Consider the following 57,671-nt stretch of genomic DNA (forward strand, 5'->3'; position numbering starts at 1 on the left):
CCCTTGGCGGGAGTCTTGCGGCGTCCGGGCCCGAAGTAGGCCGGGATGTCGTCGCGGTCGTCGTCGAGCGGTTCAGCTGGCATGTTCGATCCGCGGGGACGTTCGGGTGCTCGCATTGGGCGACGGCGTGATTGCCCTGGGCATCGAAGACGTCGATCCGGCCCTGGAGGTCACACTCACCACAGGCTGCGATGCGCCGACGGCGGTCCCTCCGCTCTCGGTCCTGCGCCGCGGCGATCGCGACGTCGGCGGCAGCCTGGTCCTCGCGCCATGCCTCGTAGGCGGTGCGGGCATTGCCGCAATCGGGGCACCGGTTGCGCGTGCCCCTCGGGTGGGCGTCGCAGAATCTCGATGGAGGCCGATCGGTGTGTGGTGTCCGCGAGCAGCTCGGCTGGTGACGTACCCGACTCACTCACCAACAGTTGGGTGATTGGAGGGTGCAGGGAGGGTGGGAGGAACCGCCGTTCCGGTGGTGGCGACGTGGCCGTTCCGGTGGTGGCGCGTGACTGTTCCGGTGGTGCCCGTTTCCACCGGAACCGTTGTTCCGGTGGTGTTTTCATTCACAGGAACCGTGGTTCCGGTGGTGGCGTTATCCACAGGAACCGCTGTTCCTGTGGTGGCGGGCATCGCGAGGCGGTAGACCGCGGCGCGTCCGGCCTTCGGGTTCTCCAGTGCGGTGCGCACAATGAGTCCGAGATCGCGGCCACGCTTCATCGCATCGCGCACCGCCCTGGGCGTGAGTCCTGTGTCCGCAGCGAGGTTTTCCTCGCCCGGGTAGGCATTGGTGCCGTCGCGGTAGTCCGCGTAAAGCTCCAGGGCGATGAGAACGGTCTTCTGGGCCCCGGTGAGTACCGATCGGTCGTAGCGGAGCACGAGGGCGCACCCACCGGCGGCGTTGCTCGGGGTTCATGACGTGGAGACCTCCTGGATCCCGCCGGCCACTCGCCGGCATCTGTATTCGATTTCGCCGCAGGACTTCCAGTACTCCAGCGTGTTGACCACCGCGGCGAAGTCAGCCGCCGTGAGGGTCGTCGGTGGATCCGACCGTTCGCCATGTGACGAACTCGCAAACCGCCAGCCGTGCGGATCGGTCTTCCTTACGGCCCACACCGCCCTCACCGAAAAAGGGCGAATGCCTTGCGTTTCAACGCCGGCGATGGCTTCTCCACCGCGCTACCTCGACCCGGTCGCGGCCCTGTGGCCCATGGCGGCATCGTTGAGTCGGGCGAGCTTGTCCCGGGTCATCGTGATGATGTCGTCGCGGGGCGTCCAGGGCGAGCGCTTTGGGGCGGGTGTGCAGGTCGGGAAATTGCTTGACGCGGCCGATGAACTTTCCGTCGCCGGTGCGTGTGGTGTAGTACTCGCAGTCGTCGAGTCGCGGGATTCGGGACATGTTGCGCGATCTCCTATTTCGACTCAGTGGATTGCGGGCACTTGGGGGTGGTGACCTTGTGTCGGGGGGTGCCATCCGCAGTCCCCACAGCGGCCGAATGACTTGACCCTGCGCCTCGGAAAACAGCACGCGAATCTTCGGGTCGGTCACAGGTTGCCCCGCATACGCGCGACTCGGTACGCACGCCGAGTGCCGTCGTCACGCTTCTCGATCTCTTCGGCGGTCATCGGTCGGCCTTCGGGCTGGTGCCGGAGGATCGGGCCGAAGGCGTCAACGCACCCTTGACAGGGCAATCCCCAGCCGCCCACAGGTTGGTCACAGCCCGGCAGAACGCATGTCGGGAGCGCGAGCTGGTGCACGGTCGCCGTCATGCGATCCGCTCCCGGCCGCCGACACCTACCAGCAGCGCGACGTTGGTCCGCTGTTCGGCATCGAGTCGGTCCCAGAAGTCGAGCAAGCGGTCGGCGAGCAGCAGGGCTGAATACCGCCCGTTTCGGGTTAGTGACCCATTGCTCCCGTGGGAACTGCAATTCCCGTCGAGGGTGGGCGGTGACGGTGGCCACCACGGGGATCGCTGGCTCGTCTTTCAACAGTTCTGCCCAGTCGGTCTCTGGGTCGACAACACCGCTGAACCATGCGGAGGGGTCGAATGGGTCGTCGACCAGCGGCCAGTCGGCGTTGCATCGGTCGACGAAGCGCTCGATGACCCGCCGTTCCAGTGCGGTCAGCCTGTCCTCGAAGGTCACGACACGACCCCCCATCCACTCCAGGTATTCGTCAGAGAGGAGGAATCCCTTGGCCCAGTTCGCGCGTGATGTCAAAGACACCCGGCATACGCCGGTCCAGCGTGCCCACGAGATCGATCGGACGACCCACTCGACCTCTGCTGTGGAGGCCACGGCGAGCATGGCCTGTTCACGGTGCGGCTTGAGGTGGATCGCGATTGGGTGATCGGGTGGAACGGTGAACTGGGCGTATCCGTCCCGTTGTTCCCAGTCCTCGACGTAGAAGGCTCCCTCGTAGCTGGGATGGGGCAGCACTCGGACGATGGTTCGTCGCGGTCCGTCCTGGGTCAGCGCGGAGGTGATCGCCGCGGCGGCCGTCGTTGTCGCAGCGGTCATGACGCGGCCCGGCCGAATCGTTGTTGTGCGGCTTGTCGGGTGGTGCCGAGCCGGGTGGCGATCTCGGCCCACGAGTAGCCGGCGTCGCGGAGGCCGTCCACCGACTTGGCGATCGCGTCGTCGACCTCGCCGGCGAGGGCCAGGAGCTCGGGCAGCGCCTCGACGTCGCCGTCACCGACGCGGCGGGCGTAGGCCCGCACGATCCGGCGGGGTGAACGCGGCGAACTCCGATGTCTCGGTTACCCGACCTGCACGTTTAGGTGTCAAGGCGTCCTTGACGGTGTTTTCGTCCATCAGATGGTCCCGAATAGTCCGAACTCGGGAAGGCACGGCAGGCCGTCAGCGCGGCCCCACAGATGCAGGGCGTTCTGGTGGGTGTTGACGTGTTGGGCGGCGGGTGCGAAGACCTGGTAGGCGTAGCCGTCGCCGAACGCGGCGCGGTGCAGTCGGCCGAGCTCGTCGTAGGTGGGCAGCGTGTCGTTGTGGGCGATGCTGGCGTGGATGTACATGACGGCGTCGAGTCGGTCGGCGGTGACGATGATGCTGCTCGTGCCGTTGGTGTGGAGCATCTTCCAGCCGTCGGGCCCGAACTCGCGGGGTGCGTGCCAGTCGTGCCGGCCCATCACTTTGGGCAGCCGCAGAGGCGGCACCGTGGTCGGGATGATTGTGGCCATCAGGGCTCCGACCGCATGACGCTGAGCATGGCCATGTTCCACTGCGCGTCGGCCAGTGCGTTGTGGGCGTTCTCCGGCTGTGGGACAGCGGACTCGGGGATGCCCAGGCGATCCATCTCTTGCTTGAGATCGTGGGTGTACATCGGCATGCCTTTGGGCAGCTGCATCATCGACCCCCACAGCTGAGCCAGAGCGACGTGGTCATAGGCGCCGAAGTAGGCCCACAGTTCCGGGTGGTACATCGAGGCGCCTACGGGGATGCTGGTGTCGACTCCGGCGAGCATGAAGTCGCGGACCTCGTTGGCGATGACCCACTTCGGTTTGACCCGTATGGAGCCGCGATCGAGGCAACCGTCCTGGGTGACCTCGTTGCGGATATTGTCCCCGGATCCGACCAGGCCGGTTTTCAGGCCGCGCACCGGCAGGTGGCGCCACACGTTGTTGACCAACCACTTGTTGCGCAGGATCCGGTCGACGGGCATGTCGGCGTTGACGGCGTAGTACTCCCGGCCGTCGGCACACACGATGCCGATCGAGATCAGCTCGATGGTGTGGCCGTCCTCCAGGAACTCGGTGTCGTAGCAGTAGACGGTCATGAGAAGTCCCCCAAGGGATTCGAGGTGGGGATGCCGTGCAGGGTCAGCGGCCTACCGGCTGCGAGCTCTTGGCTCCACTGGTAGACCCATTCGCCGAACTCGCCGCATTCCCACGCGCCCACGAGGTCGCGGGCGGCAGCGTCAGCGACGGTCGGGTCGATCGCGCGGAGCACGCCGAGCACGTAGATGAATCCGTATGCCTCGCAGGCGTAGGCGATGCTGGCCACGTACAGCTCTTTGCTGTCCTCCCATTTGATGTCGCGTCGGCGTTTCTCGGTGTCGAAGAAGCTGTCGATGTGTTCGCGCAGCAAGGTTGCGGCTGGGGCGGCTTGGCGGGCGGCGAGCATTTCGTCGCTGTCGCCTGAGAAGCCGATGGGCATGCCACTGTCTTCGGCCATCTCCCATTCGCGGATGACAGCCTTAATCTTGTCCAGTTCGATCTGGTTGGCGTCACCGCGAAAGTGATTGGGGTCTTTGAAGTCCCATCGGAACGGGGCCAGCTTTGTGGCGAGCTCGTCGAGGCGGCGGCAGCTGCCGTTGGATACCGTGCGTCCGGTGGGGGCGTGTGTCAGCTGCAGGTAGCCGTCACCGAATGTGACGGCGTTGTCGTTGCCGACGTGCATCGCGGGTGTGATGACGAGCTCGCGGACATCGGTTCGCAGGGCTGACACCTGAACGCTGAGTCCGCCACGCAGTTGCAGCGTTTCGATGGTGAGTTCTTTGGCCACTTGGGATCTCCTGTATCTCTTGGCCGGATCTGTCTTAGGAAAGTTCGACGCCGAGTTCGGCGGCGATGCGTCGGACGGTGCGTTCGGGGATGCTGAGCGCGTCGGCGACTTCGGCGACGGTGCGGCCTTCCATCTCTGCGATGGCCGCGTCGTAGTCGCCGCCGGCCCACGCTGGGGGTGGTGTGCCCGTGGGCACCGTGATGGATGCAGGTGCGGCGGGGCTCCCGATCGCGTCGAGTGCCGGCGCGGAGGGCGTCGGGTGTGGGACTGGTGGGGTCGGATCGTTGGGTAGCGCCGGGATGATGTACGTGCCGGGGCCGGTGACTTCCCAGGCCGGGTAGACCTCTTGCGCGTCCTCGGCGCGGGCCTCGAAGATGACCGGGGTGTCGCTGCCCCAGGTGTGCGGTTTGTCTTTCGGTGCGGCCGGCAGTGCGCCTTTCCAGCTGGCGGGCCAGGTGAGTGCGGGGCGGCGGCGGTGCTGGTTGGCGATCGCGATCGCGGTCAGCTTGGCGATGGATCCGACGGTGCCGGCGTCTCGCAGGGTTTGGGCCTGGAGGCGGATCCGGGCCGGCGGTAGCTCGCTGAGTCCGCGGAGCAGCGTGTCGGCGTCGAGACGGTCGGCGAAGGTGTAGAGCACCATGGCCATGCCGTGCACGATCGGGGCCTCGTAGGCGGTGCGCTGGTGGCCCCAGGCGGATCGGAGCATGGTGAGGGTGGAGCGCAGCAGGTCGATCCCGCCGGCGGATGCAGTGATTTTCTCCAGGGTGGAGATGCAGCACAGGGTGCCGTCTTTGGATGCGCGCTCGCCGACGTCGAAGCCGAGCTCGGTGGCGGTCTGCTCGATCGAGAGCACGAGCGGGTCACCGGAGGCGCGGCGGGCGCGCCAGTGGTCCCAGGGTGAGGTCTGTTTGCGTTGGCGGTTGAGCTTGTCGAACAGGGCGGCCTCTTCGGCGAGGGTGAGGCCGGTGTGGACGTTGGCGACCAGCGTGGGTGGTTGGGCGAGGCACTTGGCAGCAGCCCAGCGGTGCTGTCCGTCGAGGACGGCATAGCGCGGGGTGTGGTCCTCGCCGCGGTCAGAGATTTCGAGGATGCCGGCCAGGCGGCGGTCCCAAGTGCCGGCCATCTTGCGGGCGCGGGCGATATCGCAGATCCGTTGGTATGTCGGGTCGGCGAAGATCTCGGTGACGTTCACCGCGGTGACGTAGACATCCACCGTGTCTAGCGCGGCCATCAGAGCAACAACCTGGTGACGGGAAACACTCGGTCCGCTTGCTCTTTGGTTCCGAGCCAAGGCTTTTCGACCAGTTTGAATCGATCGTGGTTCTCGTCATCGAACTTGGCCCACAGGTGGTCGATGGGTAGGTCTAGGCGTAGTACTTCGTCCTCGTCCAGGGTGTGGGTGAGCCATCGGTTGATCTCGCCGATGAATTCGGCAGCGGGGACGTGGCCGTGCACCCAGAAGATGTCGCCGGATTCGTCCTCGATGATTTTGAAGGTGACGGCGGTGCCATCAGGGTCCTGATCGGCGGTGATGAACGCATCCGCGGCGGTCAGGCAGTTCGGCGTTGGGCTGCCACCACTCCTGTCGCTTTCGACGGCGACAACCTCGCTTGTGTGCACGAGCTGCCCGTACGGGCCGATCTTCCCGTACAGAACCTCGTTGTCGATGGGCAGCGGATCGGTGCGCATACCGGCCCGGATCGCATATTGCAACGCGGCCGGGTTGCCTTCGGCGTACATCCACGATCCGCCGGTGACTCGGTCCCAGTAGTCCTCGACGTGGTAGTCCTGCTCGCCCTTGCCGAGGTCGACAGTGACGGTCTTCCCAGAGAGCGGGGACGGTTCAGGGTGGATGGCCATATCAATTGCCTCCAAACAGGTTCCGGAAGATGCTGAAACCGGGGTCCTCACGTCCTCCCCTGGTATCGACGTAGACGTCGACGCCTTGGACTACGAGGCGCTCGCCGGCGCGTTCGCCGCGTCCGTCGCGCCGGCGGGCGTTGATGTAGCCGACGGCGACGAGGTCGGGCATGCCTGTGGTGAGGTGGTTCTCGTGCTCGGTGAAGACGAGGCCGCGGTTGAGGGTGTTGGTTGTCATTCGGGTGCTCCGTGGATGTTGGTGTCCCAGATCGGACGGTGGTCGGGGTGACGGGACGCCCAGGCGGGTTGCTGGCCGCCGCGGATGACGGTGCGGCCCTGGGCGGGCTTGTAGGCGAGCTCGGTGGTGATCGGTGCGGGGGTGATGACGCGTTCGACGCCGTAGGGCGGTGTGATCCGCCACATCCTGGTGACGGGCGGGTCGGTGGGGGTCTCGATCGACTTGGCCAGTCCCCATGCGATGGAGGCCAGGGAGGCAGCGATCGCGCCGCCGGCGGCCCAGGTGAACTGGTCGGCGGCGAGGGCGGCAATGGTGACGCCGAGGGCGATCGCGGTGAGGACGGCGAAGATGCGGGCGGTCATGCGACGACTCGCAAGGCGGGGCGGCGGCGGTGCCAGGCTGGGCGTTCGCGGTGGGGTCGCCGCCGGATATGGGTGGGAATCTCGGGGACGTAGGGTTCGGCGATCGTGAACGGTTCGCGGCTGGCCGGGCACACGGCGAGGTCGACCGAGTCGAAGTGCAGGGCGATGTAGCCGTACGTGGCGCGTTCGACGTCTTTCCAGCAGACCGGGCAGCGGTACGCGCATTGCGTTTCCGGTTCCGCCTCCGCCTTTTTCTGTCGGGGTCTGGTTATGGTGGCTGCGCTCACTGCGACCTCTCCTGGTGGTTGGTTGTGGTGGGTCAGGCCGCCGCCCCGGGACAGGGGGTGGCGGCCCACCTAGTTGGAGCCAGGGCCGACCGGGCGGGGCTTGAGCCCGAACGACTTGATCCGCTCAAGCGCTTCGTCGAGCGGATTGGGGTGCCCGGCGGCGGGCGCCGTGGTGGCGAGTCCGTCGCTCACCGCCGCCGGGCTGTCTCCTGCCACATCCTCACGGGCAGGAGCGGGGTCACATTCTGGGCAGCTACCCGCATAGGGCACGACCGATATGCGGTTGTGCAGCAAGCAAATTCGCAACTCATAGGAGCCGTGGTGGAGAATGTCCGCCTCGCCGATGCTGGCGGGAACGGAGTACGGGCCGAGGTAGTCGCTGCGGGACATCCCGGTCGCGATCGCGGCGGCGAGCTCGGTGTTGATCGACGCCGGCGCCAGGCGCTCCAGGGCACGGTGACCGGCCCGAGCCGCCAGCAGCACAGCGCGGCGCGAGATCGCGGCGGCAACGACCGATAGCCGGCCGGGAATCACGAGGATCCCCCGGCCGGTTGTTCGAGCCACCAGGTGTCAGTCGCCCAGTCATCGAGATCGAGTGGGCGGTCGTCGAGGTCTAGCGCCTCGTCGGCGGCATCGAGGACCTCGGCATCGCGCGTGCCGAGCATGTACCGCTGCCGGTAGCCCGCGAACAACCCGGTACCGGCCTCCGTCAGCCGCGCGGCCGCGTCGGCGGCAGCCAGGACCGCAACAACGCCGGATCCGCCCGGGTCTGGAATGAACGCCTTCATGCCGTCGCCTTGAGAAGCGCATCAACATCGGCTGGATCGAAGCGGTAATGCCCGCCGGGGGTGGTCGCTGCGGGCACCAGCTTCCCGGCAGCGACCCAGCGACGGACCGCGGACGGTGTGATCTGATACTTGTCAGCGACTTGAGAAGTCGTGATAAGCGTGACTTCGGACATGCCATAGATCTACAGAACGTGAAAAGTCGCGTCAAGCGCGAATCGCGGGAATGACGTCGTTTTTTCATGTTTTTATGTCTATTGCGCGCTATGCGCGAGTTGTGCGACATTTGCGGTATGAGTACCGACCCGAGTGATTGCCGCTGGGTCCCCGATGCGAGCACGTTCGGGGCCCGGCTTGCGCTTGTGCGTCAGCGAATGGGCTGGAACATGAAGGAGGCCGCGCTCGCGTGCGGTGTCCCCCAGGGTTCGTGGCGCGAATGGGAGCTGAAGGGGCGCGACCCCCGAGGCATCCAAGCCGTCGTCGACAAGATCGTCGAGCGGACCGGAGTCGATGACTACTGGCTCCTCACCGGGCGCACCGGTGGCGGAAACAACGGAGGCCCCGGAGGCGGAGGTGAGACTCCGCAACCAGGGCCTGTGGCTCCCCCGATTGGACTCGAACCAATAACCGCCCGATTAACAGTCGGGAGCTCTGCCAATTGAGCTACAGGGGAATGAACCGAGGACAGACTTTAGCGCATGTACCCCGCGGTCGAAGAATCGACTGGTCAGACGCCCCGTCACCACCTTCTCCGGCGCGTGAGGCAGGATGGTGAGAGTCCTGCTGTCACCGTGGAGGGAGCGTCGTGTTCCGGATCGTCTTCGTACTGGGTGTCGGCTACGTGCTCGGCGCGAAAGCCGGCCGCCGCCGCTACGAGCAGATCACGGCGACATACAAGGCGGTCACCGAGAACCCGGCCACCAAGGCCGTGCTGGACGCCGGGCGTCGCAAGGTCGCCGATCGGGTGTCCCCGGATCCGCAGTTGGTGCGGCTGACCGCGATCGACGCCGAGACCTCGGTGCTGGCGCCCGAGGAGACCGGCATCCGGCCGCGCAACGGCGCCAAGGACTGATTCCGGCTAGGGAGTGCCGCCCTCGGATCGCAGGGCGGCGATATCGGCCGGCGCACCGTCCACGTGGGCGTCTGCGGCACCGATCGGTGTTTCGCTGGGTGTGAGCTCCAGCGCCGCGCGCGGTGCCCGCCACTCGTCGTTCTCAAGGGTGCCGCCGTAGAGCGCGATGCCAAGCGTGGTGACCACCGCGGTTGCCAGGACCCCGACCCCCTTGGTCGCCGGGATCGCGCGGTAGCCGTCCTCAGCGCTCACAATCGACGCCTTCCTGTCGCGTACCCCTAGTGCAGATCGAGTCTTGAGTCTCGCGTCACCAGATAACGAAAGGGACGCGACACGATGACCATTCGCACACGGTCCGCGGACGCCGAGAAACGGCCTGGCCGGGCCTCGGAAGTGTCTTCCGGGACCCGGCCAGGTGAAAGTTGCGGCTTGCTAGCCGATCGGGATGCTGGTGTTCCAGCTGGTGCCCGGCAACACCGGACCCGAGTACAGGCCACCGGGGCCGATACCGATGCTGGGTGTCCCTACGCCGACGCCGTTACCGTTGGAGTAGGACAGGCAGTTGCCGTCCTCCTTGTTACCGAACCAGGCCAGGCAGGCCGGTGCCGCATCGGCGGTCGGGGCGGGCGTCGTCGAGAAGGCCACCACGGGCGCTGCGGCGACGGCGGCCGCGAAAGCGCCGGCGACCACGATTGTGCGTGTCCGATTGCTCAGGAATGACACGGTGGGACCTTTCTGGACAGTTAGCTGCGGTTCCACCATAACGGTTGTGTCGCGATCACGCAGTCAAGTCGTCGCCACTGGCCTGCTCGAGCAGACTGCGCCGGTAGGTCTCCATGGCCACCAGGTCGCCGAAAAGGGCGTGGTACTCGTCGCTGTTGTCCACCGGTGACATGCGCTGCAATTTGGACTTGACCTCGGCGATCTGCCGTCCGATCGACACTTCCTGCAGCCGGGCCAGCACCCCACCGATATAGCGGGCCAGCCGCTCGTCGTCGTCGATCTTGATGGCGTCCACGCTGAGTTCGTTGACCAGCGGCGCGACCTCGCCCGCCAGATCGCGCACCGTCTCGATCCACTGCGCGCCGGACAGTCCGGTCGACACGCCGCCGGCGGCCGCGATCGCGGCCCGCACCCCGGCGTAGGCCGGGTGGGTGAAGCTTTCCGCGCCGAGACTGTCGAACACCGGACCGGCCAGTCCGGGGTACTGCAGGGCCGATTTCAACGCCTCGCGCTGCGGACGCAGTGTCGGGTCCATCGGGTTGGGCCGGGCGATGGATGCCTGGGCTCCCGGCGGGGTGGCCGCGCGCCGGTTGGTCTGCTGGCCGGTCCGGCCGGTCCGCGGACCCTTGCGGCCCGCCTCCTCGCGCACCCGGCCCAGCACCTGCCCGACGTCCTCCCAGCCGACCCACCCGGCCAGCTGGCGGGCGTACTCGTCGCGCAGCGTCGGATCCTTGATCCGCGACACCATCGGAACGCACCGGCGCAGCGCGGCGACCCTGCCCTCGGCGCTGTCGAGATCGTGATCGGTCAGCGCGGTGCGGATGGCGAACTCGAACAGCGGGGCACGGCGAGCGACCAGATCACGCAGCGCACCGTCACCGGAACGCAGCCGCAGATCGCACGGGTCCATACCATCGGCCGCCACCGCCACGAAGGACTGCCCGGCCAGATTCTGCTCACCCTCGAAGGCCTTGACCGCGGCGGCGCGGCCCGCGGCATCACCGTCGAACACGTAGATCAGCTCACCGCGAAAGAAGTTGTCGTCCATCATGAGTCGACGCAGCATCGACAGGTGCTCGTCACCGAAGGCGGTGCCGCAGGCGGCCACCGCGGTGGTCACCCCGGCCAGATGCATCGCCATCACGTCGGTGTAACCCTCGACGACGACGGCCTGGTGCCCCTTGGCGATATCGCGCTTGGCCAGGTCCAGCCCGAAGAGCACGTGAGACTTCTTGTACAGCACGGTTTCCGGGGTGTTGACGTACTTGGCTTCCATATGATCGTCGTCGAAGAGCCGACGCGCCCCGAACCCGATGGTCTCACCGGAGGACACCCGGATGGGCCACAACAGGCGGCGATGGAAGCGGTCGATCGGTCCGCGCTTACCCTCCTTGCTGAGCCCGGCCGCTTCGAGCTCCTTGAACTCGAAACCCTTGCGCAGCAGGTGCTTTGTCAGCTTGTCCCAACCCGAGGGGGCGAACCCGCAGCCGAACCGGGCGGCGGCGTCGGCATCGAAGTTCCGGTCGATCAGGTACTGCCGAGCCGGTGCGGCCTCCTCGGAGCGCAACTGTTCGGCGTAGAACTCACTCGCGGCCGCGTTCGCCGCGATCAGCCTGCTGCGACTACCGCGGTCGCGCTGCACATTGGTGGCCGCGCCGCCGGTATAGGTAACGGTGTAGCCAACCTTGTCGGCGAGCAGTTCGACGGCCTCGACGAAGCTGACATGCTCGATCTTCTGCAGGAACGCGTAGACGTCCCCGCCCTCACCGCACCCGAAGCAGTGGAAGTGCCCGTGGTTGGGCCGGACATGGAACGACGGGGACTTCTCGTCGTGGAAGGGGCACAGGCCCTTGAGCGAATCGACCCCGGCGCGTCGCAACTGCACGTAGTCGCCGACGATGTCCTCGATGTGGACCCGTTCCCGGATGGCCGCGATATCACGATCGGGGATGCGGCCCCGGCCGCCCCGCATCGCATCATTGGCCATCGCCGCAGTCTATCGGCCCGTCATAGGGGCCGGGGCGAGCGCACCTCGTGCACCCTCTCCAGCCGGGACTCGGTGTAGGAGGCGATCTGGTCTACGACGACCCGCAGCCGCGCGCCGTCATCGTCGGCGAGGGTGAACTCGGCGGCGAACTGGGGGTCCAGGCTGCTGGGCGCCTGCGCCCAGAGCGCCAGTGCGACCTCCTGGATGAGGGTCCGCTGATCGGTCTGGATCTGCAGGTGCTGGTGGTCGGACATGATGAACTGCAGCGCCAGCATCTTGAGCACCGCGACCTCGGCTCGCACCTCGGCGGGCACGTGCAGGTCGGTATCGAAGCGCTTGAGCACCGGTGCGCCGCCCACCACCGCGCGGGTCTGGGATATCGCGGCGTTGGCGAACCGGCCGACGAGCTCGCTGGTCAAGTTCTTCAGCGCCACCGAGGCCGTCAGGGTGCCGTCGTATTTGCCGACGGCGGCGACCACCGGCATCTCCGAGAGCCGCTGCGCCGCGGCGAGCAGATCATCATGTGAGACGGCCGGATACGCCCCGGCGCCGAGGCGGGCCAGCGCATCGGCGGCATCGCGGTCGGCCAGCACCCGCAGGTCGATACGCCCGGAGATGACACCGTCCTCGACATCGTGCACCGAGTAGGCGACATCGTCGGCCCAGTCCATCACCTGCGCCTCCAGGCACGGGCGGTTGGCCGGTGCGCCGTCGCGCAGCCAGTTCGCGGCGGTCATGTCGTCGTCGTAGAAACCGAACTTCTTCGGGTTCTGCGAGCGCGCCCACGGATACTTGGTGACCGCATCCAGGGCCGCACGGGTGAGATTGAGACCCGCCGAACGACCATCGGCGGTAAGGACTTTCGGTTCCAACCGGGTCAGGATCCGCAGGTTCTGGGCATTGCCCTCGAAGCCGCCGAACGGCGCCGCGATCTCGTTGAGCGCGCGTTCACCGTTGTGCCCATACGGCGGGTGGCCGATATCGTGGGCGAGGCCGGCCAGATCCACCAGATCCGGATCACAACCGAGACCAACGGCCATTCCCCGGCCGATCTGCGCGACCTCCAGCGAATGGGTCAGGCGGGTGCGCGGAGTGTCCCCGTGGCGGGGGCCGACCACCTGGGTCTTGTCGGCCAGCCTGCGCAGTGCCGCCGAGTGCAGCACCCTGGCCCGATCGCGGGCGAAGTCGGTGCGGTGCTCGGTGGCGTTATCGGCCAGCTTCGACGATCCCACGCCGGCACCCTTGGGCGACTCCGGTACCAGCCGCTGCCGGTCGAAGTCGTCGTAATCGGATGTGTTGCGTTGCGTGGCCACCGCCCGACAGTCTGCCAGCACCACAACCGCGGTTCGGACATGACTGCCGCCACATGGGCCGGCGAGTCACTAGATTGACGTGCATGCGCCTCGCCCGATTGCTCAGCATGTTGCTCGTGGCCTTGACCGCGGCCCTGTCGATGGCACCCGCTGCGCTGCTCGCCGCCCCCGAGGCGGCGGCGCGACCACCGCTGCGACTACCCGACCAGATCGTCGACGAGTCCAACGTCCTCGGTGCCACCGGCAAGGAGCAGGTCGGTCAGGCCATCGACCGGCTCTACCAGAATCGCCAGGTGCGGCTGTGGGTCGTCTACGTGGACAGCTTCTCCGGGCAGAACGCCGAGCCGTGGGCGCAGGCGACCCTGCGGGCCAGCGATCTCGGCGAGTACGACGCGCTGCTGGCCGTCGCCACCACCGATCGTGCCTACGCCTTCCTCACCGGATCCGCGGCGGCCAGCAACTCTGAGGCGAACACGCTGCGTCGCAACGAGATCGAACCTGCGCTGCGCGATGGCAATTGGGCTGCCGCAGCCGTCGCCGCTGCCGACGGGCTCGATGCCAAGACAACCAGCTCGTCGTCGGGTCTGAACTGGTTCGGCGTGCTGGTCGTGCTGGCCATCCTCGGGCTGGGCGTGCTCGGCCTGCTGCTGTGGTCGCGGCGGCGCACGCGCAAACGCCGCGAGGCCGATCTGGCCGCCGCACAACGCATCGACCCGACCGATCCGAGTGCGCTGGCCGCGGTCCCGTTGGAGACGCTGGATGAGCTGTCCCGGTCGATCGTCGTCGAGGTCGACAACGCGGTGCGCACCAGTGACAACGAATTGACACTGGCCGTCGAAGAATTCGGTGAACAACGCACCGCGCCGTTCAGTGCCGCGGTCACCGCGGCGCGCACCGCGCTGACCCAGGCCTTCAACGCACGCCAGATCCTCGACGACACGGTGCCCGAGACGCCGGCCCAACGCCGCGACCTGCTCACCCGGGTGATTGTCGCCGCGGCCAAGGCCGATCGCGAACTCGACACCCAGCGCGAGGCATTCGGTCAACTGCGCGATCTGGTGATCAATGCGCCCGCCCGCCTCGACGTGCTGACCCAGCAGATGGTCGATCTGACCACCCGCATCGCGCCTGCCGAGCAGGCGCTGGCCGAACTGAGCCGCCAGTTCGCCCCCACCGCCCTGCATTCGGTGGCCGATAACGTCGACACCGCCAAGCAGCGCCTCGCCTTCGCCGACCAGAACATCAGCAACGCCCGGGCGCTGGTGGCCAGGCCGGCCGGGCAGCAGGCCGGCCTGGTGGATTCCGTGCGGGCGGCCGAATCCGCACTGGGGCAGGCCCGCACAATGCTCGACGCCATCGACAGCGCGGCCGGCGATATCAGTCGGGCGATCGCGACGCTGCCCGAGGAGATCGCCGACGTGCAGGCCGGTATCACCGCCGCCGACGCACAACTGAGCCGCGGCGGCTTCGCCGAGGCCGCCGAGCTCAAGGCGGCCCGCGATGCCGCGGCACAGGCGGTGGCGACGGCGCAGGAGTGCGGAAACACCGACCCGCTTGGTGCTTTCAGCGCACTGACGCAGGCCGACGCCGATCTGGACCGGCTGCTGGCGGTCATCGCCGAGGAACGGCAGGCCCAGGAACGGTTGCGGCGGTCCTATGAGCAGGCACTGTCCGCGGCGCAGTCCAGGGTCCGCGGCGTCAGCGATTTCATCGACACCCGGCGCGGCAGCGTCGGCCCCGAGGCGCGTACCCGGCTGGCCGAGGCGGTGCGTCAGCTGCAGGCCGCGCAGGACAAGGCCGCCGACAACTCGACCGAGAGCCTCCCGACGGCCATCGCGCACGCCAACAGCGCAACCTCGCTGGCCATGCAGGCCCAGCAGTTGGCCAACAACGATGTCAGCTACGCCCATCAGGCCCACAACTCCCAGCACTACGGCGGCGGGTCGAATTCCGGTGCGGTACTGGGCGGGATCATCATCGGCAACATCCTGTCCGGGGCGCTGCGCGGCGGTATCGGCGGCAGCGTCGGCGGCGGGAGCTGGCGGTCCACATCGTTCGGCGGATCGGGCGGTGGCGGCTTCGGCGGTGGCGGCGGCCGCTTCTAGGTCGTGTACAGCGAAAGATGAACGTACACCTCATCGGGTGCGCGTTCGTCGACGATGATCTCGCGGGTGACCGTGCCGTGCGCGGCCGTGTCCACCTGGTCCTGTGCGTAACGGGGGTCGGGTGCCGTGCTCAGCTCGGGTCCGGCTATCACTTTCGTGGACTTCGGGATATCGGAAGGCCGGGGCGCCTCGGAGAACTGCGCCAGAAACTCGCCCAGCTGCGCCTCGGTCATCCGTAACGCCAACCGGTAGCGGGTGTCTCGACCGGAATCGGTGTCGGTGCCGAGAACCTGGACATCCGGCGGCAAGGTCACATCGCCGAATTGCGCTGCGGTCTGCGCCGATACCGGCATGTTCTGGTCTCCTCCGTCGCGCGGGGTTTCTGGCTTCGAGCAAGCACTCAGCATCAGCAGCACAACCGCCAGGACCACAGTCAGCCTCATCGGGGCACTCCGTCATAGGTCGAGACCGACGACGCACCCCTGATATCGAATTCACGTGCCAGCCCGGCGGTTTGCAGGCCCGCCATCTGGTCGTCGGTGATGGTGATGGGGCCGATCTTGGTCTCCTTTCCAGCGTCCCAGTTGTATCGATCGGCGACATCGACCTGCGACTCGACGTGAACCCGGGGCTCCCCGCCCGGTGTGTCCGGCGGGTAGACGGTCACCACGCCACCGGCCGACATGTCCACCCCGCCGACCGCGCGGTACCAGTCGGGATTGGCGTCAGGATCCATGTAGTAACCCTGCCACGGGGTGCGGAACGGGACGGGCTGACCGTACTGGCCGGTCGCGGCGGCCTCGGCCACGATTCGATTCACCTCGTCGTTGACCATCGCATCCCCGCGGGCCTGCATCTGCGGGATATCGTTCATCATCGAGTTCACGTCCAGGTTGTACGGTTTGCCCGTGTTGTCCAAGTAGTGGTCGAGGAGCTCCGCAGCGTGTGGCCATTTCTGCTCGATCAGCGGCAGACCGCCTTCGATGGCCGCTTTGAACGCCAGGTCGTCGCCCCGCGAATACCAGGGCTGCGAGCCCCATTCACCGGACCCCTCATCGTGCTTGCTCCACGGCGGTGGTTCGGGGATGCCGTTCTCGCCCGGCTCGGCAGGCGGCTGGTCGGTCGGCTGACCGTCGGGGTCATCGGTGTCGCCGTCGCGACCCTCGCGGTCCCCCAGCGCCTGATATCCCTCCCCGATGGCGCGGATCCGGGCCGCGATGCCGTTCATATCGGTATTGGAGCGGCGCAGGATGTCGGCGACCTCGCCCACACCGCGTGACACGACGGGGATCAACGCACGCTCACCGGCCGCGTTGGGTGGGACGCTGGCGGCCGCGCTCAGCACCCAATGCTTGATCTCCTCCAGGTCCCGACGACCGGCGGCGACCACCCGAGCGGAGCGATCCACCTCGGAGCCGAGTCGCCGATCGAGTTCGGCGAGCCCGCTGATGGTGCCCGCCAACCGCTCGTTGCGACCGGCGTAGGCGTCGGCGGCGGCACCCGTCCAGTCCGATCCGGGCGCGGCAGAGGCAACCACCTCCCGCAACCCATCGAGCGGGCGGCTCTGGTCGAACTCGGTGCCACCGACGGGTGTGCCCTCGCCGAGCGTCGCGCGGGCGTTGTCCCACGTCGAAAGAAATGCCGCAAGAACGCTGATCGCCGCCCCCTTTGAATCCCTGCACTCAAATCCTAGGTGAGCCCAGCACACCTACGACGCGGCAATTCAGGGCGGAGCGAATTCAGGGCTAACCAGGGCCGTTCGCCCGCTCGCGGGCGAGGGAGGTCGTCAGCAGCCCTTGAGGCGCACCGCGAGGTAGTTCGACACCTCGGAGATCGCCACCCGCTCCTGGGTCATGGCGTCGCGCTCGCGCACGGTCACGGCGTGGTCCTCCAGCGAGTCGAAGTCCAGCGTGAGGCAGAACGGGGTGCCGATCTCGTCCTGCCTGCGGTACCGGCGGCCGATGGCGCCGGCATCGTCGAACTCGACATTCCAGCTCTGGCGCAGCTCGGCGGCGAGATCTTTTGCCTTGGGCGACAAGTCGGCATGCCGCGACAACGGCAACACCGCCGCCTTGACCGGGGCCAGCCGCGGGTCCAGCTTGAGCACGGTGCGCTTGTCCACCCCGCCCTTGGCGTTGGGGGCCTCGTCCTCACGGTAGGAGTCCACCAGGAACGCCATCAGCGACCGGGTCAGGCCGGCCGCCGGCTCGATCACATACGGCGTGTACCGGGTATCGGAGGCCTGGTCGTAATAGGTCAGTTCCACCCCGGATGACTTTGCGTGACTGGACAAGTCGTGATCGGTGCGGTTGGCGATGCCCTCCAGCTCACCCCACGGATTGCCGGTGAAACCGAACTTGTACTCGATATCGGTGGTGCCCGCGCTGTAGTGCGAGAGCTTCTCCAGCGGGTGCTCGTAGAGCCGCAGATTCTCCGGCCGGATCCCGAGGTCGATGTACCACTGCAGGCGGGTCTCGATCCAGTACTTGTGCCAGTCCGGCGCGGTCGACGGCTCGACGAAGAACTCCATCTCCATCTGCTCGAACTCGCGGGTGCGGAAGATGAAGTTGCCCGGGGTGATCTCGTTGCGGAAGCTCTTGCCGATCTGGCCGATGCCGAACGGAGGCTTCTTGCGGGATGTGGTCACCACATTGGCGAAGTTGACGAAAATGCCCTGCGCGGTCTCCGGACGCAGGTAGTGCAGACCTTCCTCGGACTCGATCGGCCCGAGGTAGGTCTTGAGCATCATGTTGAAATCGCGCGGCTCGGTCCACTGACCCTTCGTGCCGCAGTCCGGACAGACGATCTCGGCCATCGGCACGGCGTCCGGGTCGGCGAGTCCGTCCTTGGCGCCCCGCTTCTCGAAATAGGCCTCCTGCAGGTGGTCCTGCCGGTGCCGCTTGTGGCAGTTCAGGCATTCCACCAGCGGGTCGTTGAACACCGCGACGTGACCGGAGGCCACCCACACCTGCCGCGGCAGGATGATCGCCGAGTCCAGGCCGACGACATCGTCACGACCGGTGACCACGGAACGCCACCACTGCTTCTTGATGTTCTCCTTGAGCTCCACGCCCAGTGGCCCGTAGTCCCATGCGGACTTGGTGCCGCCGTAGATCTCGCCCGATTGGTAGACGAGGCCACGGCGTTTCGCCAGGTTTGCAACGGTGTCGATGATCGAAGGAGACGAAGCCACGGGTCAACAGCGTAGCGACGACCTGCGGCGGGTCGCGCCGGGGCTGGTGCGTGGCGGGCGTTGACATGCACGGATCTGCATGTATTCTGACCCGTAATGAAAATCATTTCCAATTCTGCCACGGCCGAGGACCATTCCGCGCACTCCCATCCGAGTACGCCGTTCCCCGAGTTGCCCGCCCGCGAGGTCCTGGACAATGCCGGCGATCTGCTGCGCGCGCTGGCCGCGCCGCTGCGCATCGCGATCGTGCTGCAGTTGCGCGAATCGATGCGCTGCGTCCACGAGCTGGTCGACGCGCTCGACGTGCCCCAACCACTGGTCAGCCAACACCTGCGAATCCTGAAGTCCGCGGGCGTGGTGGCTGGGGAACGCAGCGGGCGCGAGGTGATGTACCGCCTCGTCGACCATCACCTCGCCGAGATCGTCATCGCCGCCGTGACCCACGCTTCGGAGGACGATCGATGAACACACCGGTGCGATCGACCAAACAGCGCGCGGCCATCTCGGCACTGCTGGAGAACATCGACGACTTCCGGTCCGCGCAGGAACTCCACGATGAGCTGCGCAAGCAGGGCGAGGGCATCGGGCTGACCACCGTGTACCGCACCCTGCAGTCGATGGCCACCGCAGGCCAGGTCGACACCCTGCGCACCGACACCGGCGAGTCCGTTTACCGCCGCTGCTCGGACCAGCACCACCATCACCTGGTGTGCCGGGTCTGCGGCAGCACCGTGGAGGTCGACGGCGGTGCCGCCGAGGTGTGGGCTGACGAGGTCGCCGCCGAACACGGATTCACCGAGGTCTCACATACCATCGAGATCTTCGGGCTGTGCGGGCCCTGCGCGGTCAGCTGACCCGCACGAGCTCCAGCACCGTATCCCTGGTCAGCGGGGCCAGTTCGATATCACCGGGTGCGTGTGGATCGATCCAGGCCATCTCGGCGATCTCGGCCGCCGCGGACGGCGGACCGTCGAGTTCGACGAGGAAGAGATCGGCGGCCACTCGATGACCGGGCTCGTTGGCCGCGGCGGCATCGTGGTGGCCGAGGTCGCGCACCGAGTCGGCGACGATTCCCACCCCGAGTTCCTCGATGATCTCGCGGTAAAGAGTCTGCAGTGGCGTCTCCCCCGGTTCGAGTTTGCCGCCGGGCTGCATGAACGCCGTCGTCCCGCGCTTGCGGACCACCAACACGTGTGCACGCGCGTCGAGCACGACGGCCGCGACCACCCGGATGACGGCGCTCACGCCACCAACGTCCGGCGCACATCGGCGCCGGTTGCCAGCACCATCATGATCAAAGTGCCCAGCGCCTCATCAGCCAGTCCGGACGCGGGAAAGTTGTAGCGCAGCAACACATCTGCCGACTCGTCCTTCTCGATCAGCGAGACCGTGCCCAACAGGGTGTTCCTGGTGTGCCCGGCGACGATCCCGCGCAGCGCGTCATCGAGCGGCTGGTCCCAGACCAGGATCTGGTTCAGCGAGACCATATCCAGCCCCTCGCCCACACTGACCACCCGCAGCGAGGCGAACGTCCCGTCATGGTGCACCGTCAGCGCACCGTCCTCCTCGCGGGTGGCCGGCAGCAAGGCCTCGACGACGGCTGCCAGTCGGTCCTGTAGTGACATCAGGCTCGCCCGAAGCGACGATTGCGGTTCACGTACTCCTCGCACGCCGCCCACAGATCGCGGCGATCGTAATCCGGCCACAGCTTGTCCTGGAAGACGTACTCGGCGTATGCGGCCTGCCAGAGCAGGAAGTTGCTGGCACGTTGCTCACCGGAGGTCCGGATGAACAGGTCGACATCGGGAATATCGGGTCGGTGCAGATGCCTGGCGAACGAGGCCTCGCTGATCCGGCCGGGGTTGATCTTGCCGTCGGCCGCCTCCTCGGCGAGTTTCCGTGCGGCCTCGACGATCTCGGTGCGTCCGCCGTAGTTGACGCAGTAGTTGACGGTGATGACGTCGTTGCCGACGGTCATCTGCTCGGCGATGTCGAACTCCTTGATGACGCTGCTCCACATCCGCGGTCGCGACCCCACCCAGCGCATGTTGACGCCCATCGCGTCCAGGTTTTCCCGGCGCCGGCGTACCACCTCGCGGTTGAAGCCCATCAGGAAGCGCACCTCTTCGGTGCTGCGCTTCCAGTTCTCGGTGGAGAACGCGTACACCGACAGGTGCTTGATACCCAGTTCGATGGCTCCGCAGGTGATGTCGATCAGCACCGCCTCGCCCATCTTGTGGCCCTCGGTGCGTCCCAGCCCGCGTTGGGTGGCCCAGCGCCCGTTACCGTCCATCACCACCGCGACATGGTTGGGGACCTGGTCGGCGGGGATCTGCGGGGCCACCGCCTTGGAGGGGTGCTGCGGCGGCCGGGAGAACCGGCCGTTGGTCTTGGGCGGCAGGTCGGGGAACACCACCGGCCACGTCGAGGTGTCCGGGAATTCCGGATAGTCCTCAGGCGCCGGGGGCAGCTGCGGGTAGGTGACCTTGCCCCGTTTGATTGCCATGCGCCATATCCTGCCCGAACACCACCGTCCGGCGTTCAACGGCCGCACTATCGACCCGGTAGACCCGCTCCACCAGCGGCAATGTCCGCAGCTGACGTTCCAGGTGCCATTGCAGGTGCGCGGCAACCAGTCCGCTGGCCTGGCTGCGGTGCGACGTGGTGGAGGCTTGCGCAAACTCCCAGTCCCCGTCGTGCAGCGCAGACATCAGCTCCAGCACAGCTTGGGCGGGGGTTGCCGAGCCGGACGGTCGGCAGTGCACACACACGCTGCCCCCGGCGGCCACGTTGAAGGCCCGGTGCGGGCCCGGTGCGGCGCACCGGGCGCACTCGGTCAGCGCAGGCGCCCAGCCCGCGATCCCCATCGCCCGCAGCAGGTACGCATCGAGCACCAGCTCACGGGGACGGCGGCCCTCCGCGACCGCCCGCAGCGCCGCCACGGTGAGACCGTGCAGTTGCGGGACGGGGGCGCGTTCCTCGCCGGCCAGGCGCTCGGCGGTCTCCAGCACCGCGCAGGCGCAGGTGTAGCGGCCGTAATCGCTGACGATGTCGGCGGCGAAGGCGTCGATGGACTGCACCTGGGTGACGATGTCGAGGTTGCGGCCGGGATGCAGCTGAACGTCGATGTGCGCAAACGGCTCCAGCCGCGCCCCGAACTTGCTGCGGGTGCGACGCACCCCCTTGGCCACCGCGCGCACCACGCCGTGCTCACGGGTGAGCAGCGTCACGATCCGGTCGGCCTCGCCGAGCTTGTGCTGGCGCAGCACCACCGCTCGATCCCGGTACAACCGCATCCGCCCAGTCTCCCATTACCCGGTGACATCGGCGCCATCGCAACGCCGGATATCCTTGGACGTCGTATGTCTGTCACCCAGAAGAATCCCGTTCGCATGCGCGTCTTTCCCACCCTCACCCAACAGCTCTACCGGCTCGCCAGCGGCGCCACGACCTCCGAAGAACTAGTACGCCAGTCCCTGACCGCCATCGAGGCCAGCCAGCCCCGCCTGAACGCATTCCGGGTCGTGCTCAGCGAACAGGCCCTCGCCGACGCCGTCGAAGCCGACCGCAAACGCGCTGCCGGACAACATCTTCCACTCTTGGGCATTCCGATCGCGGTCAAGGATGACGTGGATGTCGCCGGCGTGCCGACCCGGTTCGGGACCGTCGGCAACCCGCCGCCCGCCACCGCCGACGCCGAGGTGGTACGCCGACTGCGGGCGGCCGGGGCGGTCATCGTCGGCAAGACCAACACCTGCGAACTGGGCCAGTGGCCGTTCACCAGCGGCCCCGGCTTCGGACATACCGCCAACCCGTGGTCACCGCGGCACAGCCCCGGCGGATCCTCCGGCGGCAGCGCCGCCGCCGTGGCGGCGGGCCTTGTCACCGCGGCCATCGGCTCCGACGGCGCGGGCAGTGTGCGCATCCCAGCGGCCTGGACCCATCTGGTGGGCATCAAGCCACAGCGTGGCCGGATATCCACCTGGCCGCTGCCCGAGGCGTTCAACGGCATCACCGTCAACGGCGTGTTGGCCCGCACCGTCACCGATGCCGCCATCGTGCTGGACGCCGCGTCCGGCAACGCCGACGGCGATCTGCACAAACCGGCTCCAGTGCGGGTGTCCGACCATGTCGGCCGGGCGCCGGGCGCGCTGCGGGTGGCGGTGTCCACCGCCCTGCCGTTCACCTTCTTCCGGTCCACGCTGCATCCGGAGATCCGCGCGGCCCTGCACCGCGTCGCAGGACAACTCGAACAGCTCGGCCATCACACCGTCCGAGCGGACCCGGACTACCACCTCAAGATGTCGTGGAACTTCCTGGCCCGCTCCACCGCGGGCTTGGTCGAGTGGTCCCAGCGGCTGGGCTCCGATGTCGAGCTGGACAAGCGCACCCTCAGCAATATCCGCACCGGATGGGCGCTCTCCCAGAACACCCTGCGCAAGGCGCGCGCGGCCGAGGCCGAGACCCAGCGCCGCATCGGCTGGATCTTCAACATCGCCGATGTCGTGCTCGCCCCTACCACCGCTCAGCCCCCGCCACTGGTCGACGAGTACGACGATCGCGGTCCGCTGGCCACCGACCGGGCCATGATCCGCGCCTGCCCCGCGACCTGGCCGTGGAATCTGCTCGGCTGGCCCTCGATCAACATCCCCGCCGGATTCACCGCCGACGGTCTGCCCATCGGGGTCCAGCTGATGGGACCGGCCGACAGCGAACCGTTGCTGATCTCGCTGGCCGGTCAGCTCGAGGCGGTGAACGGCTGGATGGCCCAGCAGCCCGAACCGTGGTGGCAGGAGTAGGCGCTCACGTAATGTGCTCGTTCATGTCGTCGTTGCTGCCGTCGCCGCTGTTGATGTCGTCACGCCGCTGGGTGACCGCCCTGCCGGTGGTCGCACTGGCCGTCGGGCCGGTGCTGACCGCACCGGCCGCCCACGCCGACAACCGTCGCCTCAACGACGGCGTGGTCGCCAACGTCTACACCGTTCAGCACCAGGCCGGTTGCACCAATGATGTCAAGATCAACCCGAAGCTGCGGCTGGCCGCGCAGTGGCACACCAACGATGTGCTGAACAACCGAGCGCTGAACGCCGATATCGGTTCCGACGGCACGACGGTCGCCGACCGCGCCCGCAATGCCGGGTACGCCGGTGCGGTGGCCGAGACGGTGGCGATCAACCCGGCGTTGGCGATCAGCGGTATCGAGCTGATCAACCAGTGGTATCACCGGCCCGACTACTACGCGATCATGGCCGATTGCACCAACGTCGATATCGGCGTGTGGTCGGAGAGCGTCCTGGACCGCACCGTGGTGGTCGCGGTGTACGGCAAGGGTGACGGCGCGCCGCCGGTGCCCTCGAACATCCGTGACTTCGGGCAGGTTCCGGGCTGGACGCCCTGAGGCTCAGAACCCCAGGCGGCCGAGCTGTTTGGGATCACGCTGCCAGTTCTTGGCGACCTTGACCCGTAGCTCCAGGAACACCTTGGTACCCAACAGCTTCTCGATCTGGTGACGGGCCGCGGTACCGACCTCGCGCAATCGCGCCCCGCCCTTGCCGATCACGATGCCCTTCTGGCTGTCCCGTTCGACGTAGAGGATGGCGCGCACATCCAGCAGCGGGTCGTCCTCGGGCCGTCCCTCGCGTTCCTCGACCTCGTCGATGACGACGGCCAGTGAGTGCGGTAGCTCGTCGCGCACCCCCTCGAGCGCGGCCTCACGGATCAGCTCGGCCATCAGGACTTCCTCGGGTTCGTCGGTCAGCTCGCCGTCGGGGTAGAACGCCGGCCCCGGTTCCAGATGGGAGACCAGCACATCAGTGAGGACGTCGATCTGCTGCCCGGCGGTCGCCGAGACCGGGACGATATCGACGGCCTTGGCGCCGAACTCCTCCTGCACGGCGATCAGTTGCTCAGCCACCTTCTCCCGGGACACCTTGTCGGTCTTGGTGACCACCACGATCAGCGTGGTCCGCGGCGCGACAGCGCAGATCTGTTCGAAGATCCAGCGGTCGCCGGGACCGATGCCCTCGTCGGCGGGGATGCAGAAGCCGATCACGTCGACCTCCGAGTAGGTGTCCTTCACCAGCTCGTTGAGCCGCTTCCCGAGCAGGGTGCGCGGCCGGTGCAGGCCGGGGGTGTCGACGAGGACGATCTGGAAGTTCTCCCGGTGCACGATGCCGCGGATGGTGTGCCGGGTGGTCTGCGGCCGATTGGAGGTGATGGCCACCTTCTGCCCCACCAGCGCGTTGGTCAGGGTGGACTTGCCGGTGTTGGGGCGACCGACGAAACAGACGAAACCGGACCGGAATTCGTCGCTCACCGGGACTCCAGCGGGGCGCCCGCGCGGTCGGTGACGATGACGGCGGCACCGGGCGACAGCTCTGTCACCGCGGCGATACCGGCGTCCTCGGCCGAGCCGCCGACCAGCACCGCGGCCTCGAATCCCGCGGCACCGCTGGACACCGCTGCGGCCACCGCGGCCTGCAACGCGGTCAGCTGCAACGCCGCCAGCCGGACCGGCGCGCCGGCATAGGTCCGGCCGTCCAGGTCCCGCACCGCAGCGCCCTCGGGCGCCTCGGCGCGGCCCATCGCCCCGCGCGCCAGCGTCACCAGCTTGGCGTCCTCGTCCTGCACAGTCATGTACCGCTCTCCTCGCTGGGGCTGGGTTCCTCGGGACTGATCAACACGGTGCCGACGCGCACCCGGCCACGATGGTCCGGCCCGCCCTCGGCGCGCAACCGCAGCCCGTTCCAGCTGACCTGTGCACCTGGCAACGGCACCCGGCCCAACTCATGGGCCAGCAGACCGCCGACGGTGTCGACCTCCAGGTCCTCGTCGATGCGCAGATCATCGTAGAGCTCGGTGAGGTCCTCGATCGGCACCCGTGCCGACACCCGGAAGGTGCTGTCCCCCAGCTCCTCCCAAGGCGCCACTTCACCGGCGTCATACTCGTCGTTGATCTCCCCGACGATCTCCTCCAGCACATCCTCGATGGTGACCAAACCGGCGATGGCACCGTACTCGTCGACCAGCAGGGCCATGTGATTTCGGTCGCGCTGCATTTCCCGCAGCAGGGTGTCCAGCGGTTTGGAGTCGGGCACGAATACCGCGGGACGCATCAGATCGGCGACCCGGATGTCCATCCTGGCGCGTTCCAGCCGGGTCTGCTGGACCAGATCCTTGAGGTAGATGACACCGACGACATCATCGACGTTCTCCCCGATGACCGGCAGACGGGAATGCCCACTGCGCACCGCCAGCGAGGTCGCCTGGGCCACGGTCTTGTCGCTCTCGATCCACACCATCTCGGTGCGCGGCACCATCACCTCGCGTGCCGGAGTGTCACCGAGTTCGAACACCGACTGGATCATCCGGCGCTCGTCATCGGCCACCACGCCGCGCTGCTGTGCCAGATCGACCACCTCACGCAGCTCGATTTCGGAGGCGAACGGGCCGTTGCGGAATCCGCGTCCCGGAGTGAGCGCGTTACCGATCAGCACCAGCAGTCGGCTCACCGGGGTGAGCAGCACCGAGATCGCGTGCAACGGCAGCGCCGAGGCGAGTGCGATGGTGTAGGCATTCTGCCTACCGACGGTGCGTGGTCCGACACCGATGACCACGAAGCTGACCACCACCATGGTGGCCGCGGCGGTGAACAGGCCCCATTCGACGCCCAGCGGGCCGTCCAGATAGGACACCAGCAGCACGGTGGCGCTCACCTCGCAGGTGATCCGCAGCAGCACAACGAGATTGATGTAGCGGGGTCGGTCGGCCAACACCCGGGCCAACCGCATCGCACCGGGGCGCTCATCGCGCACCATCTCCTCGACCCTGGCCAACGAGGCGGTGCTGATGGCCGCGTCGACGGCCGCGAAGAGTCCGCCCAGCCCGATCAGCAGCACGGCACCGATCAACGGTGCTATCCCGGTCACGGCTGATCGAAGTATCGCGACCCGTCCAGCAGCCGGCGATCCTTCGCGTTCTGCAGATCCTGGCGGTACGCCTCGACCTGGTCGGCCACCCATTCCTCGAGGAGGCGACGCTGCAAGGCGAACATCTCCTTCTCCTCATCGGGTTCGGCATGGTCGTAACCGAGCAGATGCAGCACGCCGTGCACGGTCAGCAGCGCCAGTTCCTGACCCAGCGAGTGCCCGGCCTTCTCGGCCTGCTTGGCGGCGAACTCCGGGCACAGCACGATATCGCCGAGCATCGACGGCCCCGGCTCGGCGGCGTCGGGACGACCGCCGGGCTCCAGCTCGTCCATCGGGAAGCTCATCACATCGGTGGGCCCGGGTAGGTCCATCCAGCGCATGTGCAGATCGGCCATCGCGGTCTCGTCGAGCAGCACCATGGACAGCTCGGCGGCCGGATTGACATCCATCTGAGCGATCACGAATTTCGCGACGCTGATGAGTTCCTGTTCGGAGACGTCGATGCCCGACTCGTTGGAGACTTCGATGCTCATGTCAGTTGTTGTCCGTCATTCATCGTCGCGGCCGACCGGCCGAGGAGCGCCGCTGCGCACGGTTGACCAGATCGGGCTGCCCCTCGTGGCGCGAGTAGGCGTCCACGATCTCCGACACCAGCCGGTGGCGCACCACGTCGGCGCTGGTGAGGCGGCAGAAATGGATATCGTCGATCCCCGCGAGGATGTCCGAGGCGGCCCGCAATCCGGACTGCGCACCACCGGGCAGGTCGACCTGGGTGACGTCACCGGTGACCACCATCTTGGAGCCGAATCCCAGCCGGGTCAGGAACATCTTCATCTGCTCGGGTGTGGTGTTCTGCGCCTCGTCGAGGATGATGAACGCGTCGTTGAGGCTGCGGCCGCGCATGAAGGCCAGCGGCGCGACCTCGATGACCCCGGCCGCCAACAGGTTCGGGATGGCCGCCGGATCCATCATGTCGTGCAGCGCGTCGTAGAGCGGGCGCAGGTACGGGTCAATCTTCTCGGTCAGCGTGCCGGGCAGGAAGCCCAGCCGTTCACCGGCCTCGACCGCGGGCCGGGTCAGGATGATCCGGTTGACATCCTTGGCCTGTAGCGCGGCGACCGCCTTGGCCATCGCCAGGTAGGTCTTGCCGGTGCCTGCGGGCCCGATACCGAAGACGATGGTGTGCGAGTCGATCGCGTCGACATAGTGCTTCTGGTTGAGCGTCTTGGGCCGGATCGTCTTACCGCGCCGGGACAGGATGTCCAGCGTCAAGACCTCGGCCGGGGAGGCATCCGATCCGCCGGTGAGCATCGACACGCTCTGCCTGATCGCATCCGGGGTCAGCGGCTGACCGCGGGTGAGCACCGCGACCAGCTCGCCGACGACCCGCTCGGCCAGCGCCACGTCGGCGGGCTCACCGCTGAAGGTGATGGCATTACCGCGGACATGGATATCGGCGGTGAGCAGTCCTTCCAGGGCACGCAGATTCTCGTCGGCCGAGCCGAGCAGGCCCACGATGGTGTCGGGCGGAACTGTGATGCTGCTTCGTACCGGTCCGGTGATCGGGCCAGCGGTCGTCTCGCGGGGCGTCACGTGGAGTTTCGTGCCTGCTTTCTGGTTTCTCGAATGGTGCTCTGCTGAGTTTACCGCCGGGCACCGACGTGACCCAATGGTTAGTTCTGCAGGTCCCAGCGACTGCTGAGGACACCGATCGCACCGAGCGCGACGGCAGCGGCCGTGGAGGTGCGCAGCACCGACGGGCCGAGCCGCACCGGTTGCGCACCGGCCTCGGTCAACGCGGCCAACTCATCCGGGGCGATCCCACCCTCCGGCCCGATCACCAGCATCAACTCCTCGACACCGGCCGGCAGGGCCTCGGCGATACCGACGCTCGCCGACTCGTGCAGCACCAGGGTCGGGGTTCCGGCGACCCTGGCGAGCAGATCCTTGGTGGACATCATCGCCTCGACGGCCGGGATGCGTGGGCGCCGCGACTGCCGGGCCGCCGCGCGGGCGACCGCCGCCCAGCGAGCCAGGCCCTTGTCGATCTTGGCCGGTGATTCCCAGCGGGCCACGCAGCGACCGGCCTGCCAGGCCAGGAAGGCGTCCGCGCCGGCCTCGGTGGCCAGTTCGACCGCCAGTTCGGAACGCTCGGACTTGGGCAACGCCTGCACGACGGTCACCAGCGGCCGTGCCCGCGCCACCTCGGCGACGGCCAGCACCCGGGCCGCTAACCGGCCCTTGGCAACCTCCTCGACGACGACATGCGCGAGGGTGCCTGCACCGTCGCTGAGATCGAGTTCCTCGCCGACGCGGGTGCGCCGCACGGTGGCCGCGTGATGACCCTCGTCACCGTCGACCACCGCCAGTGCTCCGACATCGGGCAGCGCGTCGACGTAGAACAGACTCCGCATCGCAGCTCAGACCGCCGGATTCGGCTCGGTCACCGACCGGAGAAGGTCTCGCGCAGCCGGCTGAACAGCCCGCCGGCTGCACCGGCGGCCGAACCGTTGGCCGACTTCACCTCCGCCACATCACGCGAGCGGTGTTCCTTGAGCTTGGTCAGCAGCTCGGTATCGGTGTGGTCGAGCCTGGTCGGGATCAACACCTCGACATGGGCGTGCAGGTTGCCGCGCACCCCCGAGCGCAGATGCGGCATGCCGTGCCCGCGCAGGGTCGTCACCGCGCCAGGCTGGGTGCCCGCCGGGATCTCCAGCTCGATCGGGCCGTCGAGGATGGCGTCGACGGTGACCGTCGTCCCCAGCGCCGCATCGAACATCGGCACGGTGACCGTGCAGTGCAGATCATCACCATCACGGACGAACACCTCGTGCTGTTGTTCGTGCACCTCGACATAGAGGTCGCCCGCGGGGCCACCGCCGGGGCCGACCTCACCCTGGGCGGCCAACCGCACCCGCATCGCGTCGCCGACGCCTGCCGGAATCTTGACGCTGATCTCGCGGCGGGCCTGCACACGACCGTCACCACCGCAGCGATGGCACGGATCCGGGATGGTCTCGCCGACGCCGCCGCAGACCGGGCACGGCCGCGACGTCATGACCTGACCCAGCAGTGAACGCTGCACGGTCTGCACCTCACCCTGACCGTGGCAGGTGCCGCAGGTCTGGGGCTTGGAATTGCCGTGGGTGCCCTTGCCCTGGCACAGATCGCACAACACCGCCGTGTCGACGGTGACCTGCTTGGTCACCCCGGTCGCGCATTCGGCCAGTGTCAGGCGCATCCGCAGCAGCGAGTCCGAGCCGGGACGGACCCGGCCGATCGGTCCTCGTGAGCCGGCGCCGCCGCCGAAGAAGGCCTCGAAGACATCGCCGAGGCCGCCGAAACCACCGGCGAATCCGCCACCGCCGGCGGCCGCGTTCTCCATCGGATCACCGCCGAGGTCGACGATGCGGCGCTTCTCCGGATCGGAGAGCACCTCGTAGGCGACCTGGATCTCGGTGAACCGCGCCTGCGCCGCCTCATCGGGATTGACATCGGGATGCAGTTCACGGGCCAGCTTGCGGTAGGCGCGCTTGATCTCCGAATCACTGGCGCCCTTGCTCACACCGAGCAGGCCGTAATAATCGCGTGCCACGCTTGAAACCTCTCTCGTACCGCCATCGGCGGTATGCCACTGCTGTTGACGCCCCGACTATCGGGTGCCCAGAACTTCACCTATGTAGAGAGCAACTGCGGCGACGTTGGCGATCGTTCCCGGATAGTCCATCCGTGTGGGACCGACCACACCCATACCGCCGAACACCTTGCCCGAGCTGCCGTAGGTGGTGCTGACCACCGACGTCCCCAGCATCTGCTCGGCCTCGGTCTCATGCCCGATACGCACGGTGACCTTACCGGCCTCCTGCTGCGCCGCGAGCAGCCGCAGCACCACCACCTGCTCTTCCAGTGCCTCCAGCACCGAGCGCAGGGAGCCACCGAAGTCCGCGGTGTTGCGGGTGAGATTGGCGGTGCCGCCCAGCAGCAGGCGCTCCTCGGTGTGTTCGACGAGGGTTTCCACCAGCACCGTGGCGGCCCGGCCCACCGCGTCACCGAGGCCGCCGTGACCGTCGAGGGTGCTCGCCAGATCGGCCACCGCCACCGAGGCCGCCGACAGCGGCTTGCCCTCCAGCGCCCCGCCGAGACGCTCGCGCAGCTGGGACAGCTGATGATCGTCGATGGCATCGCCCAACTCGACCACCCGCTGATCGACGCGGCCACTGTCGGTGATGACCACCAGCAGCAGCTTGGCCGGTGTCAGCGCCACGACCTCGAGGTGGCGGACCGTCGATGTCGACAGCGTCGGGTACTGGATGATGGCCACCTGCCGGGTGAGCTGGGCCAGCAGTCGGACCGCACGGCGCAACACGTCGTCGAGGTCCACCCCGCTTTCCAGAAAGCTCAGGATCGCCCGGCGCTCGGCGGCCGACATCGGCTTCACATCGTCGATACGGTCGACGAACTCCCGGTAGCCCTTCTCGGTGGGCACCCGGCCGGAACTGGTGTGCGGCTGGGTGATGTACCCCTCGGCTTCCAGCACGGCCATGTCGTTGCGGACCGTGGCACTCGATACGCCGAGGTTGTGGCGTTCCACAAGCGTCTTGGATCCGATCGGCTCCTTGGTGGCGACGAAGTCGGCGACGATGGCTCGCAATACCTCGAAGCGACGGTCATCGGCACTACCCATACATTCACCTCCGAAAGTTCACCTGTTCGTACCCTCGATGAGGGCCGGTCATGCCGCTATTTTACGGGCATCAACTGCACGGATTCGCGGCGACGGCCGGGTACCCCGGATTTCGCTGCGGGTATGTGGTTGACAAGGCAAAGACATTGCCGACATCGCCGGTCGTTTGCGATTAACCTCACCTTCATGGGAGACCGCCGGTGATCTTCAAAGGTGTCCGCGACGGAAAGCCGTATCCCGAACACGGCCTGTCCTACCGGCAGTGGGCGCAGATCCCGCCCCGGCAGATCCGGCTCGACGAGTTGGTGACCACGACCACCGTGTTGGCCCTGGATCGGTTGCTGTCGGAGGACTCCACGTTCTACGGCGATCTGTTCCCGCACGCCGTGCGCTGGCAGGGAATCATCTACCTCGAGGACGGGCTGCACCGCGCCGTGCGCGCCGCATTGCGCAACCGGACCGTCTTGCATGCACGCGTCTACGACATGGACGACCCGTTGCCGGCCTGACCGAACCTGCTCAGCAGGTAACCCGCCGTCATCAACTGCCAGGCGAAGATCGGGTACACGGCCGCGCGTTCCCACGCCCCGGTCGGTGCCGCACCGAGCACGGTGACTGCCAGACATGCCAGCCCGGTGAGGCCGAGCAGTCCCGAGGTGCCGCGGTACCACCGCGGGGCTGACCACCCGGCGCCGGTCAGGGCCGCGGCATTACCGCCGATGATCGCCAACCCCGCGCCGATGACATGCCAGGTGTTGCCCTGCCCGCTGTGCACGATCGCGATCGTGATGTTGCCGATCCCGTTGGCCGCCGCGAACGCGCAGAACCAGCGGCGCCGCCGCCATCGGTGGGTGGCCAGCAGGGCCGCCACGGCGAAACAGAGACCCTGCAAGGCGAACGCCGCGTTCATCCACCCCGCGCGTGGTGAGACGGCCGGGTTGCCCAGGGTGCTGATGTAGTCCGCGTCGTAGCGGTATCCCGGCAGCGCCGCGGCGGCCAGCGCCTCGGCCGCGAAGTATCCGCCGGCCCCGAGGGTCCACAGCGCCGCGGCCGACCTCACCCTTTTGCCGGCGAGCAGACTCATGTACCCCTTATTGCCCACCTTTGCGGGGGTACATGCGTCTCTTCGCGGGAGAAAGGTGACCGTCAGGACATGGCGTCGCGCAGGCTCTTGGGCCGCAGGTCGTTCCAGTTCTCCTCGACATAGGCCAGGCAGTCGGCGCGGGTGCTCTCCCCGAACACCACCCGCCAGCCCGCGGGCACATCGGCGAACGTCGGCCAGAGGCTGTACTGCTCTTCGTCGTTGATCAGCACGAAGAAGACGCCGTCCTCGTCATCGAATGGATTGTTGCTCATGGGCTTTCCTCCTGTTGTCGGTCTGTGCTGCGGGGGTGGCGAAAAGGTCGGATCCCAGTACCCGGTCGGATAACCGGCCCAGGCAGCTGAGGTTGGGGAATCCGGGGCCCTGGGTCAACCCGGCGAGTCCGGGCAGGAACAACTTCGGGTCGACATCGTCGACCGACAGGTCATAACCGATGGCCTCGGCGATGCTGTCGGGTGTCAGCGGTCCGCCCAGTCCGAGCTCCAACACGTCGAGCGCCTCCTGTCGCAGCAGCGGGACGAACCACATGGCGTTGGCGCCGGACCCGTCGATGACCAGGTCGAAACCGTGCACCGTCTCCAGTCGCTCGCCGCCGCGGTCGGTCTGCAAGGTGAGGCGGATCCGCTCGTCGCGGGCGACGGCATGCGCGACTCGTCCGCGCAGGTGCCGGATCCTGTCATCGGCCAACAGCGCGTCCTGCACCCGCACCGAGAACACCCCCCGGTCGGTGCGGTTCATCGCATCGCGTTTCTCGGCAGGTGTCAGCCCGGCCCAGTGGATCGGATCGGAGTACAGCGAGTTCTCGAAGAAGCCCTCACCGCGGGTGAACAGCGTGACCTGCGGTGAGATCACCGTGATGGTCGAAACCCGGTGCCGGAAAAGCTCGTCGAGCATGGTGCCTGCCGTCTCGCCTCCGCCGATGACGGCGACGCGATCGGCCGAGATGAGCTCGTTCTGAGCGGCCCGGTGCCAGAACTGCGCGATCGAGAGCACCCGCGGATTGCCCGGCAGTAGAGACCGCTCGGCCTGCCCTGGACCGGTGATCATCAGCGCGTCGGCATGCACGACGCCCTCGCGGGTGCCCAGCTCCCAACGGATCGCGTCGTCGGTGTCCTGCAGCCCGATCTCGGTCACATCGCCGGTGCGCACCCGCATCCCGATATTGCTCGCCACCCACGTCAGGTACTGACTCCATCGTTTGTGCGTCGGCGCCGGCCTGCCACGGTCGATCCATTCGGCGAACTGCCCCGTCGAGACGAGATAGGACTGCCAGCTGTGCCGCATCATCCGCTCGTCGAGTTCAGCGTTGCGTCGCGCGACGAGTGCGGATTGATACGGGAAACCGATGTCCTTCTCCGGTCCCGTGCCCAGCCGGTGCTGGCCGTCGGTCCAGCCGCCGGCCGCCTGCCAGTTGGCCGCCACCGCGGTGCGCTCGATCGCCACCACCTCGGGGGCGGGCACACCCATCGCCCGCAGCTCGGCGGCCTTGGCCGCCACCGCGATGGCCTTCACCCCGGCACCGATGACGGCAAGGGTCTTGGTCATGAGATCACCTCGTTCAGAGCTTCCTGCCACAGCGCCTGCAGCGTCGCGACGTCATCGGCGGTGAAGATGTCGGGCAGTGTGCGCCATTGGGTTCCGAGCACGGGCTCCCCGTCCTTCTCGACCATCAGCACGTTGAGCGTGATCTCGTGGCGGATGGCCACATTCGGCTCGGGGATCCGGGATACCTCGTTGAGCAGTGCCCGGTCGACCGTGAGCGCCGATCGACCGGGCACCTGGCGCAGCCGGCCGAGATAGTTCAGCAGCACCTGCGGTTCGCGGTGGCCGCCGAGGCGTTCACCGGTATCGGTGCGCAGATATCGCAACAGCGCATAGTCGATCCCGTCACCGGGTATGGCCGCCAGCTCGGCGGCCACCCCGATGGCGTCCCGAGAGGACAACCGCACCGGGTAGATGGCGCTGAGCAATCCGACGGTATCGCCGGTGTCGATCTGGCGGTGCTCGTCGGCCAGCCCTTCCGATACGGCGATATCCGCTCTGCCGTGGGTCTCGATGGCCAACAGCGGTGTGCCCTGGGCAGTTTCGCGCTGGCGCCACCATTCGGTGATCATGCGTGCGGTCGCCGCCGCCAGCACCTCGGTCACCCCGACCGGAGCCGCCAGCACCCGCGCGGTGAGCGCCCTGCCGACGAAGACCATGCTGATCTCGGCGTCGGCGGCCCGGTCGGTGTCCGGACAGACCCTCCGGGCACCCAGATCGGGATCGGGGCCCTCGAGCTGACGTTCCCAGAAATCGCAGGTGTCCAGTTTCAACGCGCGCTCGGCCAGCAGCCTCGACCAACGCCGCAGCGAGGTGTGCTCGCGGACCGGCGCCGGATTGTGATCGGCAGCCAATGCGTGCCAACCGGTTTCCAGTTCACCCAGCACGATCTGCCAGGACGCGGGATCCATCGCCAGCACATGCGCGGTCAACACCAGGACCTCGGCACCGCTGTCATGGTGCAGCCAGACCGCGTCGAACAACACTCCGCTTTCGGGATCGAGCCGCTGGATCGAGGAGTCGGTGTGCTCGGCGACGGCCGCTGCCAGATCACCGGTCACCCGGGCCTCGGTGAGCAGATCCCGCTCACGCGGCTGTTCGACCAGACTCATCGTGGCCCGGTCGAGTCGGCATCGGAGCACCTGGTGACCGTCGACCACATTGCCCAGCAACAGCTCCAGGCGCTCCCGGGTGACCTCGGCGGGCAGCCGGATCGCCTCGGTCTGGGCCAGTCGGCGGGCGTCTCCGTGCGCCAGCAGCCAGTGTGCCGCGGGCAACAGCGGGATCACTCCGGTGTCGTCGGTGTCCACCGGATCACCGACGATATCGCTGTCGACGGCGCTCGCCAGCTCACGCACGGTCGCACATTCCAGCATCAGCCTGGCCCGCAGCGGAATTCCGCGCCGGCGCACCGCCTGCACCACCGACAACGCCACGATGCTGTCCAGTCCCAGATCCAGGAAGTCGGCGTTGACGTCGACCACTCGGGCATCGAGCAGATCCCCGAGCACCTCGGCGATCGCGATCTCCGTCTCGGTGCTCGGCGCGGCGAACTCCGCAGCCACCCCGACACCGCGATCGGCGTCGAGTGCGGCCAGTGCCCGGTCATCGACCTTCCCGTGGGCGGTCAACGGGATCTCATCGACATCGATGATGTGATGCGGGACAAGGTACTTGGGTAGCGTCGCGGTGAGCATCCTGCGCAGTTCCGAGGTGGCCACCTCGGACACCACATACGCCGTCAGCCGCGGACCGCTGCGATGCCTGCGCACCGCGACATGGGCGTGGTGCACCTCGGGGTGGCGGTAGAGCGCGGCCACCACCTCACCGGGCTCCACCCGGAAACCGCGGATCTTGACCTGGTCATCGCTGCGCCCCAGATACTGCAGCGCCCCCGACCCCGGTAGGCGGCGCACCACATCGCCGGTGCGGTAAATCCGCCCGCCAGGATGTACCGGGTCGGCGACGAACCGGGCCGCGGTTTCCCCTGGCCTACCGAGATATCCGCGGGTGAGCTGCGCACCGCTGAGGTACAGCTCGCCGGCCACTCCGTCGGGAACGGCCCGCAGCCAGGAGTCCAGCACATGGACGGCGCTCGTCGCGGTCGGCCCGCCGATGCACGGTTGCGGGTGGTCAGCAATCGCGGCCACCACGGCCTCGACGGTGGTCTCGGTAGGCCCGTAACAGTTGTGCGCGCGCATCCCGGTGCGCTCGCATTCGGTGCGGATGCCCTGCCACGCGGCGGTGTCGATGTTCTCACCGCCGAGGGCGAGCACGGCCAACGGCACGGTCGACAGCAAGCCGGCGGCGCGCAGCTGGCTGAACATCGACGGGGTGGTGTCGATCATGTCGACGCCGAACCTGCCGATCTCGGCGACCAGCGCCTCGGCATCGCGTTGCACGGACGAGCTGATGATGTGGACGCAGTGTCCCTCGAAGAGCGCCACCAGTGGCTGCCACGCCGCATCGAAGGTGAACGACCACGCGTGCGCGATCCGCAGATCGCGACCGAGCCGATCCCGCGCGGGGCGCAGCATCCGGGTCGCGTGGTCCGCGCCGTAGGCGAGAACTGCGTGGTGGGTTCCGATGACGCCCTTGGGTTTTCCGGTGGTACCCGAGGTGAAGATGATGTAGGCGCCCTGATCGGGGCCGACTGCCGCGGCGACCGCGGTGGCGGCGAGATCGCCCACACCTGCCAGCAGGGCATCGTCGACGACGAGTTCGGCACCGGTCTGAGAGATGATCTCCTGCACGCGTTGCGACGGCATCCCCGGGTCCAGCGGCACGATCACCCCACCGGCCTTGAGCACGGCGAGCATCGCCACCACGTAGTCGGGTCCGCGGGCCAGCAGGATCGGTACGGGCACCTCGGCGCCCACTCCCCTGCGCTGCAGTTCCGCGGCCAAACGGTCGGCGGCGGTATCGAGTTCACGGTAGGTCAGGCTGCCGGAATCCCAGCTGAGGGCGGGCGCGTCGGGCCGCTCGGCAGCGACCGCGGAGATCACACCGTGGATGCCGCCGTCGGCAGGCACGAAGTCTGATTCGGATCCGGACACGTCGACCTCACCGTCGAGGGTGACGGCGATATCGCGCAGCGGACGATCCCAACCGGTGAGCAGCCGCTGAACCACCGCCAGCACCCGCGCGGCGAGGGTCGCGGGGTCGAGCAGACCCAGTGCATCGGCGGTGGTTTCGACGAGCACGGTCAGACGGCCGTCCGTCGGATGCGCGGCGATGGTCACCGGAAAATGCGACAGGCTCTCCAGCGCCGCGGGCCGGATCACCGCGTCGCCCATCACGAGATCGCCGCCACCGACCACGCCACCGGGCGGGAAGTTCTCGTACACCAGCAGGGTGTCGTACAGCTCGCCAATGCCGCCCGCACTGCGCAGTTCGGCGTGACTGAGGTAGCTGTGCTCGCGTAGCTCGGCGGCTTGACGCTGCACCGCAAGGCACTGCCGGCCGACACGCTCGCCGGCGTTCAGGCGGATCCGCAGGGGGACCGTGTTGATGAACAGGCCCACCATCGACTCGACACCGGACAGTTCGTCGGGTCGCCCGGACACCGTCACCCCGAACACCACGTCGTCGCGGTCGGTGAAAGCCGAAAGGATGGTGGCCCATGCCATCTGGAAGAGCGTGCTGACGGTGACACCACGGGCGCGGGCGGCCTCGAACAAGCGCTCGGTGGCCTGCTCGTCGAGTTCGGCCTCGGTGCGCTCGGGCAACCCACCGGCGGTGTCTCCGGACAGCGCCGGGGTCAGCATCGTCGGTCCGTCGAGACCGGCCAGATGAGTGTGCCAGCGTTGTCTGCTGGCCGCCGGGTCCCGTGCGGCCAGCCAGCCGATGTAATCGCGGTACGGTCGGGCCGGAGGCAGCACGGTGGTGTCACCCGCGGCGCCGTAGAGCGCCATGAGCTCACCGACGAACACCGGCAGCGACCAGCCGTCGATGACGATGTGATGGGCGACAACCACGAATCGCCATTGTGCCGCCGGCAGTTCGGCCAGTACGAACCGGATCGCCGGTCCGTGCGCCAGATCGAACGGCCGCGTGCGGGCCTGTAGTTCCACCGCGGCGGCCTCGTCGGCATCGGCGACCACCACGTGCTGCCAGGGCAGGTCGAAGGCCGCAGGGACCACCGCGACCGGTCTGCTGAGGTTTCCCTGGAAGAAGCTGACCCGGATGTTGGGATGGCGCTCCAACATCGCCACGGCGCATGACCGCAGCAATTCGGCGTCCAGGGCACCGGACACGTCGGCGGCCATCGCGATGACGTACGGGTCGGCTCCCGCTTCGCTGCCGGTCAGTCCGGACAGCGAGTACAACCCCTGTTGCAGCGGGCTCAGTGCCATCACGTCGACGATGGCCGGTGCATCACTCATGTCTTGTCACTCATGGCTTTTCGCTTCCCCACCCCGCAGTCAGGGCGGCAAGCTCATCGGGAGACAGCCCGGAGGCGGCCATCGGTGCGTGGCGGGTGTCGCTGTTGGTTCCGCAAGCGCCTGCCTCCCGTGACTTCTCGTCGACGGCGGCGGACAACTCGGCCAGGACCGGATGCTCGAACACCATCCTGGCCGTCAACGGCACTCCGGCGTCGCGGGCCCGCGCAGCCAGTTGCACCGCCAGGATGCTGTCGCCACCGAGACTGAAGAAGTCGTCGTGTCGGCCGACCTCGGACGCGGAGAGCAGATCGGTCAGCATGCCCGCCAACACACGCTCGGTGTCGGTGCGGGCGGGCTCGCTCGGTGCGATGGTGGTGACCACAGGTCGGGGCAGCGGGTCGGCCAGCGTCGCCAGCACGGTGACCGGCAGCACGGCAAGGCGCTCGGGCAGTGCGCTGCGGTCGAATTCGGCGTTGGGGTCCGATAACACCACGTATCCCGCGAGCACCTGGCCGCTGCGGGTCTGCCAGGTCCTGGTCAGCGCGGCGGCCACCCCGGGTATAGCCTCCAGGACGGCCTGCACCTCGGGATCGCCGCTCTCCAGGTACTGCAGTTCCCCCTCGGCGGTCCAACGTGCCCGATCGCCGGTGCGATAGAGATACCCGTTGCCGAACGGGTTCGCCGGATACCGGGATACCGCGGCAGCAGGCGCCTCCGCGGCTGCGGTGTCGATGGCACCGCCGGCGTAGTAGAGATCACCGGCGACACCGACGGCCGCCGGGCTCAACCATTCGTCGAGTACCAAAACCCGGTTCGCACCTGCGGTCTGCGGCAGCCCGGTCCGTGGCGCGACCTCGCTGCTGAACCGCGTCACGGTCTGGTCGTCTCCGGCGATGGTGATATCGCGCAGGGTGGCATCGGGGTTGTCGGCAAACGCCGCGATGACCCGACGCAGCCAGCTGATCAGGCGCGCCGCGGTATCCGGCCGGTAGAGCTCGGTGCGGTAGATGACGGTGCCCTGGTATCCCGCCGGCGCACCGTCTGCTGTCGTCTCGGCGAAGAAGTTCAGCGACAGGTCCGCGTGTGCGACATCGAACGTCGGTTCCAATGCGGTGAAACGAGTTTCACCGCCACCTTCGGGTCCGGTGGCGATGACCCGATCGGCGGGCAGTTCTTCGCGGACATGCACGACGACACCGAACAGCGGGTTGCGCGACAGCGAGCGCACCGGCGCCACCGCCTCCACCACCCGGTCGAACGGCAGGTCCTGGTGTGCGTAGGCACCGAGGGCCATCTCCCGGGCGCGGCGCAACACCTCGCGCACGGTCGGGTTGCCGTCCAAGTTGTTGCGCAGCACCAGGATGTTGATGAAGAAGCCGATCAGGCCGTCGAGCTCGGGTTCGGTCCGGCCGGCCACCGGGGTGCCCAGCGGGATGTCGATGCCCTCGCCGGCCTTGTGCAGCGCGACCGCGACGGCGGCCTGCAGCAGCATGAACTCCGTGATGCCCAGTTCCCTGGTGAGCTCCGTGAGCTTGGCGCGAGTGTCGGTGTCGATGGTGAACGGCAGTGCGCCGCCCTCGCCATCGGGTACCGGTGGCCGCGGGAAGTCGGGGCGCAACCCGTTCTCCTCGGGCAGCCCGGCCAGTTGTTCGACCCAGTAGTCGCGCTGGGCCTCGATGCTGGGGGTCTGGCCACCGAGCAGCTGGGCCTGCCAGGCCGCGTAGTCGGCGTACTGAACCGGCAGCGGCGCGAAATCCGGTGTCTGCCCGGCGGTGCGGGCCCGGTAAGCGGTCAACACGTCGGTGAACAACACGCCTGCCGACCAGTGATCGGCGGCGATGTGATGCACCACCAGCGACAGCACGTGAGCGTCACCGGTGCTGAGCACGGCTGCACGCAGCGGCGGGTCGTTCTCCAGGTCGAAGCAGTATCGGCGCTCGGCGGTCAGCTCGGACTGCAGCCACTCCTCCCCGTCACCGCGCGCCCGGCGCACCGGGACGTCAGCCACCGGGTTCACGATCTGGTAAGGCGCACCGTCGATCTCGCGATAGGTGGTGCGCAGGATCTCGTGCCTGGCGACCACGTCGTTGATGGCGGCGACGAAGGCTGCCGGGTCGGTGGGGCCGGTGAGCCTGGCGGCGAAGGGGATGTTGTTGACCGGGTTGGGACCGTCGATACGGAACTGGAACCATTGGCGCAGCTGAGCGGCCGACATCTGCAGCGGCCCCCCGCGTGGCACCGCCACCATAGGCGGGCGATCCGAACCGCCGCCGGCGGCGATGACGGTGTCGATACGGGCGGCAATGGCGCCGACGGTGGCCAGCTCGAAGATCTCTTGGACACCGATGTCGACCCGGCAACGTGACCGCACGGCGGCGACCAGCTTGGTGGCCAGCAGCGAGTGTCCGCCCAATTCGAAGAACGAGTCGTCGGCACCGACCTGATCGCGGCCGAGCAGCTCACCGAACAGGCCGGCGACCTGCCGTTCGGTGTCGGTCTCGGGCTCGCGGAAGGCGGTGGCCGCCGAGATCTCGGGCTCGGGAAGGGCTCTGCGGTCGATCTTGCCGTGCGCGGTGATCGGAATTTCGCCGACCTCCACATAGGCGGCGGGGATCATGTACTCCGGCAGGGCCGCCGCGACGCGGCTGCGAATACGGTCGATCTCCACGGTGGCGCCGTCGGCGGCCGGGGTCACGTAGGCGAGCAGACTCTTGCCCAACCCGGGAACGTCGGCGGCGATGACAACGGCCTGCCCGACCGACGGGTCGACCGAGATCGCAGCCGCGACCTCACCGAGCTCGATGCGGAATCCGCGGATCTTGACCTGCTCGTCGGCGCGACCGACGAATTCGATATCCCCGTCGGCATTGCGGCGGGCCAGATCACCAGATCGGTACATCCGTCGGCCGGGGTTGAACGGGTCGGCCACGAAACGTTCGGCCGTCAGTCCCCAGCGGTGGTGGTAGCCGTGCGCGACATGCGTTCCACCGATGTAGATCTCACCGATCACCCCGACGGGAACCGGTTGCAGGTGATCATCGAGCAGGTGGATGGTGGTGTTGATCTTCGGGGTGCCGATGGGCACGATCCGCGATCCCTGTTTACCTTCGACCTTGTACCGGGAGCAGTTGATCACGGTCTCGGTGGGACCGTAGAAGTTGTGCAGCAGCGCGTCGAACATGGCGTGGAACTTGTCGGCGACCTCGCCGGGTAACGCCTCGCCGCCGATCGGGACCCGTTGCAGGGTGCGCCATTCGTTCACGCCGGGCAGGGAGAGGAACAGCCCCAGCAGCGAGGGCACGAAGTGCATCGAGGTGACGCCCTCGTCGCGCAGGAGATCGGTCAGGTAGCCGATATCGGTGAGTCCGTCCGGTTTGGGAATGACCAGCCGGGCACCGGCGGCGAGCATGCCGAAGATCTCTCCGATCGACACGTCGAACCCCTGGGATGCCACTTGCAGCAACCGGTCGGCCTCGGTCACCTGATACTCGTCGCCGAACCAGGCGAAGTACTCGGCGACGGGGCGGTGTGGGACCGGTACGCCCTTGGGCAGGCCGGTCGACCCCGAGGTGTAGATCAGGTAGGCGGTGTTCTCCGGGCGCAGCGGACGCACCCGATCGGTGTCGGTGGGATTGTCATCGCGGCAATCGGTCAGCTCCGCGGGGAGTTCGCGCAGGACGACCTTGGGATCGGAGTCGGCCAGGATGTAGGTCAGCCGATCCTCGGGATAGCCGGGGTCGATCGGCAGGTAGACGGCCCCCGATTTGATGATGCCGAGCGCGCTGATGACCAGTTCCGGGGACTTGTCCATGAGGACCGCCACCCGATCCTCGGCGCCGATACCCCGGTCGATGAGCCAGTGCGCCAGTCGGTTCGAGGTCTCGTTGATCTCCCGGTAGGTGTAGTGCCGACCCTCGTAGACGACGGCGATGTTGTCCGGGGTGGCGGCCGCCTGGTTCTCGACCGCCTGGGTCAGGGTCATCGCCGGCGTCTCGAAGTGCTCACCGGTCGACACGGCGCGCAACCATTCGGCGTCGGCGTGTGAGAGCACATCCAGTCGGGCAAGCGGACGGTCAGGATCGGTCAGCGCGTCGTCGAGCAGTACGGAAAAGGAATCGAGCATCCTGGTCGCGAGGTCGGCGCTGATGATCTCGGTGAGGTGCTCGGCTTCGACGGTGACGGTGCCGTTTTCGCGACCGTCCCATTCGACCATGAAGCCCAACGGCAGCTGGGTCACGTGGCCGCGCAGTTCACCGCGCACGCAATGCACACCGTCGGGCCGGAACCCGCCACCGTCCGGTTCTCGGAACCCGAAGCTGATGCGGGTCATCCGTTCGGCGCCGTGGCGTCGGTCGGGATTGATCTCGGCGACCACGCGGTCGAGGTTGATGCGTTGGTGGGCGAAGGCACCGAGCGCGGTGTCCCGCGTTGCCGCCAGCAGATCGCGGAATCCGTTGCGAGCCTGCGGACGCAGACGCATGACGACGGTATTGCCGTAGTAGCCCAGCGCGTCCTCGGAGCCGCGGTTCAGCACTGGCGTTGCGACCAGGAAGTCATCGGTGTGGGTGTAGCGATGGATCAGGGCGCCGAATGCGGCCAGCAGCACCATGTACGGGGTCGAGCCCGAATCGCGAGCCAACTCGGTGACCTTCGCCACGGTCGCCGGCGCGAGGGTGATGGTGCTGCGCTGGGAGCGGAACACCGTCGGCACCGCCGAACCGGTCGGCCCCGGAAGCTCCAGTGGCTCGGGGGGTTGCGCCATCACCTGACGCCAGTAGTCCAGGTCCTCGGCATCGTCGCCAGTGGCGGCGGCCGCCACCGACGGTGCGGGGTCGAGCGCGGCGCCTTCGTAGGCGCGGGTGAGGTCGGCGAAGAAGATGCGCCAGCAACCGTCGTCCCAGGCGATGTGGTGGGCGACCAGCAGCATCACGTGCTCGTCGGCGCGCAGGCGCACCAGCGTGATGCGTAGCGGTGAGTCCGTGGTCAGGTCGAAGGCGGTGCCGAACTCGCGTTGGGCCAACACCTCCAGCCGCAACCCGCGGGCACGCTCGGACATCTCCGACAGGTCGTGGAACGCCCAGCCCGGCCGCAGATCCTCGTGCAGGGTCTCCTGTGGTTCACCGTCGGCATCGGCGTTGTAGGTGGTGCGCAACAACGGATGCCGCCGCGCGACGGACTGCAGGGCGGTATGCAGCCGGTCGGCGTCCAGTGCACCGGTCAGCCGGTAGGACAGGCTGATGTTGAGCAGCACTCCGGTCGGGTCGACGGCCTGGACGAACCACATCCGGCGCTGCCCGTCGGACAGTCCGCTCTGCACCGGTTGCGTCGGCGCGCTGGCCAGTCCGCGTTCGGCGAGCTTGCGACGCATGAGTTCCAGGCGCGGATCGGTGACCTCCCCGGGCGAGCGAAGCGACGGGGTTGGCGCCCCGGGTGAGCGAAGCGACGGGGTTGGTGGAGTCGTGGTATCAGTCACTGCGGCGTGCCTTCTGTCGATCGTTGCATGTGCTCGATGACCTCGGCGACGGTCGCGCCGCCGAGTATCGCGGCCAGCGGCACATTCGCGCCGGCGGCGTTCTTTAGCTTCTTCCGTAGGTCGAGCGCCAAGAGGGAGTCGACGCCCAGGTCGAGTAGGGAGGCCGAAGGGTCGGGGGTGATCTCATCGGGCAACTTGAGCACCGCGGTGAGCGCCACCCGAAGCACACCTGCCGCGTCCAGGCCCGCCACCGATGGGTCGGCAATGCCGTCGTCCACGTGGCCTGTCGCCTCCGGACCCTGGTCGGAGACGCCGAGGAACCGATGCAAGCGTTCGGTGTCCGCGGTGAACACCAGCGGGTCGTCGGCGATATCGCGCAACACCGTTTCGATGGCCCGGTCGGCGTCCATCGGAAGCAAGCCGGATCGTTGCACCCGCGCGATATCCGCTGCGTCGATGATCCCGCGGCCCGGCCACAGGCCCCACCGCACCGCGGTGGCATGCCTACCCTCGGCCCGCAATTGCACGGTCAGCACATCGGCGAGCCGGTTGGCAGCCGCGTAGGCAGCGTGGCCGGCGCCGCCCCACAGTCCCGACACCGATGAGCAGACGATGATACGGGCGTCGGCGCGCATCGGCCAGATCCTGGCGATATTGGCCAGCCCGGTCACCTTCGCCGCCAGCGTCGCCTCGATATCGGCGCCGGTGAGGTCGCGGTGGTCGGCGATGCGTGCAGCCCCGGCGGCATGGATCAGCAATGTGGCTCCGCCGCCGCCGAACTCGGCCGCGACCGCGGTGAGCGCCCCGGCATCGGTGATATCGCAGCGCGGGGCCAGAACCTCGACCCCGTCGATGCGTGGCGCCTCGACCGGGGTGCGACCGAGCAGCACGATGCGCCGCGCCCCGCGGGCGGCCAGGTGGTGCAGGAACTGCATGCCGACTGAGCCCGAGCCCCCGGTGATGACGACCTCGTCGAACGTCGGGGGCCTATCTCGTGTCGGACCGGCATCGCGAGGAGACGTCCGCGGTGCGGCTCCGATCATGCTGCGCCGCAGCAGTATCGGTCCGTTCTCCGTGTCGCGTACCGCGAATTCGGCCGGGGCGCCCAGCAGGACGTCGACAGCGAGTGCGGCGGTTGCGGCATCGGGTTGCCAGGACGGCAGGTCCAGGTGCCCGAACCCGAGGTCGGGATTCTCCCATCCGATGCTGCGGTGCATGGCCGCCAGCGCGGCCTGGGCGGGCAACGGGCCCGGTTCGCCCGCGCGGGTTTGCTCGCCGCCGACGGTGACAAGCCAGATATCGCGTATCCGCGGTCCAGTGTCGTCGGCGTAGCGCAGCAGGCCGCCGTCCACACGGGCGGCCAGTTCGCTTCCCGCCGTGGCGGCATCGAGCTGATCGCAGGCCGGGGCAAGCACGATGAGCAGGTCGACGTCCTCGGTATCGCACTGCGGCAAGCATTTTCGCAGTGCGGCGGCGAGGTCGGGGGCATCCCCGAAATCGACCACCGTCGCGGGCCGGACGCGGCCCGGCCGGGCCGGCTCCCGCTCCCAGGTCTCGGAGAGCACCTTCATGCCGGGTACTGGCGGCAACGGATCCGGAGTGGCCCAGTGATGTCGGGCCTGCATCGGCGCGAACGGGAAATCCGGCAGCAGGTCAGGCTTTCCGGGGAGCAGATCCGGCCAGCCATAGTCGGGGTCGCAGATCGCCACCGCACCGAGGTTGGCGGCCAGCCGGTCGACGAGCGGTTCGTCGCGGCGACCGGTGCCGAGCACCTGTGCATTCCCGGTCCCGATCCCGTCGAGGGTGTCGCCGATCGCGAAGAGCAACGCCGGATGGGCCGACATCTCGATGAAGGTGCCGACGCCGGACTGCGTGGTGGATCGGATCGCATCGGCGAAGCGGACCGTGCTGCGCAGGTTGGTGTACCAGTACTCGGCGAAGTCGGTGCCCGCTTCGACGGTCCGTGCCGTCGCCGATCCGATGAACGGAATCGCTCCTTCCTCGAATTTTCCTGCCGGGAGCAGGTTTTCGAGTTCATCGCGCAGCGGGTCGAGCTTGGTAGTGTGTGCAGGAAACCACATCTCGATCTCGCGGGCGAACACCCCCTCCGCGGTCAGGCGGCCGACGACCGCCGCCACGGCGTCGGTGTCGCCGGAGACCGCCACCGAGGAGTCAGAGTTGACGACCGACAGTTCCAGCCAGCCCGGGGTGGCGTCGATCTCGGCCTGCGCCCGGTCCGGTCCGACGCCGAGCACCGCTACCCGATAGGGGCCGGTCAGTCGGTCCAGCAGGGTCGCCCTGGCGTGCACGATGGCCACCGCGTCGGCGAGCGTGACGGTTCCGGCGATATAGGCGGCGCCGATCTCGCCGAGGCTGTGACCCACGGTGAGATCCGGTGTGACCCCCATCGATTGCCACACCCTGGCCAGCGCGACACCGTGCACGAACTGGGCGCCCTGGATCTGCACCTGGCTGAAATCGTTGGTGCGGGCGCCGGGCTCGGCCATCAGATAGTCGAGCGGCGAGGCGTGGCCGGCTGCGCCGAACGCGGCTGCGCAGCGGTCGACTTCAGCGGCGTAGCCGGGTAGTTCGGCGTATGCCTGCACACCCATCGACGGCCACTGGCTGCCCTGACCGGGGAAGACGAAGGCGATGCGGCCGGTGTCGTTTCGGTCGGCGTGGGTGACCAGCGGGTGCTCGTTGCCGGCCGCCACTGCCCGCAGCGCGTCGGTGAGTTCGCCGATATCGGCGGCGCGGATCAGGGTGCGGTGCCTGCGAACCCGACGGGTGCGCAGCAGCGTCGCAGACACCCGGGCCACATCGGCCATCGCCGGCCTGCGCTGCAGGTAGCCGGCGATGGCGGCGGCATCGGCACCGATCAGGCCCTCGGCATGCGCGCTCAGCAATACCGGGGTCCGGCCATCCGGTAGTGCGGTGCCCGTATGAGAGTTCGACACGGCCATCAGGCGGCCTCGCCGTCATCGGGTACGGCCACGATGGTGTGGGTGTTGGTGCCGCTCATGCCGAATGCCGACACCGCGGCGATCCGCCGACCGTGGCGCGCGGGCCATTCGGTGAGCGCGGTGGCCAGTCGTAGGCCCTGGGCATCCCAGCCGACCTCCCGGCTGGGATGTGCGGTGTGCAGGCTGGCCGGAACAGCACCTCGCTGGGCGGCGAGGATCACCTTGGCCAACCCGAGTGCGCCCGCTGCGGCCTGGGTGTGCCCGATATTCGATTTCACCGAGCCGAGCAACGCTCCGCCACCCGCGCGGGTGGTGTCACCGTAGGTGTCGGCCAGCGCACGCAACTCGGTGCGGTCGCCGAGTCGGGTTGCGGTGCCGTGTCCTTCGACCATGCCGACGTCCTCGGGACGCACATCCGCTCGCCGCAGTGCGCTCGCGAACAACCGCCGCTGCGCGTCACCGCTCGGAGCAGTCAAGCCCACCGTGCGCCCGTCGGAGTTGATGCCGGTCGCCAGCACCTCGGCCAGTACGCGGCGACCGTCGCGCAGCGCCGCGGACCGGCGCGCCAACAGGAAGATTCCCGCCCCCTCGGCCCACACCGTCCCACTGGCCGCGCTGCTGTAGGGCCGGCAGTGCCCGTCGTCGGACAGTGCGTGTTGTTTGGAGAATTCGACGAAGTATCCCGGGCTTCCCATCACGCAGACCCCACCTGTCAGCGCCATATCGCAGTCGCCGTTGCGGATGGCTGCCGCGGCGGTATGCAGGGCCGCCAGGGCCGAGGAGCACGAGGTGTCCACGGTCAACGCCGGCCCGGCCAGATCCAGGGTGTAGGCGATCCGGCCGGAGATGACGCCGAGGGAGGTTCCGGTGATCAGATGCCCACTGTGCTGGGAGTATTCGCTCAGGTCGGGTCCGTACTCCAGCGCCGAGGCACCGATGTAGCAGCCCACCTCCTGCCCGGCAAGATCGTCGGGGTTGATCCCGCTGTGTTCGACCGCGCGCCAGGCCAGCCGTAGCGCCACCCGCTGCTGGGGATCCATGGCGGTGGCCTCCCGCGGCGAGATGCCGAAGAAGGTGGGATCGAAATCGGCTGCGCTGGTGAGGAAACCACCGAGGTCGTTGATCTTCTTGAAACCGTCGCGGCGCGATCCGTCCAACAGCTCGGCGATTGACCAGCCCCGGTCGTCCGGGAACGGTGTCAGCGCCTCCCGACCCTGGGCCAGCAGATCCCAGTAGCTGTCGCACGAGTCGACCCCACCGGGAGCCTCCACGGCCATCCCGATGATCACCACCGGATCGCTTTTCTCAGCGCTCATCACACGTGCTCATCTCACAGCGCATTCACGAGGTCGGCGACGTCGGCCGCGTGCTCGTGGAGGTAGAAGTGGCCACCGTCGAACATCGAGACCGTGAAGGCCCCACTGCTGTGGGCTTGCCAGCGCCGAAGCATGTCCTCGTCGATGCGGTGGTCGTGCTCGCCGCCGAGGGTGTGGATATCGGCGGCGATGCGGATATCGTCTGCGCAGTCGTACCGGTTGAAGGCGGCGTAGTCGGCGCGCACCGCCATCAGCAACAGTTCCACGAAATCGTCGTCGGCGAGCAGTTGCGGGTCGGTGCCGCCCAGATCGACCATCTCGGCCAGGATCTCGTTCTCCGCCATCGGCAGGTCCGGGGCGTCGGCCACCGCCGACGGTGCCTCACTGGCCGACACCCACAGTGCGTCGACCGTGACGCCGCGCTGTTCGGCCACCCTGGCGAACTCGAAGGCCACCACCGCACCCATGCAGTGCCCGAACAACCGCAGCGGTCCGAGGCCCGCCCAATCACCCGCTGTGAAGAGGTCTGTGGCCAACTCCCCCACCGTGGCGTGCGCCGGATGGGTCAGACGCTCCCCACGTCGGGGGTACTGCAGCACATAGGCATCCGATCCGGCGGCGGCCAGTGCGGTACCGAAGGATCGGTAGGCCAGCGCAGCCCCGCCGGCATGCGGGAAGACCAGCGTGGCAGCCGCCCCGGCCGTGGCCGCCGGATACCGTTTGATCCACGGCGCGAACGTCAGACCGGGGGTCCTCACGCCAGTCCCGCGGTGTGCAACTCGGACTGGACGGCGGCGTCGTCCATGTCGGCGACCTCAAGGTACAGCTGGGCCACCAGCTCCAGGCGGTCGGCGTTCGGCTCGCGTTCGGTCAGTCTCCGCGCCAGCGCGGCAACGGTCCGGGTGGCGAAGATGTCCGGCACCATGATGGTGGGCGTATCCAGCCAGTCGCGCACATGCGCCACCACCTGCGTCGCCATCACCGAATCTCCACCGAGACCGAAGAAGTCGTCATCGACTCCGATGGTGTCGCGGCCGAGTAGCTCGCCCATGATGCGGGCCACCGCGGTCTCCAGCGCGCCGGTCGGTGCGCGGTAGCCACGTTCTGCGGGCAGTTCGGCCTCGGCCAGCCGCAGCACGACGGCCTTGCGATCGATCTTGCCCCCGATCGTGTAGGGGATCCGGTCGCAGGTCACGATCAACTGCGGAATCATGTGCGCGGGAACCAGATCGGCCAGCGCCGAGGCGATGGCATCGGCCCCCAGGGTCGGATCCTCCAGGCGCACCAGCGCGCCGAGCACATCGCCTGCGCGTCGGTCAGCCCCACCCGATGGTGCGACCACCGCGGCGACCGCCGCGGCCACACCGGGAACACGGGTCAGAGCGGCCTCGACCTCACCGAGTTCGATGCGGTAGCCGCTGAGCTTGACCCGGTGATCGGTGCGGCCGATGAACTCCAGCGTGCCGTCGGGCAAGTATCGGGCCAGATCGCCTGTGCGGTACCAGGTCCGGCCGTCGTATTCGACGAACTTCTCGGCGGTCAGGTCGGGGCGGCCGCGGTAGCCGCGGGCGATGCCGCGTCCGGCGAACCACAGTTCGCCCGGCACCCAGTCGGGGCAGTCGGCGCCGGACGGGCTCACCACCCGGCATGCGTTGTTGTCGAACGGCACACCGTAGGGCACCGCGGCGGCTTTGGCGGGCAGGCCCAGATCGTCTGCCGCATCCGGCCCGATCTCGAAGATGGTGCCGTGCACGGCGGTCTCGGTGGCGCCACCCAGACCGGCGAAGCGCATCCGCGGTGCCCGCGCGCGCAGGGCGCGCACCATGTCCGGGCGCACCCAGTCACCGCCGGCGAGTACCACCCGCAGGGAGGACAGGTCACCGGGAACCTCGGTGAGCATCTGCAGCCACCCCGGTAGGAAGTTCACCACCGACACCTTGTGTTCGGCGATCAACCGCGCCCAGGTGTCCGGATCGCGGCGGTACTCCTCATCGACCATCACGATGGCGCCGCCGACACGCAAGGTGCCGAACACATCGGGAACCGACATATCCGATTCCAGGTGCGAGAGCGCCAGTGCGCGGGCGTCGGCACCGATGTCGAAGTGACGGTAGAGAAATTCCAGCGTGTTCATCACGGCGTCGTGGGTCAGTTCGACGCCCTTGGGTTCCCCGGTCGAACCGGACGTGAACAGCACATAGGCCAGATCGTCGAGCGAGCCGTCGACGGCCTCGAATGCGGCTGCGGCGGTGCAGGCTTGGGCGACCGTCAGGTACGGCAGGTCGGTCTCGGCGAGGATTGCGGGCACCTCGTTCCCGCAGACCAGCGCAAAGGCGACTCCCGCGGTATCCAGGATGCGGATGGCGCGGTCGGCGGGTTGGTCGATGCCGATCGGCAGGTAGGCCGCCCCGGCGGTCAGGATGCCGAGCAGGGCGGGGATCTGTTCGGCACCCTTGGGTCCCAGCACCGCGACGATATCGCCACGACCCACACCGCGAGCCTGCAGCGACCCGGCCACCGCGACGACCCGGTCGCGGAGTTGACCGTAGGTCAGGCTTCCGCCGGAGGCGATCAGCGCCGTGGCCTCCGGTGTCGCTTCGGCATTGCGGAAGAAGCCGTCGACCAGGTTGTCGCCGCTGGGTGGCGCGGTGCGGGAGTTGACGGCGGCACGCACGGTGCGCGACTGTTCGCTCAGCGCGGGTGGATCGGGTTCGTCCCAGGCCGCGTCGTCGGCGGCCAGTCGCGCCAGCTCGGCCACCTCGTAGGCGAACATCGCCTCCGGCACTCCCGGCGGGAAGGCCTCGACGCGGACGTCCCAGTTGATCATCAGTCCATCGGCCAGCGGGGTGGCCTGCGCATCGATGAGGACCTGCGGACCCTGGGAGATGGTCCAGACGGGCTCGCCGAATTGGTCGGTGACATCGCCGGCGAACAGGTCGCCGAGTCCGAGCGCGCTGGTGTAGACGATGGTCGCCAGCGTCTGGGTGCCGCGGTGGCGGCTCATATCGCGCAGCACGTCGAGTCCCGATACCGACGAGTGCGCGGCGGTGGTGTGCAGGACCTCCTGCACGGCGCGCGCGCGGGCCGCCGGAGTCGACGCCGACCCCAGGTCGATATCGAGCATCAGCGACGAGGTGAAGCAGCCGACCAGCTTGTCGACATCCGGGTGGTAGGGCTCACGGCCGAACATCGGCAGGTTCAGCAGGAAGCGCGAGTCGGTGGACCAGCGGGCCAGGGCATTCGAATAGGCCGCGGCCACGGCCATCGCCGGGGTGATGCCGCGTTTGTGTGCGTTGGCGTACAGCGCGTCCCGGGTCGGCACGTCGAATATGTGCCACAACCTGATGCTGCGCAACGGGTTGTCCTGCTGATCGCGCGGTACCAACGGTAGGGCTGGTGGTTCGGGAAGATCCGGGATGCGTTCCGCCCACCACTGCCGGTCGGCTTCCGAGGGCGGCGGGGTGGACGCGACCAACCGGTTGCGGTACTCGCGGTAGGTGTAGCCGAGCTCGGGCAGGTCGGCACCGCGGTAGAACGCGGCCAGGTCGGCCATGAAGTTGCGGTAGCTCACCGCATCGGCGGCCTGCATGTCCATGTCCACGTGCAGCCGGGCCTTTCCGCCGGGCAGCAGGGACAGCGCGATCTGCAGCACCTCGTCGTCGAGCAGCTGATGGGACTTGTCGTCGCGGATACGCTCCAGGCGTTCGTCCGCATCGGCCGCGTCGCGCAGGTCGTACACGGTGACCGGGAGACCACGATCACCGATCCGCTGGGTGCCGTCGGGCAGGATCTCTTGGCGCAGCATGGGATGGCGGGCAACAAGTTTCGTCGCCGCGCGCTGCAGCCGCTCGGGATCGACTCCCATGCCGTCGAATTCGACGTACAGGTGCGCGGCCACCCCGCCCAGTTCCTGTTCGCCGTGGCGGCCGACCCACATCGCGTGGGCGATCGGCGCAAGCGAAAACGGTGCGTCGGGGTCGTCAGCGGCAGCCGGACCGGCTGCGGTACCGGGATCGGCGGCGGGTGCCGCGGGCGCGTGCTGGGCGACGAGGTCCTGCCACGCGGCCACCGTGGGATTGGCGGCCAGCGCGGCGAACCCCACCTCGATACCCTGCTTACGCCAACGCCCCGACAGCGACATCATCCGAATGGAGTCGAGCCCGGAGGCGATGAGATCGGCATTCGGATCCAGCGATTCGGCTGCGATTCCGAGAAGTTCGGCCACCTCGACCCGAACCGTTTCTGCTGTGGTCCCAGCGACCGCCACGCCGTGCCTCCGAAAATTTAGTACAGGCTTCCCTAACTGCAGTGAGGCTACCCTATATTCGTATCGGCATCGCACCTACCCAGAGGCAGGGTTTATCCAGCATGAGCACGGTTTTTCCCAAGGAACGCGACGATCTGACCGATGGTTTCGTGGCGTTTCCGGCCGATCGCGCCGCCGTTTATCGCGACGCCGGCTATTGGACCGGCGCACCGCTGGACTCGATCCTGACCGACGCCGCCGCACGATGGCCGGACGCCCGTGCCGTCGTCGATACGAAACGCAGCTACACCTTCGCCGAGCTGGACAGCATCGCCGATCTGGTGGCCTTCCGGATCGGCGAACTCGGGCTCCGACCCGGTGACCGGGTGCTGCTGCAGCTGCTCAACACCACCCAGTTCGCCGTCGCACTGTTCGGCCTGCTGCGCGCCGGAGTCGTCCCGGTCATGTGCCTTTCCGGCCACCGCGCCGCCGAGCTGGGCCACTTCGCCGAGGTCAGTGGTGCAGTCGGGCTGATAATCCCCGATACCGCAGGCGGTTTCGACTTCCGCGAGATGGCGGCGGCGCTGCAAGCCGAGCACCCGGCGCTGCAGCACGTGATCGTCGACGGCAATCCTGGCCCGTACCTGTCGTTCGCTTCCCTGACCGAACCCGGTCCGCGGCCGGGCACTGCTCACCGGGTGCAGGTCGACCCGTCCCGGCCCGCGCTGCTGCTGGTCTCCGGCGGCACCACCGGATTACCCAAGCTGATCGCGCGGACCCATGACGACTACGTCTACACCGCCATCGCGTCGGCACAGGCCTACGCCATGACCAGCGCGGACACCTATCTGGTCGCCTTGCCCGCCGGGCACAATTTCCCGCTCGCCTGTCCGGGGCTGCTCGGCGCCATGACGGTCGGAGCCACCACCGTCTTCACCACCGACGCCAGCCCGGAGAACGCCTTTGCTTTGATCAATGAGCATCAGGTCACCGTCACCGGCCTGGTCAACGCGCTGGCCAAGGTATGGGCGCAGGCCTGCGACTGGGAGCCCGTGCTGCCCACATCGCTGCGGGTCGTGCAGGTCGGCGGTTCCCGCATGACGGCCGAGGAGGCGAAGTTCATCCTGGACAATTTGACACCCGGCCTGAGCCAGATCTTCGGTATGGCCGAGGGCATGCTGAACTTCACCCGCCCCGGCGATCCGGTCGAGGTGCTGCTGCACACCCAGGGCAGGCCGATGTCGCCCCATGACGAGATGCGCGTCGTCGACGAATTCGGCGTCGATGTAGCCCCGGGTGACGAGGGCGAGTTGCTGGTGCGCGGTCCGTACACCATCAACGGTTACTACCGCGCCGACGAGGCCAACGCCCGCTCATTCAGTCCCGACGGGTTCTACCGCTCCGGGGACCGGGTCCGCATTTTCACCGAGGGGCCCAAGGCCGGCTACGTCGAGGTGACCGGCCGCATCAAGGACGTCATCCACCGTGGCGGTGAGACGGTGTCCGCATCCGACCTCGAGGAGCACCTCTTCGCCCATCCCGGGATCTACGCCGCGGCCGCCGTCGCGATGCCCGACGAATACCTCGGTGAAAAGATCTGCGCCGCCGTGGTTTTTGCGGGCGCGCCGATCACACTTGCCGAACTGAACAGCTTTCTGGACTCCCGCGGGGTTTCCGCCCACACCAAACCGGACATGCTCGCCGCGCTTCCGACCCTGCCCAAGACCGCCGTGGGCAAAGTGGACAAGAAGCAGATCATCGCGCAATTGAGCGCTTCGTGACCAGCAATGTGCTGGCGCAGTTGGTTTTCCGAAGGACGATGTGCCCGGCAGCACACAGGGTAGCCAGCCATGGAGTCACGATGCGTGCCACGATCGGTCCAAACGCACACCAGGTGAAGGATCTACAGCCGTGACGCTTGACCAGCAACCCGCACCGGAGCCGGTCGCCATCATCGGTATCGGCTGCCGGCTGGCCGGGGATGTCAACACCCCCAACCAGTTCTGGCAGTTCCTGCTCGACGGGGCCAGTGCGGTAGGCGAGGTCCCGGCCGAACGGTGGGAGCCCTACCTGCGTCGCGACCCACGTAATGCCGCCATCCTGAAGGCCACCACCGCCAAGGGCAGCTTCCTGTCCGATCTCGCCGGTTTCGACGCCGAGTTCTTCGGTGTGTCACCGCGCGAGGCCGAACTGATGGACCCGCAACAGCGATTGGCACTCGAGGTCAGCTGGGAGGCCCTCGAGCATGCCGGTGTGGCGCCGCGGGCGCTGGCCGGTAGCGATACCGCGGTGCTGATGGGCGTCAACTCCGACGACTACGGCAAGCTCGTCATGGAAGACCTGCCCGGAATCGAGGCTTGGACCGGCATCGGCACCGCCCTGTGCGGGATCGCCAACCGGGTATCGCATCTGCTCGACCTGCGCGGTCCGAGCGTCGCGCTCGACGCGGCCTGCGCGGCATCACTGGTGGCCGTGCACCAAGGTTGCCAGCTCTTGCGGGCGGGTGAGACCTCGCTCGCTCTCGCCGGCGGCGTCAGCGCGCTGATCGGCCCGGGTTTGACCAGGGTGCTCGACGTCGCGGGTGCCACCGCCGCCGATGGTCGGTGCAAATCCTTCGACGACTCCGCCGACGGGTACGGCCGCGGCGAGGGTGCCGCGGTGGTGGTGCTCAAGCGGCTCGCCGACGCCCTCCGGGACAACGACCGGGTGATCGCGGTGATACGCGGGGGCGCCGTGGCCCAGGACGGCAGGACCGTCGGCATCATGTCTCCCAATGGCGCTGCCCAGGAGGACATGTTCCGCCGCACCTGTCAGACCGCGGGTATCGACCCCGCGACCATCGACTATGTGGAGGCCCACGGCACGGGCACGCCGACCGGCGACCCGGTCGAGCTGACCGCGCTGTCGCGGGTCTACGGCCACGGCAGGCCTGCCGGCGCGCCGTGCCTGGTGGGCTCGGTCAAACCCAATACCGGCCACCTCGAGGGTGGTGCGGGCGTGGTCGGTCTGATCAAGGCGGCACTGGCCCTGCAGCACAACATGATTCCCCCCACCGCCGGTGTGCGCACCCCGACCACCGCGGTCGACTGGGACACCAACGGCCTGCGGGTCAACACCGACACCGAGCCGTGGCCACCCACCGCGACCCCGCGCCGGGCCGCGGTGTGCAGTTACGGCTATGGCGGCACCATCGCCCACGTCCTGCTGGAGGAGGCCCCGCAGAGCTCGCCCGGCCCGGAATGGGAAACCCCTGCGCTGCATGTCCTCCCGGTCTCGGGACGGTCCGCGAAACGACTGTCGGCCAATGCCGGTGCCCTGGCCGACCATCTGCGTTCCGGCCACGACGCGATGAGCGATATCGCGGGCACCCTGTGGAATCGGCGATCTCCCGAGCCGGTTCGTGCGGCGATCATCGCCGAGGACCATAGGGAGGCGGTACTGGCACTGGATGCGCTGGCCGCCGGCACGAAGCACACGTCGGTGGCAACGGGATCGGTGGTACCGGGCGCCGAGCGCGGAGCGGTGTGGGTCTTCTCCGGGCACGGTTCGCACTGGGCGGGCATGGGTGCGGAATTGCTGCGCGAGGAGCCCGCTTTCGCCGCCGTCATCGATCAGATCGAACCGGTTTTCGCCGCCGAACTCGGATTCTCCGCACGTCGCGCCCTGGCCTCCGGTGAGCATGGCGGCACCGACCGGGTCCAGGCGTTGACCTTCGCCATGCAGGTCGGTCTTGCCGAGGTGCTGCGATCACGCGGTGCCACACCGGCCGCCGTCATCGGGCATTCCGTCGGCGAGGTGGCCGCCTGCGTCATCTCCGGGGTGTTCGATCTGGTCAGCGGCGCCAAGGTCGCCTGCTACCGGGCCCGCGGGTTCCGTGCCGTGCAGGGCCACGGTGCGATGGCATTGGCCGCGGTGTCCTTCGCCGACGCGGAGCTCCGGCTGAACGATGTTTCCGGTGTGGTCGCCGCCATCAGCGCAGCGCCCGAATCCACCGTCATCTCCGGCACCGCCGGAGCGGTCCGTCGAGTGGTCGAGGAGTGGTCCGCGCTGGGCATCGTGATGCGGACGGTGAACACCGATGTGGCATTCCACAGCCCGGCCATGGATGGGCTCACCGCCGAATTGGGCAGGCTCACTGCCCAGTTGGATCCGCAGGATCCGGTGGTGCCGTTGTACACGACGGCATTGGCCGACCCGAGGTCGATGGCCCGGCGTGGATCGGGCTACTGGGTGGCCAATCTGCGCGGACGGGTCCGCTTCGCCGAAGCCGTCACCGCCGCTGCCGAGGATGGGCACCGACTGTTCCTGGAGGTCGCCGCGCATCCGGTGGTCTCGCACTCGATCGTGGACACGTTGACCCACAACGGTATCGACGATTACGGGGTTCTTCCGCTGCACCGGCGCAATATGCCCGAGGTGCGGTCGGTGACGACGGCGATCGCCGCGCTGCATTGTCACGGCGCACCCGTGGCGCTGGCACCCGGCCATTCGTGCTGGGCGCCCGACCTGCCCGGAAACCAGTGGCAGCACCGCCGATTCTGGCGGACCCCGGCGACCCCGCCCAATGGTGGCGGGATGCACGATCCGGATACCAACACCCTGCTCGGCGGTCGCTTGCAGGTGTCCGCGGGTGTGCCTGCCACTGTGTGGCAGACCCAGCTGGACATGTCCACCCGGCCCTACCCCGGTGATCATCCCGTGCGGGACACCGAGATCGTCCCTGCGGCGGTGCTCTTGAACACGCTGCTGACCGCGGCGAGCAGCGAGATCGTCGACATCCGGTTGCGGACACCGGTGGCGCCCGGTCGGGCTCGCAACATCCAGGTGGTCCGGCAGGACGGGACGCTGACGCTGGCATCGAGCATCCGGACCGAGGGCGAGGACGCCGCCGATGGATGGCTGACCCATTGCACCGCGGGCATCGCCGACGCGGTGCCGCTGCCCGGCGATCTCGACCTGGCCGCGGTGCGCGCCCGGTGTGGCGAGACGCTGCCCGCCGGTCACGTGGTGGACACGCTGGCCGGCCTCGGTGTCGCCGCGATGGGTTTCGGTTGGGAGGTCACCGAACTGCGCCGCGGCGGTGACGAACTGGATGGCGAGTTCCTGGCCGTCGTGCGCGCCGAGCCCGATGGCCGCACCCCCGCCACCTGGGCCGGCCTGCTGGACGCCGCCACCTCGGCGGCCTCGATCATCTTCGACGCCCCACTGCGGCTGCGAATGCCCGCCCGCATCGATCGGGTCGCGTTGCGCGCCAATCCGATCGGCACCGCGGTGCTACACATCCGGCGCGGCCGCGGCACCACCGCCGATGTCACCATCGCCGATCAGACCGGCACGGTGCTCGGCGTCATCAGCGGCATGTTCTTCGACGAACTGGAGAACCCGGGCGGCAACGACGTCACCCGGATGATGCAGCAACTGGCCTGGCACCCCACGCCGTGGCAGACCGGAGCCCGCCCACCGCAGGTGATCCTGGTGGGCGGTGATGCGCCGACGTTGGCCTGGTGTATGCGGGATCTGGCTGCCGCCGATGTCGCGCACCGGCTGTGCGCGACACCTGAGGAGATCCCGGCGACGCTGGCTCCCGGTGCGGTG

51 protein-coding genes and 1 tRNA gene (1 of these 52 running past the window's edge) are annotated in these 57,671 nt (G+C 68.0%); 9 read left to right on the top strand and 43 right to left on the bottom strand.

Annotated elements, in window-relative coordinates; translation table 11 throughout:
• Window positions 1–408 precede the first annotated feature (408 nt).
• From PGN27_RS05490 to PGN27_RS05560, 15 genes are all read right to left on the bottom strand, one after another.
• Window positions 409–873, bottom strand: a complete 465-nt coding sequence (locus PGN27_RS05490) for a hypothetical protein (RefSeq protein ID WP_335325247.1) — start codon at window positions 871–873, stop codon at window positions 409–411.
• A 666-nt stretch (window positions 874–1,539) separates the two neighbouring features.
• Window positions 1,540–2,514, bottom strand: a complete 975-nt coding sequence (locus PGN27_RS05495; protein ID WP_335325248.1) for a hypothetical protein — start codon at window positions 2,512–2,514, stop codon at window positions 1,540–1,542.
• Window positions 2,511–2,714 (bottom strand): hypothetical protein, encoded by a 204-nt coding sequence (locus PGN27_RS05500; protein WP_335325249.1) that lies wholly within the window; start codon window positions 2,712–2,714, stop codon window positions 2,511–2,513. Before PGN27_RS05500 ends, PGN27_RS05495 begins: the two co-directional genes overlap by 4 nt.
• A gap of 93 nt (window positions 2,715–2,807) precedes the next feature.
• Complete coding sequence (locus PGN27_RS05505) at window positions 2,808–3,188, bottom strand: DUF7694 domain-containing protein (protein ID WP_335325250.1); 381 nt, start codon at window positions 3,186–3,188, stop codon at window positions 2,808–2,810.
• Window positions 3,188–3,784 carry a 3'-5' exoribonuclease domain-containing protein gene (locus PGN27_RS05510; protein WP_335325251.1) on the bottom strand — a complete coding sequence of 199 codons (597 nt, stop codon included), beginning with the start codon at window positions 3,782–3,784 and terminating at the stop codon, window positions 3,188–3,190. The genes PGN27_RS05505 and PGN27_RS05510 overlap by 1 nt, the downstream gene beginning before the upstream one ends.
• Window positions 3,781–4,512, bottom strand: coding sequence for a hypothetical protein (locus PGN27_RS05515; protein ID WP_335325252.1), 732 nt, complete (start codon window positions 4,510–4,512; stop codon window positions 3,781–3,783). The genes PGN27_RS05510 and PGN27_RS05515 overlap by 4 nt, the downstream gene beginning before the upstream one ends.
• Window positions 4,513–4,546: 34 nt before the next feature.
• A complete protein-coding gene (locus PGN27_RS05520) occupies window positions 4,547–5,743 on the bottom strand; it encodes a DUF6551 family protein (RefSeq protein ID WP_335325254.1) in 1,197 nt (398 codons plus the stop codon).
• A complete protein-coding gene (locus tag PGN27_RS05525; protein ID WP_335325255.1) occupies window positions 5,743–6,372 on the bottom strand; it encodes a hypothetical protein in 630 nt (209 codons plus the stop codon). The genes PGN27_RS05520 and PGN27_RS05525 overlap by 1 nt, the downstream gene beginning before the upstream one ends.
• A 1-nt stretch (window position 6,373) precedes the next feature.
• The gene (locus PGN27_RS05530; protein WP_335325256.1) at window positions 6,374–6,610 is read right to left on the bottom strand and encodes a hypothetical protein; all 237 of its coding nucleotides are present in this window, start codon (window positions 6,608–6,610) and stop codon (window positions 6,374–6,376) included.
• Window positions 6,607–6,972 carry a hypothetical protein gene (locus PGN27_RS05535; protein WP_335325257.1) on the bottom strand — a complete coding sequence of 122 codons (366 nt, stop codon included), beginning with the start codon at window positions 6,970–6,972 and terminating at the stop codon, window positions 6,607–6,609. The genes PGN27_RS05530 and PGN27_RS05535 overlap by 4 nt, the downstream gene beginning before the upstream one ends.
• On the bottom strand, window positions 6,969–7,259 hold the full coding sequence (locus tag PGN27_RS05540) for a hypothetical protein (protein WP_335325258.1): 291 nt from the start codon (window positions 7,257–7,259) through the stop codon (window positions 6,969–6,971). The genes PGN27_RS05535 and PGN27_RS05540 overlap by 4 nt, the downstream gene beginning before the upstream one ends.
• Before the next feature lie 69 nt (window positions 7,260–7,328).
• Window positions 7,329–7,823 (bottom strand): hypothetical protein, encoded by a 495-nt coding sequence (locus tag PGN27_RS05545; protein WP_335325259.1) that lies wholly within the window; start codon window positions 7,821–7,823, stop codon window positions 7,329–7,331.
• Complete coding sequence (locus tag PGN27_RS05550) at window positions 7,790–8,047, bottom strand: hypothetical protein (RefSeq protein WP_335325260.1); 258 nt, start codon at window positions 8,045–8,047, stop codon at window positions 7,790–7,792. The genes PGN27_RS05545 and PGN27_RS05550 overlap by 34 nt, the downstream gene beginning before the upstream one ends.
• A complete protein-coding gene (locus PGN27_RS05555; RefSeq protein ID WP_335325261.1) occupies window positions 8,044–8,220 on the bottom strand; it encodes a helix-turn-helix domain-containing protein in 177 nt (58 codons plus the stop codon). Before PGN27_RS05555 ends, PGN27_RS05550 begins: the two co-directional genes overlap by 4 nt.
• A gap of 421 nt (window positions 8,221–8,641) precedes the next feature.
• Window positions 8,642–8,717: transfer RNA gene (locus PGN27_RS05560), tRNA-Asn, on the bottom strand.
• A 132-nt stretch (window positions 8,718–8,849) separates the two neighbouring features.
• On the opposite strand from PGN27_RS05560, the gene PGN27_RS05565 reads away from it, so the two are divergent.
• Window positions 8,850–9,116 (top strand): hypothetical protein, encoded by a 267-nt coding sequence (locus PGN27_RS05565; RefSeq protein ID WP_335325262.1) that lies wholly within the window; start codon window positions 8,850–8,852, stop codon window positions 9,114–9,116.
• 6 nt (window positions 9,117–9,122) lie between these two features.
• On the opposite strand, the gene PGN27_RS05570 is transcribed toward PGN27_RS05565, so the two are convergent.
• The 4 genes from PGN27_RS05570 to PGN27_RS05585 all read right to left on the bottom strand — a co-directional run bounded on the left by PGN27_RS05570 (window position 9,123) and on the right by PGN27_RS05585 (window position 13,139).
• Window positions 9,123–9,368 carry a hypothetical protein gene (locus PGN27_RS05570; RefSeq protein WP_335325263.1) on the bottom strand — a complete coding sequence of 82 codons (246 nt, stop codon included), beginning with the start codon at window positions 9,366–9,368 and terminating at the stop codon, window positions 9,123–9,125.
• Window positions 9,369–9,548: 180 nt separating this feature from the next.
• A complete protein-coding gene (locus PGN27_RS05575; RefSeq protein ID WP_335325264.1) occupies window positions 9,549–9,839 on the bottom strand; it encodes a DUF7155 family protein in 291 nt (96 codons plus the stop codon).
• A 55-nt stretch (window positions 9,840–9,894) separates the two neighbouring features.
• On the bottom strand, window positions 9,895–11,811 hold the full coding sequence (gene dnaG, locus PGN27_RS05580) for a DNA primase (RefSeq protein ID WP_335328639.1): 1,917 nt from the start codon (window positions 11,809–11,811) through the stop codon (window positions 9,895–9,897).
• A gap of 35 nt (window positions 11,812–11,846) precedes the next feature.
• The gene (locus PGN27_RS05585) at window positions 11,847–13,139 is read right to left on the bottom strand and encodes a deoxyguanosinetriphosphate triphosphohydrolase (protein ID WP_335325265.1); all 1,293 of its coding nucleotides are present in this window, start codon (window positions 13,137–13,139) and stop codon (window positions 11,847–11,849) included.
• 83 nt (window positions 13,140–13,222) lie between these two features.
• Here PGN27_RS05585 and PGN27_RS05590 point away from each other — a divergent pair, with 83 nt between their 5' ends.
• Window positions 13,223–15,244, top strand: a complete 2,022-nt coding sequence (locus tag PGN27_RS05590) for a TPM domain-containing protein (protein ID WP_335325266.1) — start codon at window positions 13,223–13,225, stop codon at window positions 15,242–15,244.
• On the opposite strand, the gene PGN27_RS05595 is transcribed toward PGN27_RS05590, so the two are convergent.
• From PGN27_RS05595 to PGN27_RS05605, 3 genes are all read right to left on the bottom strand, one after another.
• Window positions 15,241–15,687 carry a hypothetical protein gene (locus tag PGN27_RS05595; protein ID WP_335325267.1) on the bottom strand — a complete coding sequence of 149 codons (447 nt, stop codon included), beginning with the start codon at window positions 15,685–15,687 and terminating at the stop codon, window positions 15,241–15,243. The two genes, PGN27_RS05590 and PGN27_RS05595, sit on opposite strands and share 4 nt — an antisense overlap.
• The gene (locus tag PGN27_RS05600; RefSeq protein ID WP_335325268.1) at window positions 15,684–16,952 is read right to left on the bottom strand and encodes an EspA/EspE family type VII secretion system effector; all 1,269 of its coding nucleotides are present in this window, start codon (window positions 16,950–16,952) and stop codon (window positions 15,684–15,686) included. The genes PGN27_RS05595 and PGN27_RS05600 overlap by 4 nt, the downstream gene beginning before the upstream one ends.
• Window positions 16,953–17,030: 78 nt before the next feature.
• The gene (locus PGN27_RS05605) at window positions 17,031–18,437 is read right to left on the bottom strand and encodes a glycine--tRNA ligase (RefSeq protein ID WP_335325269.1); all 1,407 of its coding nucleotides are present in this window, start codon (window positions 18,435–18,437) and stop codon (window positions 17,031–17,033) included.
• A 96-nt stretch (window positions 18,438–18,533) separates the two neighbouring features.
• On the opposite strand from PGN27_RS05605, the gene PGN27_RS05610 reads away from it, so the two are divergent.
• Window positions 18,534–18,902, top strand: a complete 369-nt coding sequence (locus PGN27_RS05610; protein WP_335325270.1) for an ArsR/SmtB family transcription factor — start codon at window positions 18,534–18,536, stop codon at window positions 18,900–18,902.
• Window positions 18,899–19,291, top strand: a complete 393-nt coding sequence (locus tag PGN27_RS05615) for a Fur family transcriptional regulator (RefSeq protein ID WP_335325271.1) — start codon at window positions 18,899–18,901, stop codon at window positions 19,289–19,291. The genes PGN27_RS05610 and PGN27_RS05615 overlap by 4 nt, the downstream gene beginning before the upstream one ends.
• On the opposite strand, the gene PGN27_RS05620 is transcribed toward PGN27_RS05615, so the two are convergent.
• Genes PGN27_RS05620 through recO form a run of 4 tightly spaced genes read right to left on the bottom strand, consistent with a single transcriptional unit; the run spans window position 19,284 to window position 21,733 of the window.
• Complete coding sequence (locus PGN27_RS05620) at window positions 19,284–19,682, bottom strand: NUDIX hydrolase (RefSeq protein ID WP_335325272.1); 399 nt, start codon at window positions 19,680–19,682, stop codon at window positions 19,284–19,286. The genes PGN27_RS05615 and PGN27_RS05620 overlap by 8 nt on opposite strands.
• Window positions 19,679–20,062: a hypothetical protein gene (locus PGN27_RS05625; protein ID WP_335325273.1), complete on the bottom strand. Its 384-nt coding sequence runs from the start codon at window positions 20,060–20,062 to the stop codon at window positions 19,679–19,681. Before PGN27_RS05625 ends, PGN27_RS05620 begins: the two co-directional genes overlap by 4 nt.
• The gene (locus PGN27_RS05630) at window positions 20,062–20,943 is read right to left on the bottom strand and encodes a decaprenyl diphosphate synthase (RefSeq protein WP_335325274.1); all 882 of its coding nucleotides are present in this window, start codon (window positions 20,941–20,943) and stop codon (window positions 20,062–20,064) included. Before PGN27_RS05630 ends, PGN27_RS05625 begins: the two co-directional genes overlap by 1 nt.
• Window positions 20,891–21,733, bottom strand: coding sequence for a DNA repair protein RecO (recO, locus tag PGN27_RS05635; RefSeq protein WP_335325275.1), 843 nt, complete (start codon window positions 21,731–21,733; stop codon window positions 20,891–20,893). The genes PGN27_RS05630 and recO overlap by 53 nt, the downstream gene beginning before the upstream one ends.
• A 66-nt stretch (window positions 21,734–21,799) precedes the next feature.
• On the opposite strand from recO, the gene PGN27_RS05640 reads away from it, so the two are divergent.
• Both PGN27_RS05640 and PGN27_RS05645 read left to right on the top strand, forming a co-directional pair.
• Window positions 21,800–23,236 (top strand): amidase, encoded by a 1,437-nt coding sequence (locus PGN27_RS05640; protein ID WP_335325276.1) that lies wholly within the window; start codon window positions 21,800–21,802, stop codon window positions 23,234–23,236.
• 53 nt (window positions 23,237–23,289) lie between these two features.
• The gene (locus tag PGN27_RS05645) at window positions 23,290–23,835 is read left to right on the top strand and encodes a CAP domain-containing protein (RefSeq protein WP_335328640.1); all 546 of its coding nucleotides are present in this window, start codon (window positions 23,290–23,292) and stop codon (window positions 23,833–23,835) included.
• A 3-nt stretch (window positions 23,836–23,838) separates the two neighbouring features.
• Here PGN27_RS05645 and era read toward each other — a convergent pair whose 3' ends face one another.
• The 8 genes from era to hrcA all read right to left on the bottom strand — a co-directional run bounded on the left by era (window position 23,839) and on the right by hrcA (window position 31,049).
• Window positions 23,839–24,753: a GTPase Era gene (gene era, locus PGN27_RS05650; protein WP_335325277.1), complete on the bottom strand. Its 915-nt coding sequence runs from the start codon at window positions 24,751–24,753 to the stop codon at window positions 23,839–23,841.
• Window positions 24,750–25,073 (bottom strand): cytidine deaminase-like protein, encoded by a 324-nt coding sequence (locus tag PGN27_RS05655; protein WP_335325278.1) that lies wholly within the window; start codon window positions 25,071–25,073, stop codon window positions 24,750–24,752. Before PGN27_RS05655 ends, era begins: the two co-directional genes overlap by 4 nt.
• A complete protein-coding gene (locus PGN27_RS05660) occupies window positions 25,070–26,365 on the bottom strand; it encodes a hemolysin family protein (protein WP_335325279.1) in 1,296 nt (431 codons plus the stop codon). The genes PGN27_RS05655 and PGN27_RS05660 overlap by 4 nt, the downstream gene beginning before the upstream one ends.
• Complete coding sequence (gene ybeY / locus PGN27_RS05665; protein ID WP_335325280.1) at window positions 26,362–26,898, bottom strand: rRNA maturation RNase YbeY; 537 nt, start codon at window positions 26,896–26,898, stop codon at window positions 26,362–26,364. Before ybeY ends, PGN27_RS05660 begins: the two co-directional genes overlap by 4 nt.
• Before the next feature lie 19 nt (window positions 26,899–26,917).
• Window positions 26,918–27,958 carry a PhoH family protein gene (locus PGN27_RS05670; RefSeq protein ID WP_335325281.1) on the bottom strand — a complete coding sequence of 347 codons (1,041 nt, stop codon included), beginning with the start codon at window positions 27,956–27,958 and terminating at the stop codon, window positions 26,918–26,920.
• A gap of 80 nt (window positions 27,959–28,038) precedes the next feature.
• Window positions 28,039–28,779 (bottom strand): 16S rRNA (uracil(1498)-N(3))-methyltransferase, encoded by a 741-nt coding sequence (locus PGN27_RS05675; RefSeq protein ID WP_335325282.1) that lies wholly within the window; start codon window positions 28,777–28,779, stop codon window positions 28,039–28,041.
• A 29-nt stretch (window positions 28,780–28,808) separates the two neighbouring features.
• Window positions 28,809–29,960 (bottom strand): molecular chaperone DnaJ, encoded by a 1,152-nt coding sequence (gene dnaJ / locus PGN27_RS05680; RefSeq protein ID WP_335325283.1) that lies wholly within the window; start codon window positions 29,958–29,960, stop codon window positions 28,809–28,811.
• A 57-nt stretch (window positions 29,961–30,017) separates the two neighbouring features.
• Window positions 30,018–31,049: a heat-inducible transcriptional repressor HrcA gene (gene hrcA / locus PGN27_RS05685; RefSeq protein ID WP_335325284.1), complete on the bottom strand. Its 1,032-nt coding sequence runs from the start codon at window positions 31,047–31,049 to the stop codon at window positions 30,018–30,020.
• Window positions 31,050–31,249: 200 nt separating this feature from the next.
• Between hrcA and PGN27_RS05690 the strand changes: the two genes are divergently transcribed.
• Window positions 31,250–31,558, top strand: coding sequence for a type II toxin-antitoxin system VapB family antitoxin (locus PGN27_RS05690; RefSeq protein WP_030133616.1), 309 nt, complete (start codon window positions 31,250–31,252; stop codon window positions 31,556–31,558).
• Here PGN27_RS05690 and PGN27_RS05695 read toward each other — a convergent pair.
• The 9 genes from PGN27_RS05695 to PGN27_RS05735 all read right to left on the bottom strand — a co-directional run bounded on the left by PGN27_RS05695 (window position 31,528) and on the right by PGN27_RS05735 (window position 52,097).
• Window positions 31,528–32,133: a DUF998 domain-containing protein gene (locus PGN27_RS05695; protein WP_335325285.1), complete on the bottom strand. Its 606-nt coding sequence runs from the start codon at window positions 32,131–32,133 to the stop codon at window positions 31,528–31,530. The two genes, PGN27_RS05690 and PGN27_RS05695, sit on opposite strands and share 31 nt — an antisense overlap.
• 62 nt (window positions 32,134–32,195) lie before the next feature.
• Window positions 32,196–32,405: an MbtH family protein gene (locus PGN27_RS05700; RefSeq protein ID WP_030133618.1), complete on the bottom strand. Its 210-nt coding sequence runs from the start codon at window positions 32,403–32,405 to the stop codon at window positions 32,196–32,198.
• On the bottom strand, window positions 32,383–33,696 hold the full coding sequence (mbtG, locus tag PGN27_RS05705; RefSeq protein WP_335325286.1) for an NADPH-dependent L-lysine N(6)-monooxygenase MbtG: 1,314 nt from the start codon (window positions 33,694–33,696) through the stop codon (window positions 32,383–32,385). The genes PGN27_RS05700 and mbtG overlap by 23 nt, the downstream gene beginning before the upstream one ends.
• Entirely contained in the window at window positions 33,693–38,078 is a 4,386-nt protein-coding gene (locus tag PGN27_RS05710; RefSeq protein ID WP_335325287.1) for a non-ribosomal peptide synthetase, read from the bottom strand. The genes mbtG and PGN27_RS05710 overlap by 4 nt, the downstream gene beginning before the upstream one ends.
• 10 nt (window positions 38,079–38,088) lie before the next feature.
• Window positions 38,089–43,446: a non-ribosomal peptide synthetase gene (locus tag PGN27_RS05715; protein WP_335325288.1), complete on the bottom strand. Its 5,358-nt coding sequence runs from the start codon at window positions 43,444–43,446 to the stop codon at window positions 38,089–38,091.
• A gap of 101 nt (window positions 43,447–43,547) precedes the next feature.
• Window positions 43,548–46,514, bottom strand: coding sequence for a mycobactin polyketide synthase MbtD (gene mbtD / locus PGN27_RS05720; protein ID WP_335325289.1), 2,967 nt, complete (start codon window positions 46,512–46,514; stop codon window positions 43,548–43,550).
• Window positions 46,514–47,830 (bottom strand): beta-ketoacyl [acyl carrier protein] synthase domain-containing protein, encoded by a 1,317-nt coding sequence (locus PGN27_RS05725; RefSeq protein WP_335325290.1) that lies wholly within the window; start codon window positions 47,828–47,830, stop codon window positions 46,514–46,516. Before PGN27_RS05725 ends, mbtD begins: the two co-directional genes overlap by 1 nt.
• A 14-nt stretch (window positions 47,831–47,844) precedes the next feature.
• The gene (locus PGN27_RS05730) at window positions 47,845–48,588 is read right to left on the bottom strand and encodes a thioesterase II family protein (protein WP_335325291.1); all 744 of its coding nucleotides are present in this window, start codon (window positions 48,586–48,588) and stop codon (window positions 47,845–47,847) included.
• Window positions 48,585–52,097: a non-ribosomal peptide synthetase gene (locus tag PGN27_RS05735; protein ID WP_335325292.1), complete on the bottom strand. Its 3,513-nt coding sequence runs from the start codon at window positions 52,095–52,097 to the stop codon at window positions 48,585–48,587. The genes PGN27_RS05730 and PGN27_RS05735 overlap by 4 nt, the downstream gene beginning before the upstream one ends.
• A gap of 101 nt (window positions 52,098–52,198) precedes the next feature.
• Here PGN27_RS05735 and PGN27_RS05740 point away from each other — a divergent pair, with 101 nt between their 5' ends.
• Window positions 52,199–53,857, top strand: a complete 1,659-nt coding sequence (locus PGN27_RS05740) for a (2,3-dihydroxybenzoyl)adenylate synthase (protein WP_335325293.1) — start codon at window positions 52,199–52,201, stop codon at window positions 53,855–53,857.
• Window positions 53,858–53,987: 130 nt separating this feature from the next.
• A protein-coding gene (locus PGN27_RS05745) for a type I polyketide synthase (protein WP_335325294.1) crosses the window boundary here: on the top strand, window positions 53,988–57,671 show its 5' portion. 1,464 nt of this gene lie beyond the right edge of the window; only the first 3,684 of its 5,148 coding nucleotides appear in the window; the start codon lies at window positions 53,988–53,990; its stop codon lies beyond the right edge, outside the window.

It is taken from the genome of Mycolicibacterium neoaurum (assembly GCF_036946495.1).
GTDB classification, from domain to species: Bacteria; Actinomycetota; Actinomycetes; order Mycobacteriales; family Mycobacteriaceae; genus Mycobacterium; species Mycobacterium neoaurum_B.

Excerpts from the sequence above, each read along its gene's own strand:
- PGN27_RS05495 (WP_335325248.1), bottom strand. The coding sequence starts at position 2,514 with ATGACCGCTGCGACAACGACGGCCGCCGCGGCGATCACCTCCGCGCTG.
- PGN27_RS05505 (WP_335325250.1), bottom strand. The coding sequence starts at position 3,188 with ATGGCCACAATCATCCCGACCACGGTGCCGCCTCTGCGGCTGCCCAAA.
- PGN27_RS05510 (WP_335325251.1), bottom strand. The coding sequence starts at position 3,784 with ATGACCGTCTACTGCTACGACACCGAGTTCCTGGAGGACGGCCACACC.
- PGN27_RS05520 (WP_335325254.1), bottom strand. The coding sequence starts at position 5,743 with ATGGCCGCGCTAGACACGGTGGATGTCTACGTCACCGCGGTGAACGTC.
- PGN27_RS05525 (WP_335325255.1), bottom strand. The coding sequence starts at position 6,372 with ATGGCCATCCACCCTGAACCGTCCCCGCTCTCTGGGAAGACCGTCACT.
- PGN27_RS05530 (WP_335325256.1), bottom strand. The coding sequence starts at position 6,610 with ATGACAACCAACACCCTCAACCGCGGCCTCGTCTTCACCGAGCACGAG.
- PGN27_RS05535 (WP_335325257.1), bottom strand. The coding sequence starts at position 6,972 with ATGACCGCCCGCATCTTCGCCGTCCTCACCGCGATCGCCCTCGGCGTC.
- PGN27_RS05550 (WP_335325260.1), bottom strand. The coding sequence starts at position 8,047 with ATGAAGGCGTTCATTCCAGACCCGGGCGGATCCGGCGTTGTTGCGGTC.
- PGN27_RS05555 (WP_335325261.1), bottom strand. The coding sequence starts at position 8,220 with ATGTCCGAAGTCACGCTTATCACGACTTCTCAAGTCGCTGACAAGTAT.
- dnaG (WP_335328639.1), bottom strand. The coding sequence starts at position 11,811 with ATGCGGGGCGGCCGGGGCCGCATCCCCGATCGTGATATCGCGGCCATC.
- PGN27_RS05590 (WP_335325266.1), top strand. The coding sequence starts at position 13,223 with ATGCGCCTCGCCCGATTGCTCAGCATGTTGCTCGTGGCCTTGACCGCG.
- PGN27_RS05595 (WP_335325267.1), bottom strand. The coding sequence starts at position 15,687 with ATGAGGCTGACTGTGGTCCTGGCGGTTGTGCTGCTGATGCTGAGTGCT.
- PGN27_RS05610 (WP_335325270.1), top strand. The coding sequence starts at position 18,534 with ATGAAAATCATTTCCAATTCTGCCACGGCCGAGGACCATTCCGCGCAC.
- PGN27_RS05615 (WP_335325271.1), top strand. The coding sequence starts at position 18,899 with ATGAACACACCGGTGCGATCGACCAAACAGCGCGCGGCCATCTCGGCA.
- PGN27_RS05625 (WP_335325273.1), bottom strand. The coding sequence starts at position 20,062 with ATGTCACTACAGGACCGACTGGCAGCCGTCGTCGAGGCCTTGCTGCCG.
- PGN27_RS05630 (WP_335325274.1), bottom strand. The coding sequence starts at position 20,943 with ATGGCAATCAAACGGGGCAAGGTCACCTACCCGCAGCTGCCCCCGGCG.
- recO (WP_335325275.1), bottom strand. The coding sequence starts at position 21,733 with ATGCGGTTGTACCGGGATCGAGCGGTGGTGCTGCGCCAGCACAAGCTC.
- PGN27_RS05640 (WP_335325276.1), top strand. The coding sequence starts at position 21,800 with ATGTCTGTCACCCAGAAGAATCCCGTTCGCATGCGCGTCTTTCCCACC.
- PGN27_RS05645 (WP_335328640.1), top strand. The coding sequence starts at position 23,290 with ATGTCGTCACGCCGCTGGGTGACCGCCCTGCCGGTGGTCGCACTGGCC.
- PGN27_RS05655 (WP_335325278.1), bottom strand. The coding sequence starts at position 25,073 with ATGACTGTGCAGGACGAGGACGCCAAGCTGGTGACGCTGGCGCGCGGG.
- ybeY (WP_335325280.1), bottom strand. The coding sequence starts at position 26,898 with ATGAGCATCGAAGTCTCCAACGAGTCGGGCATCGACGTCTCCGAACAG.
- PGN27_RS05675 (WP_335325282.1), bottom strand. The coding sequence starts at position 28,779 with ATGCGGAGTCTGTTCTACGTCGACGCGCTGCCCGATGTCGGAGCACTG.
- hrcA (WP_335325284.1), bottom strand. The coding sequence starts at position 31,049 with ATGGGTAGTGCCGATGACCGTCGCTTCGAGGTATTGCGAGCCATCGTC.
- PGN27_RS05695 (WP_335325285.1), bottom strand. The coding sequence starts at position 32,133 with ATGAGTCTGCTCGCCGGCAAAAGGGTGAGGTCGGCCGCGGCGCTGTGG.
- PGN27_RS05700 (WP_030133618.1), bottom strand. The coding sequence starts at position 32,405 with ATGAGCAACAATCCATTCGATGACGAGGACGGCGTCTTCTTCGTGCTG.
- mbtG (WP_335325286.1), bottom strand. The coding sequence starts at position 33,696 with ATGACCAAGACCCTTGCCGTCATCGGTGCCGGGGTGAAGGCCATCGCG.
- PGN27_RS05710 (WP_335325287.1), bottom strand. The coding sequence starts at position 38,078 with ATGAGTGATGCACCGGCCATCGTCGACGTGATGGCACTGAGCCCGCTG.
- PGN27_RS05715 (WP_335325288.1), bottom strand. The coding sequence starts at position 43,446 with ATGCGTCGCAAGCTCGCCGAACGCGGACTGGCCAGCGCGCCGACGCAA.
- mbtD (WP_335325289.1), bottom strand. The coding sequence starts at position 46,514 with ATGGCCGTGTCGAACTCTCATACGGGCACCGCACTACCGGATGGCCGG.
- PGN27_RS05725 (WP_335325290.1), bottom strand. The coding sequence starts at position 47,830 with ATGAGCGCTGAGAAAAGCGATCCGGTGGTGATCATCGGGATGGCCGTG.
- PGN27_RS05740 (WP_335325293.1), top strand. The coding sequence starts at position 52,199 with ATGAGCACGGTTTTTCCCAAGGAACGCGACGATCTGACCGATGGTTTC.